Raw genomic sequence first — 57,671 nt, 5'->3', positions numbered from 1 at the left:
ATTAGCATATGTCATCATTTTTTTCGGAACTTTAATTATCTTCTGGTTATTAGCAAAAGCAATTCGCACCATGCTAGATATCGTTCTTCTTGGTTGGGTTGATCGCATTGCTGGTGGAGTATTTGGCATTATTGAAGGCGCTCTGATTGCACTCATTCTTCTCATGTTTCTTCAATCCTTTGCACCAGACTCTACATGGCTTCAGGAGTCAAAAATCGCACCTCGTTCTCAGCACCTACTCCAACTGGTAGGAGACTTGGCCCCCAATTCAATGCGCGAAGCTCTTAAATCCAAAGGTTTCGAATTCCCTTCACCACAGGACGCGCTTAATTCAGCCAAAGAAGCAATCGGCCTTGATGACCGGGACACCCAATCGGAATAATCCTTCAACGATTTTACCCACTATATATTCAATAAAGGTGATTACGCTATGAGCGGAAGAACTACTGATGCCCACGCATCTGCAATGCAGGAACTTTTTAAGGTTATAGATGCACTACTTGCTCCAAACGGGTGCCCTTGGGATAAAGAACAAACCCCCCAAAGTATGTGCGACTATCTTGCAGAAGAAACATTTGAACTCATTGAAGGTATACGCGCGGGTGATATAAAAGAAGCCATGGAAGAATTGGGGGATGTCATGTTCATCCTACAATTCATCGCAACCCTCTACGAGAATCAAGGCGCCTTTTCACTTAAAGACTCCCTTGAGGCTAGCGCCGCGAAAATGATTCGGCGACATCCACATGTTTTTGCAGACACACAATTTGACAACCAAGAAGCTCTTCTCGACAACTGGGAAGCCACCAAAAAAGAAGAGAATAAAGGTTCTGATAGGAAAAGAATCTTTGACTCCTTACCGAAAGGTCTCCCCCCTCTCCTCAAGGCATATCGAATCAACTCCAAGGCTGCACGAAACAAGTTCACCAGGGAAAGCGATGAAGGAGTTGAATTGCAACTAGAAGAAGAGTGGAAGGAATGGAAGGATGCAGAGGCCAGTGGCGATAAAAATGCCATGGAGCAAGAATATGGAGACTACCTCTTCACCTTGGTTGAATTAGGACGCCGCAAAGGGATAAAGGCCAACTCGGCCTTAGACTTCGCTAATCAAAAATTCTTGTCACGATTTGCAAAGATGGAAGAGTTGGCAGAGGCTCGGGGCTTCGATCTTTCCACTATGAATATTAACGAAATGAACAGCCTGTGGGACGAGATTAAGACACTTGAATAGCACCACTTCTGGAACGACTATTCATAGTGCCAAACTCATTGTAAATTTGAAGACCGTCGCCAAACGATTTGTAGCGCGCTATTTCAAGGTAATATTAATTAGATAATAAACGGCGAAACCCGCGCCGATTCCTGCATACATAAGCATTCACGGCATACAATTCTTTTTCGAACGCCAAACCAACATCCCCAACACGATTGCTCCAGCAACGACAGAAATGATTATTTGAAGCATATCATTCATATATTTTCCCATATTCTATTAGGAATCTATCAAGGCCAACCGATTCTACCACTGCCGAAGACAACATTAAGTATGTAGTATACGGCAAAAGTTATACCAACGATACAAACAAGCAATTTGTATATTGAGAATTGGTACATAGAGTAAGCATTCCGCTGAAATAAATACAATAATAGGCTGACTGATACACCTGTCAGACTGGCAATGATTAGGAATGTGATGTCTATGCGTACGCCTATTATCTCCATACTCACACCCTAACACTTTCGATTCATTATTACATTATTTTCCCCCCTCCCCCTAAAGGTCTTGAAAATTTCGCCGATACTGCCAATAGAGGTATATTTTTATCTAATATAAATACACCTACTCCCTAATAGGCATCTAGCTGCGAGGATGCGTGACAGGTATTTCCATCCTTCGGGATGGTAAGGCGTTATTTCCGAACCTTCGGCGGGAGGGTAGACTATGACCATGGCAATCGGCGGTCTTGGAGGCCCGTCGCCATTCGACCAGCAGACGTTTGGCGCAGCCGTGGTTTCCGAGACTCTGGACATCATGAACAACACAGGCAGCGGTTCGAACTTAGCGCCGGTAGATAAAGCATCTGCCGAAGCTTCACTCGTATCAAAAACTCTGGACTACATGAACACCGGGTCCTCGTCCGGCGACTCAGCTGGCATGGCCCAAAGTTACGACTTCCAAACCGATGTCCTTGGCGCCTACGCCAAGGGCTCACTCGTCAACACCATAATCTGACGGGTCGGAGATAACGCCACGACAAGGAACCCCGCTTCTCTATTTAAGAAGCGGGGCTACTTTTTTTCTAATTGTCCAGAATAATAGGGACACATATATCTGCTAACCATTAACTAGACTCTTATCTCATTTATAAATCATAGAAAGGATGATGCCCTCGGCCTAGGCAACCGAGGGCATCATCAAACGGTGTGCATCTTTCGAGTGATGCATGTGAAGTTGGGGGGAGGTGAAATCCCCAACTTCGAGGGGTTCGGATCTGGGTTAGGTGCAGATCGAATCAGCTTTATATTCAGCGCGCCTTGCGTCTCCCAGGGAGGCTGATGGTCTTTCCGGTTGACCATTACCGTTACGAGCGGGGGCAATTGCTCAGCTTACGGCAATCCAGGATGACGCAAGAATGCGCGACAGAATCAAGTATTATTTGCCAACCTCACTAAAAGGCTGAACGTCAGCATCTGTGGCGTACTCAGCACCAGCTTCAGAATCATAACAAGTCAAACCACAGCGAAGACAGCGGCTACCTTCTTTACGAGCCGCTTCAAAGGCAATACTGCCCTGTACTTCTTCCTTAAATGTAGACTTGCGTTCTTCAACGGTAATCTCAGGGACCTGAATACGAGGGATGGTGTAAGTTACATTCATGTTTTTAAGAATGGATTCCGGGATAACGCGCAACTGCGGGTTTTTAGGCTCAGGAATCTCACCTTCTGTGATGTAGTGGTGCATAGCACGAGCTGCACGACGACCGTCAGCAACTGCCTGAATCAGGATGTTTCGACCGGTATGCGCTTCACCACCGGCAAAAACGTTAGGAACACTAGTTTGCAAGGTTGTAGCATCGGCCTTGATTCCACCGGTCTTCTTATCCATTTCAAAGAGTTGATTACCTTCGGCATCCTTGAGTGCGCCGATGTCTACGAGGCGATCAGTAGCAACCACAATGTAATCGGCATCAATGGAAACCTCGGTTCCCTCTACCGGTTTAGGCTTGCCTGCAGCCTTTTTGGGGTCATCATAAGCAAGCTCGGTGAAAGTAATGCCGTTGACATTGCCGTCTTTCGCCAGCACCGCGGTGGGGGCAGTCAGATACTTGAGATCAGCCCCAAGTTCTGCGGCACGTTTGATTTCGGCCTTATTAGCAGACATCTTCCGTTCAACCACACCAATGAGTGTAGTAACATCGGCACCAAGGCGAACAGCACTACGAACAATATCCATGGCGGTATTGCTGTCACCAACAACCACGACTTTCTTGCCTTTAAGGTCGGTGTAGGTCGCCCCCACTCCAGCCAGGAAGTCGATGGACCCAATAACACCATTGGCCTTGTCGTTCTCCACACCAAGTGATGGAACGTTCCAAGCACCAGTGGCCATGAAGACTGCCTCGAAACCTTCGGATTCGAGGTCCGCTAGAGAGAAGTCAGAACCGAACGCCTTGCCAGTACGAACCTCCACGCCAAGATCGAGGATCGTCTGGACTTCCCAGTCAACTACCTTGTGAGGCAAGCGATACTCGGGAATGATGCCGCGCATCATACCACCGATATCTTCACGCTTTTCGAAAATCACAGGTTCATGCCCGATACGACGAAGGAAATAGGCTGCGGACAGACCGGCCGGACCACTTCCGATAATGGCCAACTTGTGACCGGTCGGAGGATTACAATTAAGGTTAACGCGAGTCCCAGAATTCATTTCCCAGTCTGCAACGAAACGATGCAGAGTGTGAATGGCGACTCCGTTATCAGCAATCTTACGTCGGCAAATGTTTTCACAAGGAGCTGGGCAAACGCGGCCAACAGCCAATGGCAAAGGATTGCGCTCTTTCATAGTAAGAAGTGCGCCACGCATATCGCCCTGTTTCATCTGCTGGATATACGTACGTACGTCTACCTGAGCCGGGCACTTCTGCATGCAAGGAGCAAGGCAGTCGTCAATTTTATTGAGATGGAGAAGATCCATGGTCATACCAGAGATACGGATAGCACCGGTCGGGCATACCTCAGCGCACTTGCCACAGGACCGGCATGCCTGCCAATCCACAACAGGCAGACCATCGGAATCGAGACGGATAGCGTCAAAACCGCACACCTTCACGCAGGTGCCCATGCCGATACAACCAAGTCCGCAGGACTTCTCGCCGCCGTAAAGCAGAGCTTCGGCGCGGCAATCGTTAATCCCTTCGTAGTCGAAGAGCATATTAGCTCGAGACCCACCGGTGCAGATATTTGCAGCAATCTTAGGTTCTTTGAAAGTAGCCTCAGTGCCCATGATTCCTGCTATGTTCTCAGCAATCTCCGGACCACCAGCCACACATATTTCAGGGGCAGCATCCCCCTTAACGATGGCAGCGGCAGCAGCCGAACAGCCGGGGTATCCGCAACCGCCGCAGTTGGCGCCGGGGAAACATCCTTCGACCTCGGCGATGCGAGGATCTTCATGGACGTGCAGAACACGGGAGGCGGCAGCCAGCACTGCAGCAGCCGTCAGACCGAGTAGGAAGAGGACCAGAATGGAAGTAGTTACCATGTCGAATTCATCCTTTGACTTGTTCGGTTAAGCGGCCATGCCTTTGAAGGCAAAGAAGACCAGGGACATGACGCCTGCCATGATGAGCGCAACAGGCACACCGCGGAACACGGCCGGAACCGGCGAGATGTCGAGGCGTTCGCGAATGGACGAAATAATGACCAAGGCAATCAGAAAACCGATGCCAGAAGCCAGTCCGTACATCATGGACTTGAAGAAGGAGTAGCCGTTGCGCTGGACCATAATGGCCACGCCCATCACCGCACAGTTGGTAGTGATCAGGGGCAGAAACAGGCCCAGGGACTTGTAAAGAGGCGGAACCAGCTTCTTCAGAAACATCTCAACAAACTGCACCAGAGATGCGATGACCAAAATAAAGACGATGGTCTGCAGGTATTCGATGCCGTTAGGAATGAGAACGTACTGGTGAAGCGGCCAGGTGATACCGGTTGCCATGAGGGTAACGAAAATAACCGCACCGCCCATGCCAAGGGCTACGTCAGTAGACTTGGAAGTGCCCATAAAGGGGCAGGCACCAAGATATTGAACCAGGACAATATTGTTTATGAATATCGCCGAGATAAAGAGCATGAAGTATTCCACGTTTTACCTCCCTTATTTGCTGCCACAGTTGGCAGCAGCGTTGCATGCGCCGCAGGAGGCACAGGTGGAATTCTGAGACTCAGTCGGGACCTCGCCCTTCTTACGGCTCTGATAGCGGTTGAAAGCGTTCATGCCTGCGAGGATCATACCGAGAGCAACAAATGCGCCGGGTGCCATGACCATGAATTCGGCAGGCTTAAAGCTTTCCCACATGACTGGCACACCGAAAACGGTGCCGGAGCCCAACACTTCACGCAAAGCTCCGAGAAAGGTCAGGGACAAACCAAAACCAAGCCCCATGCCCAGGGCGTCCGCAATAGACGGGATGATGCTGTTACGGGAGGCAAACGCTTCGGCCCGACCTAAGATCAAGCAGTTAACCACAATAAGTGGCACGAAGATGCCAAGCTTCTGGTACAACGGGTACATGTATGCCTGCATGAGTAACTCGACCGAAACAACCAGGGAGGCTGTGACAACGATAAAGCAGGCAATACGGACCTTGGCAGGAATGATCTTGCGCAAAGCCGAGATAATAATGTTGGACAAAGTAAGAACGAAGATAACCGCAGCGCCCATACCTGCACCGTTTTCCGCGGTGGAAGTAACAGCCAAGGTCGGACACAGGCCGAGCAGCACGCGAAACGGCGGCAGCTCTGCCCATAGGCCCTTGAGGAATTCTTTGCTGAGTGAACTCATTTTATATCCTCCTAGGAAGCCTGCCAGAGGGAGGCTATTTGCGGCTTAATGCCCTGATAAATTTCAATGGCCTTGCGAACAGCATCCACCGTCCCAACGGAGGAGAAAGTCGCACCAGCAATGGCGTTGATATCACCGCCTCGAGCGGAAGTGTCCATTGAGGCCAAGTCATGCCCCTTGAACTGCTTAGTGAACGTAGGCTTCATGACCTTGTCGCCAAGCCCAGGAGTCTCAGTCTGAGTAGTGATGCCAATACCCAAAAGCTCATCGTTCTGCAGATCAAAGCCAACCATCACACCAATATCGCCAGAGTAACCGGGAGCGAAAGCCTCGAGAGCAACACCCACGACCTTGCCATCCTTGATAGCTGGGAACACGGTTACGTCGCCAACCTGTTTGCGTTCGGCAATGGGGTCGTTCTCACATCCATCGAGGACAGACAGTAGAGCCGGCCCCTGCACGTAGGTCAGAACTTGCTTTTCAATATCTGCCTTGGTGGCCTTCTTTAGATTCACCAGCACAGCACCAGAGGTGGCACAGATGAGAGAGAGGACCACGATCATGTGGAGTATTTCACGCATGATTTATTTGCCTCCGAAGAATTTGGGACGGATGCGCTCCAACAGGGGACTGAGGAGGTTTGCAACCATGATAGCGAACGGCACACCGTCAGGGTAAATGCCGTACACGCGGATAATGACGACCATGCACCCCGCGATGAGGCCAAAAATGACCTGCGGAATCATACCCACCGGGCTGGACGCGGAGTCTGTAGCCAGGAAGAAAGCGCCGAACATGGTGCTGCCAGCCAAAAGGTGAAACAGCGGGTCGGCGTACATGGTCGGAGCCATAGCCCAAAAGATGCCGGAGGTGGCAATAACTCCCAGCAGGAATGCTGCGGGGATGAATATGCGAATCCAGCGAGTGGCCAGGAGGAAAAGGCCACCCGCCAGAACGCCCAGAACCTGGGAGGTACCCAAACCACCAAGCTGGCGGCCCAGAAACATGTCAACAGCATCGAATTGTTCAAGAGACGAAACGCCGAAGTACATGAGTTGGTCAACGGGACTGTTGATCAGGAAATGGGCGAGGTTGAGGTCAATATTCATGTCTGCGGGCCAAGAGAGGCGACAGAACGCCCAAGCGATGAGGGGCGCACAGACTGGATTGCATCCAAAACCGCCGAACACTGTTCGGCCAAGCACAACGGTGATAGCGGCACCGGCGATGACCAACCACCATGCGGCGGTGGCGGGCAGCAAGAATGCGAACAGTACTCCTGCGTACAGGGCACTGTAATTGTCTACATCCACGTCACGGTTTTGCAAGCGGAGGCAGAAGGCTTCCACGAGCACTGCCACAGAACCGGACAGCCCGATAACGGAAGCGGCTTGGAGGCCGTACATCATGACGGCCATGGCGATGGCGGGAACGAGGGCCAGCAGGTGCGCCTGCATCATGCCCTGAATGGTCCGGCCGCTACGCCAGTGCGGCGGCGGAGAAACCGTCAGCCGCGTTGCGATGTCAGACATCGCTTTAATCAAGGGAGGAGTCATCAGCTCTAATCCTTTGTATTCGAAAGTTATTCTATCAAACCGATCAATTAAGCCTGTTCGCCCTGCCCGCTTGCTTGAAGCTGAGCTTTGGCAAAACGGATGTACTGAAGCAGCGGACGGCGAGAGAAACAGTTAAACGAGCACAAACCGCACTCGAAACAGCTGTTCAAGCCACATTTTTCCGCATGCTCGAACATCTCGTATTCGGCATACCGGCTGATGAGGTGAGGCTGGACACGAGCCGGACACTGAAGGACGCATTCCCCACAGTTAATACAGGCAGCATCCTGTACGGCTGGGAAGGTGGCGGAGGCTATGATGAAAAGACCGTAGTCTTCCTTTTTCACTCCCTCGTCCAAACTGTAGACAGACTCTCCCTGGAAGGGACCGCCAAGAACCACGATGTCTCCAGACTGAACCTTAAGGCCAGTACATTCCATCAGGTGGCGGATAGGAGTCCCCAAAGGCACGCGATAATTGCGGCCATCAATGGTCATGATGGTATCCATGATGGGTTTGCCGGTCATAGCCACACGTCCGAGATCGTGGAGATCCATGACACTCATAACCTTGGTGTCGGCGGGGAATTCCTTACCTGTGACTTCCCGAACAACTAATGCATCCAAAGAAGCAGGATACTTCGGTTTGATGGATACGGTCTCTGCACCGGAAAGACTGGAATTATCGCCTTTGGCAACTGCCAACACGGTACGCCCCGGAGTGATAAGCTTCTTGGCTAGATCAAGACCGGCCTGAATATATTCGCCACAATCCTTGAGGAGCTGCTGGGCAACAGAAACACCTGGCTCAGGATTCAGGCCGTTAATGACCAGAACATCAGCACGTCCAGAAAGCGGAGCCACATCCACCCCTAACCCTTGGAGCGTACGAAGCAACTCTTTGCCTGTGCCCATAGAAAGGACATCCACGGGTTCGACAGTACTTTCTTCACCATCACATTTGATCGTCATGTGGTGGTAATTGACCTTCATGACCTTTCCACTGGCAGATGCGTGAAAAGCGCCACCAAATGCAGAAGGATGCTCAGCAATGGTTTCACCAGTTGCTACTTTCTTGCCCTTCTTTGTCTTGAGGACCAAGTTGCGAACTTGGACATTCAGTTCTGCCGGGGGGATGATATCGGCGATTTCATTGTTCAGATCGGAATCGAGATTGTAGTGTATCTTGAGCATGGCTTACCTCGCGTGGCACTCGTAACAGGTGTCGTCACCGTACGGTCCGCCATTCTCTTCGTGACAATCCATGCACTGAGCATGAAAAGCATCTGCACGGAGTGGGATATTCTCGATATCCGGACGGTCTTCTTCGGCCAATTCGCCTGTAGGAACATCGTCATGACAACGCAAACAGGCTTCTTCGCTTGGGAAGTTATTCTGGTGATTGGCACGAAAGTCTGCGTCGAATTCTTTCGGATGGCAGCTTCCGCAAGAAAGAAAGGTATCAGCTTCGATATCGTCATGATGACAGTCAGTACAGTCAAAACCATAGTCATCAGCGTGGAACTTGTGAGTGAAAATGACCCGGCCACCAGTGTTGTCCATGACGACACGCGCCTGGACTTCCTGTTTTTCAACCGGAATCAGATAGCCGGCTGCCGCAACGGCAAGGAGTACCGTAACGATCACCGAAATAAGAAAGTATCTACTCTGCAACGGAACAAACCTCATTCGTGAAGGGTCAGCTTGAAGGTGAAACATGCTGGCTGCCATCGCGTGCACTCGAAACAACCATATACATATTTACAAATTGATTAATCAATCAGTCTCTGTTGCCCTATGAGCACGGAGTGTGCCGTAGAGTATGTCGCCGAAAGCGAAAATCGTTTGTCACCTCTTAATAGCTATAAATAATTAGCAATATTTTTTAAACTTTTAATAGAATAGAACGAACCAGTGTAGAATTAGTTACAAATGTGAAACATATCTCAAGCTGATTCCTGACCACCAAGATACGAATTTGTCCGAAAAAAAAGACACCAAACAATCGATGCCTTCATATGAGCGCATCAGGCCAAGGATTTCTGGTAGGTGGGAATGAAATGGAAGTTTCCGCTTTTTCGGACCGCTATTGGCCCCATGAAGAAAAGCACAAACTTATCAGATAATTATGACTTGTCTGAATTTGAAGACAAACACTTGTTCGAAATACTTTCACGTAGGTATATCAAAAGAACCACTTATATTGTTTAGATGCAAAATATGGATTGGTACGTTCAATTTGGCACAATAAGATTCACCTCAAGGAACTCATTGGCACTGATTAATGAGATCCCCTTTGACAGTAAGACTAATTATCCCAATAATTGGCCAAGCAAAATCACTACAAACTCTCGGCCATACAGGAGTATGTTGAATATATGAATGAAACAAATGTAAATCACTCTGTGATTGAGCAAATATCCCGTCATATTAACCACCACGGTGGTATCTATGAAAACTGGTATGTAGGCATTGAGGAAGAAGGTTCCGACCGTGATAGCTCTGCCAATCGAAAACTCATGCTCTACAAAATGAAATCAGAGGATGAAGCCAAGCTAACAATGTCTTGGCTTTTAACTCTTGGACTTACTGCAGACGATGAGTATGGAGCAGAACCTAAATTATTATTTATATATACTGAAAAATAACAGTTATAATACTAGCACAAAGGACGCAAAGGCCTTGAGTCTAAGACTCAGGGCCTTTCTCAATTCATTTGATTGTAAAGACTTGATAATCGCAATTCCACACAGAAATGGATCACGACAGCCCCTCTACTCTCAACATATGCCCAACATAAGAATAGCACCACAATCTTTCTAAAATGAAATTTACAATCACGTTAAATTGGTAATATAAAATTACATAGTTGTATTTTTTTCTCTTTCAATATATTCATCAGTTCACCCATTTGAACTACAACCAAGTTATAATGATCAGACAAAGACCTAGTAATTATTACATTTTTTGCACCCTCTGCCATAATTGCAGTTTTCTGATCTTCACTAACTTTTTCGGTTCGTTTTTTGAAATGGGTCCCCTGGAAGCTGAAGCCAATCGCTTCCGATACAAATCAGAGGTTGTGCCAAAACCACAAGGCTCAACCTCAATATGAGAGAGTCGAAGTAGAATCTACTTCGCACAAGGAGAGACTAGATATGTTTGAAGCACCTTACTTACTTTTCCTCGGAGACGCCCCTGATGGACTTGCTGCTAAAATGGCTCAAGGGATCTATGACTGGCGCCCTGAAGCCGCTGTCGGGCAGTTACGAATGGACGGTTGTAACGCAGACATGGGCATTACAGACATGACCATTCAAGAAGCTGTTGACGCTGGCGTCAAAACTCTTGTTGTCGGTGTTGTAAATCGTGGCGGCATTATTTCTGATGCTTGGATTTCTGTTTTGGTAGAAGCCCTTGAAGCAGGTCTCGATGTTGCATCAGGACTTCACAATCTTTTACGAGATGTGCCCGCCTTGGTTGAAGCAGCTGAAAAGAGCGGCCAAACTCTGCACGATGTTCGTATTCCCTCAGTGCAATACCCTATCGCTTCAGGTAAAAAACGAACTGGCAAACGTTGCTTGGCCGTTGGAACCGACTGCTCTGTTGGTAAAATGTACACAACTCTCGCAATTGATCGCGAGATGAAAAAACAAGGGCTCAAGTCAACTTTTAGAGCTACCGGCCAATGCGGCATTCTTATTGAAGGCGATGGCGTCCCTCTTGATGCAGTAATCGCTGACTTCATGGCCGGAGCAGTGGAATATCTGACTCCAGACAACTCCCCAGACCACTGGGATCTCATCGAAGGCCAAGGTAGCTTATATCACGCTTCCTATTCAGGCGTGACTATGGCTTTAATCCATGGAGGCCAGCCTGACGCATTGATCTTATGCCATGAACCTACACGAGAACGCATGCGTGGCCTCCCGGACTACACCCTCCCCTCCTTAGAGCAACTGCGCGACACAGCACTGCCTCTGGCTCAATGGGTCAACCCTGAGTGCAAAGTGGTAGGTGTATCCGTGAATACCCAACATATGTCCGAAGATGAAGCTTTGGCCTATCTTAAAGGGATCGAAGAAAAGATGGGAATCCCAGCGATAGACCCCTTCCGACAAGGAGCAAGTCGCTTGGTTGAGGCCCTTTCATGCTTATAGAAATGAACCGGGACGTGTTCCCGCTAGCGAAAGCTTTCACCATTTCTCGAGGCTCACGTACAGAAGCAGTGGTCCTAAGAGTTGATATACACCGTGACGGCTTCGTGGGCCGAGGAGAATGTGTACCATACAAACGCTATGGTGAGACTGTAGAATCGGTCATGTCTCAAATAGCAGGACTTCCCGCTTGCTTTGACCGAATAGAATTACAATCTCTACTACCTCCCGGAGCAGCCCGCAATGCCGTAGATTGTGCCTTATGGGATTTGGCCGCTAAGACAGCAGGAGCGCGAGTTTGGGAATTAGCAAGAATATCTCCTCCATTGTCCCTGCAAACAGCATTTACGCTCTCATTGGATACCCCTGAAAGAATGTCGCTAGATGCGCAAGCCAATGCTGAACGACCTCTTCTGAAAATTAAGCTAGGCACAGAAGAGGATATCACACGTATCGAAGCTGTGCGCCAAGGAGCCCCCGACGCTCGGATCATCGTTGACGCAAATGAAGGCTGGACACCTGAATCATATTCACACATGGCTCCAGTGCTAGTACGTCTTGGAGTGGACATGGTTGAACAACCATTACCCGCAGATGATGACGACGCCCTTTTGAAGTTGGACCGCATTCTCCCTGTTTGTGCCGACGAATCCTGCCATGATCGTTCTTCTCTCCCGAACCTCAAAGGGAAATACGACATGATCAACATCAAGCTTGATAAGACTGGTGGCCTAACAGAAGCGCTCCTACTTAAAGAAATGGCAATCAAAGAAGGATATCAAGTCATGGTAGGCTGTATGGTCGGCTCATCATTAGCCATGGCCCCTGCGACCTTGGTTGCTCAAGGAGTAGACATTGTGGACTTGGATGGCCCACTGCTCCTAGCCAAAGATAGACCAAATGGCTTGAAATATGAGGAAGGAAACGTCTTCCCCCCGGAAAGCAATTTCTGGGGCTAAACTACAATCAATAAAACAGACTGAAATAACCAAATGAGTAATAATAAACGCACCGTATACGTCAACGGAGACTACGTTCCCGAAGACGAGGCCAAAGTATCCGTATTCGACAGAGGCTTCCTGTTCGCCGATGCTGTCTATGAAGTAACATCTGTCATTGATGGGAAATTCCTTGATTTCGATGCCCATACCGCACGCCTAGAACGCTCACTCAATGAGTTGGACATGCCTATGCCCATGACTCGAGATGAACTGCTCGATGCACATCGCCAACTTATTGAAATGAACAATGTCCAAGAAGGCTGCGTGTACATCCAGGTGACACGTGGAGTTGCTGACCGAGACTTTATCTTCCCGGAAGGGATCGCCCAGACAGTAATCATGTTCACTCAGGCCAAAAAGCTCACAGGAGAAAAGAAAGGTCTCCGCGTAATCTCCACTCCAGATATTAGATGGGGACGACGCGACATTAAAACCGTGCAACTTTTAGCAGCTTCAATTGGAAAAACTGCTGCCAAAAAGCAAGGGAAGGATGACACTTGGCTGGTCAAAGAAGGAACCGTCACTGAAGGCAGCTCCAACAACACCTACATTGTGACCAAGGACGGCAAGATAGTGACTCGACACCTATCTAACACCATTCTTCCCGGCATCACCCGTGCCGCTGTTCTAAAGCTCGCAGCTGAACAGGGATTGGAGATAGAAGAACGTCCTTTCACCATCGAAGAGGCCAAGGATGCGACCGAAGCCTTCATGACTGCTGCGACCTCTTTCGTTACTCCGGTAATTGAAATCGATGGCACCCAAATGTCAGGCGGCATTCCTGGCCCTATCAGCCTCCGCCTGAATGAGATCTACATTGAGGAAGGTAAAAAGACCTCCATCTAGCCTTCTTCCTGATTTAATGCGAATAAAAAAGCCTTTGGATATGTATCCAAAGGCTTTTATATTTGTATGGCGGAGAGGGAGGAATCAGAAAAGTACAACTTTTAACAAACAATTAAGCTGCTTAGAAATTTATACTAATTTGTTATACCATTTTTTATACCACCACTCCTTATCTACCCCATCAAGTTGCTGCCCAAAATTTAGGCACCACCTCCGTTCTTAATCTTTGAATACGAATCATATGGCCCAACATGTCCATGCTCCAAAAAGAAGTTCGCCATATCTCTAGCCCTCCTAGCCCCCTCGTCCCCAGCCTTTAACAAGTTGGCAAACAGTGCTTCCACATGCTCCTGGTGATAATAGTCAATGGTGCGTGACACCAACTTCCCCCAAATCTTATGGGCCTCCAGAGGCTGAGTAGCGCTAATATCAACCAACCACCTCATTAGGTGATAGGAGTTGTGATTCTCACTGGCATAAGGAGCAACGGCTTCCAACAGTCTCAGATTTTCATCATCAAAGCGCTCAATAAAAGTAGACCAACCACATAATGCAGAAGCAATGATTTTGCCGTCCTTTGATTCGATATCAATGGCCTTTAAAATTCTATCCCAAAGCTCGAAGGCTTTTGAACGTATGTCGAACGTAGCTTCATCTTTGATATTCCCAATAAACCATATCATTGTGGTAAGTTCTGTTTCACTTCCTCTTTCAACTAATTGCTTAATCAAAGACTCATTGTATTCCTCTTTTTCAGAGATAAATGCGAAAGATACAAATTGTACAACTTTCTCTTTGACACCTTTCCTCTGTTTATCATCTTCTAAAGTGATCATTTGAATGTCATTTTCTTTCATGAAAAAATACAAATAATCATGAAATGTTGTCAGATAGGAAAACCCCTGCATTGCATAACGCAACTTAACAGTGTCAGCAGTGTCAAAGATATCCCCAAGATGACTAGAGACCCAATCCCGTGACATGTAGCTAAAATTAGCTATATAATTGGCTACTAAAGTTGCAAATTCATATTCCCCATGCTCAGCTCGTTCCAACTCACTCTCAAAAATGGGGGCAAATGTTTTCCAAACATCATCATGCTGCCCATGAAGAGAATCTGCCAATCGGCATTCGCGAAGGCATTGATTGATCAACGCCTCTATGCACTTTCCCCTAGGGCTATTGATAGCTAGATGGACAGCATCGCTATCCTCTTTGAAAGGCTCGCCTTCTTGCTTGGACAACAAAGAAAGCAATATTGATCGAGAGCTTACTATCGTTTCAGCATCAAAAGCATGCTCATCAGCTCGCGTTCCATCTTCGACAAACTCAGCAATTGCACCTACAATCCAATGTCGATTCGCAACAAAACTTGTTCTACTCTGCGAATTTTCCTCAGCCCAAAAGTTCGGATCATCTATCAACTTCTGAACAAATTGGAGTAGAGCAGGAACGATCTTTGCCCAATCCAACTTTGCTTTATCTTTCCAAAGCTCCCGGTAAGCTTTTATAATATTATAAATAAATGCCTGATCGACTTTTAAAAACCCATCCAAGGAAGCTGCAATCTTATCAGGCTCAGCTTTCGTTATTCTTAGAACAGCCTCTGCGAGTCCCTCTATTCCTGGTTCATTGAAAGCACTATTATCTTCATATTTTTCCAAAGCGCCTATCAATTCCTCAATGGGCATTTCTAGCATTTTCTCAACTGGAATTGGCGACTCTTTTTTGAACCGTCCAGTAGATGTGAAGGAGGAAAATTGCGGGTGATCTGGCTCTTCACCAGTAATTTTTACACAATCATCGTAGAGCCCCTTTTCATGCTCTCCATATTTTTTAACTGCAGACAGCCATATTGACCGGCGATAGGCCGAGGCTCCTTCATGAACCTCTTCATCGCGCTCAACATTGACCGCTTGAATAATATCAAGCACAGCCTTCCTGCCATCTTCATCCAGTTCTCCATAATGATTATGCAAAAAGTTCCACATTTCATTTTGAAAATTCGCTGAAAAGTGGTCTGGAGTGACAAACGAAGGCCAATACTCCTTCAAGAATTCAAAATTATTATCAATAACATAGATCGCTAACCGTCTTATAGTTTCAAACTCATCATCAATAAGACTTCGAACGACCTCGCACGACTCCTTCTTGGCGACTTTAACATAGCTATCAAGCACATCACGCAAGGCATTAATTATTACCCCTCGATCACTTCGCCTCGTATTTTGCTGATGATCAGCTATCGAAGGCCGCCAGATAGAAGACCATTTGTCACTACCTGTTTCTTGCAAAACCAAAGAAAGAGTAGACCTAAACACCTCAACGGCGTCAGCACCCAGCTTATGCCCAATCTCATTGGCATTCTTTTTAATGATGTCTTTTGCCCAGTAATCTCCAATTATTAAATTTACATCCTTACTTTCGTACTCCCCTTCTGACCTAACTACGAAAGATACTTTAAAAATTCTTGAGAGCAAAGATAGAGCAAGTCCTTTCGAATGATCAGTGTTGACCTCAAGCAAATTAGGTAACCATTTGCTTCCCAACTCGACACTAACGAGATCAGTTTCATACGGATCATCAAGCCAATAATCTATGATCCACAAGTCATCCCGCTCTATTAATTCGATAGGAATTGACGGCAAAATCTCGGAAAACATCCACCATGTTCGATAATTGGTGAGCCCTTTCTCTTTAGCAAACTCAGTTGCATTTATAATTATAGCAAGAACTTGCTCTGCAATCTCTTTATTTTCGGGGAGAGGAAATTCCGAGCTGATATTACGTAAGTACTCAACAGCAGCCCAAGTAGGGAAATTAATCAGATTCTTCTCTTTATTCTCCTTAGGGTGAGGATTTTGCTCAGGTGAAAAATATCCAGCAGCCAGCAAAGCATTGAACCAATGCACTCCACTAGCTTTTCTAAAAAAATAAGGCCGAAGAGATTCTTTCTTTTCAATGCGAGCCAGTAACTCGATTTCATTGGTTTTTAAATCACGCATCGCTTAACACCTCATCCATAAATTCCAAATCTTCAACCAAACCAGGATCAACAAACTGAATGGCATTTGCCCAACTTTCTGCAATCACCCCGAGCTGCTCATATCCGTTTTGATCCTTCACAAAACCAACAAGATGAACCCCAAACTGGCTTCGATAGTATTGGTATAAATTGGAATACAAGTGGGCTTCTGTACTAAAGAATCCTTGGATTAGAAAACGCCTTCCCTCTGCTCCTGTTCTTGCTCCGCCACGCCTCAATATGTGTTCCAAAATCTCAGCTTCTTCTAATCCATATCCAACAAAAAGAACTGTCTTTCTCTGGAAAAGCCGTCCCAAAAACTCTTGCACAAAGGGATTGTCATAATGCTCTAAGTAATCCCTTGTGGTGATAACCATTGACTTAGGGTCAGCAATGGAACCGTGCAAATGGACCACTGTACCCGGATCGTTCTGATGAAATGAATGAAAATCCTCAGTATGATAAACTCGCTTGTTTCTCGCGGGCGTTTTACTATCATCCCCATCGTAGATAATTGGTGACAGCAACTCATCATAATTCGTCGTCACGCAAGGACAACCGAACCGGTTAACATGCTCGTACACCTCTGACTCCCCTGATCGAGCTTGGAGGTGCTTATTGTAATCAATACTATGTCCATTGGTTTCGGCAATCAGCGATGCTATGGTGAGTTTCTTTTTCGAGTCACTCAGCCCCTCAAGCTGACTCAATTCGGAATAGTTTATAAGTTTCGCATCCCGTAATTCATTAAGAACTTTCGAAGCCAACCCCGGCCACGAAGGGAGACCTGCCAACCGAGACAAGCCTGCACCGACAAAAAGGACTAATTGCCCTTCTTGGGCAGCATTGATGATAGCCTGAGGCACATCGGGAGTATCAATTAGGGGCGGTATTATGCTCATATTTTTTCAACGGTTATCAATGTTGTATAACTCTAAAATGCACAGATAAGAGTGCCAGAGATGAGGGCATTGAGTCCATAGCTTTCAACATGGATTTTTTCAGTATTTATAAATCACTGCTTCTCCCCGCCAGTTACAGGCTTAAAGAGTTCGGTAAAGAATTCCTTAATCGAGTCAACAACGTCTTCGGTGTCAAAAGACAAGTCTATAGCCATCAGCAACACGATGTGAGAAAAAACGCATGTGATATGAGACGGGACCTTCTCACCAGTTGTTTTTGCTTTTTCCGCCTCCGCTTCCAAGTACTCCTCAGTAAAACCTTTCGAAGCGCAAAAGGCTTTAGCTCTTTTAAATCGCGAGAGCTTTAAAATCATGGATTCAATTTCGTCATCGACAATGAAATGTGAAAACGTATGAGCAACTTTATTTCGAATCTCCTTAATGAGCATTAAGTCTGCATACGTATCTTGGTCGATAACATCCAAAATATGAGAGGAGGTTATTGCGCCATGAAAACTTTGGGCAGAACGCATAAAATCGGTCTTGGCTTTCGCGGCATTCGATTTTCTTTCAACCACCCGGCCAAGCAATGTCTTGAGAAGGTCTTCGAGTAATGCAGCGGCAACAATAAAGGCCCCTCTATCTGACTCTTGCATAAGCACATAACCAGCCATGTCATCCAACGTTGCATCGCTATATTTCTTCTTTTTTACAGCCATGCCGAACTCTCCTTCTCTATATTGTTATCCCTCACTCAATAGACAACCTCATACAAAAAGCCAACATCCCCTTCTCTAGAAAGCCCCCACTTTTTTTTAAACTCAGGAGGCCCCCACAAAAAAAGCAGCCCTGCGGCTGCTTCTATCATCGTCTTTCCTCACTGCAATCATCCTTCAAGAGGATTCCAGTTTCCCGGCCCCCAATTGTTATTGTCCATCTCCTCGGCGGCCTCATCAACGACTTGGGCCAATTTATAAATCAGCCAAGTCACGTCATTTTGACCTCTTTCTTCCAGAGTGTCGGCGACGACAACCAAAGCACTCCGCACGCCCATCAAATCAAGAATATAGTCTCTATCCATGCTGCCCTCCATTTTCGCTGGCGATCAATGCTCTACGCAAACTCGCCCCGTATTCGCCAAGGTCACTATTCAGCTCATCAAGTTCTTTTGCCAAAAGCTCGGCAATATGCGCGGGGCCATACCCCACCTTTTCTTCGAACAATGCTACCAACGATTTTAAAGACAAAGATATTGTATTCGCTCTGTCCGAAAAATCTTCCATGCTTTTCCAAATCGAATCAGGATCACAACTCATATTCTTTTACCCCCACAAGCGTACCAGGGACCACAGTGCCTCCAGAGCTGGAAGCGTGCCGTACAACATCTAGCCTTTTCCCATAATGTGTTCTTATAGCACTGCTATGTTCTTCCAACTGCCGCTCAGCGTTTTCCACCAAAGCATGCAGCACATTTCCCGCAAGAATCGCCCCTTCTGGTTCATCTCCCGTTACATCCAGCAAATCCGCAAAACTTCGAAGTGGGCTGAAAGCGCTTTCAATTGTATCTGCAAGACGCTCTCCGTAGATGTCTCGGGGACACTCCATCTCGACTTTACCATTTACCCACATTTTTTCCTGATCTGGCATTAGCCTTCCTCCTTTGAAGTTACTCGCAAGGCTCATCCTCCCACCCTTCCAGCAAATCCGAATCGGCCAGGGCGTGCAAGGCAAGGTCTATCTCCTCACGCAATACTTCCTTAATGGCGGTTTCATCTTCGGCGGCCATCAAACGCAGGGCTGCACGATCAGGAATAGAAAGCATGGCTTGACGCACCTCAGTAAAGGCAGCGATCACGGCGGACTCTACTTCATCCACCGGAACGATTTCGCTTGCCTTTCGGGCTGCTTCTATCTCTTCCCCCTTAACCCGAGCCTCTAGCAACCGGCGCTTCAATTGGGCCTCGGTTTCATCTCCCTTCACGACGCCGGTAGCCTTCCGTATTGCCCGGTCACGATCCCAGACCACACACTCCGCAAGATCAAACTGCCAAGGCTTGCCACGCCTTCCACGCTGGAGGACAGGCATTCCCTCCCGGACCCGAGCCAAAACGGTGTTTTCTGCAATGCTAAGAGCGGCGGCCAGATGAGCCCTATCCACTATCTGCTTTTGACGTTCTATTTCCATTCTTCTTTTCCCTTTAATTCAGAATGATTAATTGAGTTTTCCACAGGCTTCAAAGCTTCAACTACGGCAACAACGGCAATTCCCCTCGCAGAAATAAAGGCGTGCGATCAGCATTCACCCACAGGGGGTACCCCCCGGAAAGGACCCGTAAGGGGTATAGAGGGGTGTTTGTGTCCGTTTGTGTCTGTTTGACCTACGACTCTCAAGGAATCGGTAGTTCCTTGCATTTCGAATGCTAGACGGTTCCTAGCGCGCCCACACCTTGCGCTAACCCACTGTCCACGCAGAGCTTTCCTTGATGAATAGCGCGTGCAATTTCTTTAACAGCCAGCCTACCTACCCACGGTCTCACCCACTTCCTTCAATTCCTGCCACCTCGCGCACAACCAGAAAGGCTTCAAGAGAGGCTTTCCGTATGGCATACCTGTAGCGTTTCGTAGACCCTAGGTTAGAGGCTTTAAGCTGGCCCGTTCGGATGAATTTGCGCACAGTCTTGGGAGACACCTTCAAGCGGGCAGCAACATCGGCCACGTTGTATACGGGATCAACCATACAGAGCCTTCCCTATGGCTTTAGCGGCTTCACACCGCTCATCGTCACGGAAGCTCAAATAGTGCCGCGTACTAGCCGGATCACGGTGCCCGAGGGCAAGAGACGTTTCCGTGAAGGCGTCCACCTTCTCTCCATCGGCAACACGCTGGAGAAAGTGGGTATACATCCTGTCTGCGAACGTCTTGCGCATGGAGTGGGTGGAAACTTGATCTACAACCCCACATGACTCGAAACACGACACCAACACCCTATGAGCCTGGGAGGGGCTAATAGCCCTATTCTTTCCCCGTTGAGAACGAAAAAGAAAATCGTCCGGGGCCGGGTATTCAAGGGCTTGTATCTGGCCCAGCACTGCGCGTTGCCCTTCGGGAGGCAGGAAGGCGGTACGCCCTTCCTTACTACCCTTCATGTTACGCTTAGGCACCTTGACCCGTTTGCAAACTAAGCCGCCTGCCACCACGTCCCTAATTCGCAAAGACAGCATTTCGGAAACACGAAAGCCACAGAGGACACCTAGGACAAACAGGCAACGATTACGCACCTCATACCGGCCAGAGAATGACACCAGCACCCGGCGAACTTCCACCTCGGTCAGTGGACGACACCCCTTCATGCTGCCTCCCTTACGGCCTCAGAATATGAGGGGGCCGCAATATCCTTGCATGCCATATTCTTATGCATTTTTTCTATCCTTTGGTTTCTGCTGGACGTAAACGTCCGCACTATTAACGACCAATGACGCACGATTCATTTCGTCAAAAACCTTCACCATTATTGATACGATCCGCTTAGCGGTTCCTCTTCCAAATCCATCTTCTCGAAATGCCTTCTCAAAGGCTCTCTTCGTAACACCATCAAACACGCTCCACCTCCTAGGACACCGACGTGTGAAGCTGCCGCTTTGCACTCGTCCTTCATTAAATCCTTCCTTCTATCCTTCAATAAATCCTTAGTGGGTAACTCATGCATCGCTACGGACTGAGTTAAGAATAGGCCGTGCAGCTATGATGAAGGGTAATTCGTGCTTCTTGTGGGTATTCCATGCCGAGCAGGGGTAATATGTGCGGTGCGAACACTTCATTTCTCATCACGTCTCACCTTCAATCTTCGAATTGAGATAACCAACGGATTGCACGCAAGGGGGATATATTAATACCCGCCAGTAAGTTTCATTGTCATGCGCAGGCTCTATAAAGGAATTGTCTCGCAACGATTTGATAGCGCGGGACCACACGCGAGGCCCGATCCCGGCAAACCGCCTAAGAACGACAGGCTCAGCATTGCAGTAATCAGCAAGGCGCATATCCAAATATTCATACCACTCATCGTCATGAAGCCACTCACCAAAATCAGGATCAAGGTCAGGTCTAGGGCTTCCAAAAAAGCGAAACGCCAACGATAAACTCCTAGCTGCGGGAGTCAGCTCAGCCCAATTCCCCCCATCAATAAATATTGAGGGTAGAATGATCCCATCTGCGCTATTGCTTAAAAATCGATAAACTTTTAAACGGCGGCCAGCCCTTGAAACACGCATAGAAATTGAGACAATTTCTCGTCTTTCCAACTCTATGGCAGCACTTCTGACTGTTTTGCGTGTTAACCCGGACATGGCTGCAAGCCGCCCTTCACTGGGGAAAGCTTCCCCTTTACTATCAGCATGTCGCAACAGCGTAGGCAAAAGAGCTTGAGCAGACCGGCCAAGCTCACACCACAGGCTCGGGCGATAGCCATTCGGCCCATTAAGGCCGACGAAATCAAATGGAAGCATCTTAAAATGCCTGTCCCCTTTGGGCTCAACCCATCGGAATCCACCAAAATCACTTGAGGACATCGAAAAGCACCATCGCGGCGAAAAAGGTATGTGGGAGATATACGGGGATACAGATAGAGACACTAAGGCAAAGCCCATACATGACTAGCCTTCTCTTTCAGAAAGCTTGTCAACGGCTGCCCGAATCTCCGTAGCAGGCCAAACGCTTGTCCTGTTCACTTTGATTGGTTTGGGAAATTTGCCAGCCTTTATTCCCCTACGAAAGGTACTCTCGCTGACAGATAGAAAATCAAGAATTTGGGGTAAACGGGCAAAGCCCTCTGTTGGAAAAATCGGATTCATATTTCCTCCACTTGCTTGAAATAATGACGGCCTTAGCCGCTTCATGACTTGTGGAGGAAGGTTAGGACTTAAAACGTTAAACACGCAAAGAACCTAAAAAAATAATTAGGTTCTGGATTTCTTGCTAAACCCGATCACGCTCTTCTTTTCTATGCATTCTAAAGTTTTACGATAGTAAAAGCCGAACTCGTCAACCGAGTCTTCAAGCTTTAACTTATGCTGGTCGTAAGCCTTGATAAAGCTTGCCTTAGCCTCTTTTAGCGCACAGTCATTTTGCTGCACATAATCCCAAATCCATAGACCTACGGCTCTTTTTTTAACTGAATTCAATGGAACTCTAGCCATGGGAGTGCTTTTTAATAGTTGTGCCTTCACTCTTGCAAGCCTAGAAAGTTCACCATACTCATGGCTATCTGTTAAATGCGTATTTCGTAGCTCAGAAATATTGTAAGAAATTTCATTTTCTCCCATCCCATTAGGAATCATATATGCCTTGGCACCTTGTTGCCTCTCAATTGCAGTCACTCCCTCAGCAATTAAATGGTAGCAATCGCCCCGAGAGAGGCCATATTTATCCGAGAGACAATCAATCCAACTATCATTGATACTCACCCCCACGCCAAAAGGATACAGCTCTCTATCTACGGAAGCATAATCGCTTTCCAGCCTGTAGCGAAATGAGCCCCTTTCAAGATCGCTAACTATCTCATGAGCAGAATGATAAAAACGGCAGTCGCCTAAAGTAAGCATAATATCTGGAAGCGGAGGGTCAAAGGAACAAACAGTCCAACCGTAGACACTTTCCTTAGACATCTGTTCAGGCAATCGCTCCCCTCTGAGAATGGCTCGAAATATCAAGTCATTATTACTTGTCGCCCTCCTGCCATATTCCCACTGCCAAAACAGGAGAAAGTTGACTTCCTCCTGCAACTTTTCTCTTTGATATTCCTCAATTTTTACCATTTCAAAACTCAATTCACTTTCGCAAAAAGGGGAACAACTTTACCGCCAGCCTTCAAGCTATCGAGGTAGTCCGCCCACGCTTGCATCATCTTTTTACGCTCGGGTAAGTGTTCAGCATAATTATAGCTGGCCCTAACTTTATCTTTCGGGGTGTGCGCCAACTGCCTTTCAATAGCATCCTTGTGCCAACCATGCTCATTCAGCAGCGTTGACGCCATGGACCTAAAGCCGTGGCCTGTCATTTCCTCCTTATCGTAACCAAGACGCCGAAGAGACACATTAATGGTATTCTCAGACATGGGGCGTGAAGCTGTACGTATGCTCGGGAAAACGAAACCAGACGGTCCGGTAAGCTTGTAAACCTCAATCAGAATTGCCACCGCTTGCTTAGAAAGGGGCACAATATGAGGGCTCCCCCCTTTCATTTTTGATTCCGGTATTCTCCACTCGCACGCTTCAAGGTCTATCTCATTCCATTCGGCGTTCCTCAGCTCCCCGGGCCGCACAAAAACCAACGGGGCGAACCTAAGAGCGCAATGAACAACAAAAGTCCCTGAGAAGCTATCTATGGCCCTCAGAAGCGGCCCAATTTCTTTGGGATCGGTGATCGACGGGTGATGCTTCACCTTCCTGGCCGGTGGAATTGCACCTTTTATATCCGCTGCGGGATCACGTTCTGCGCGGCCAGCAGCCACCGCATAACGAAAGATTTGCGACATTATTTGTCGGACACGCCTAGCGGTTTCCACCGCCCCACGCTTTTCACAACGCTGTACAACCCCCAGCATATCTTCAACGCCCAACTCTGAAATAGGCCGCTCCCCAATGAATGGGAATACATTCTTTTCGAGCCGTTCGATGGTGGTCTTTGCATGACGCCCACTCCAACCAGCAAGATTCTTTTGAAACCATTCACGCGCTACAGCTTCAAAAGCTTCACTAGCACTGCTCCGTCGCTTATCTTCCTTGCGCTTCCGAGAGGGGTCAATCCCCTGAGCAATGAGCGTTTTTAGCTGGCTGCGCCTTGTACGTGCATCCTGGAGCGTGATGTATGGGTAAGTTCCGAGAGACAAGCCTGTCCGCTTGCCCTTCATCTGATAACGGAATCGCCACCACTTGCGCCCTTTGGGGCTAACGACAAGGGCGAGCCCTTCGCCATCATTCAGCGTATATTCATTTGTTTTCGGCTTCGCTGCTTTTATCTTCGCATCGGTCAAAGGCATAAAGTTCTCCCGGCGTGGTGGTACATCAAAAAATGGTACATTTTGAAATATACCACTTTATGTACACTTTGCACCCGGCCTGTCAAGACTCCCTCTGACTCGCCTAGACTGCTAGAGACTCAACAATAGCAACAAAAAAGCCCTCTTAATGAGGGCTTTAGACTCTTCCTGAACGTAAGAGATTTTGAAATATGGCGGAGAGGGAGGGATTCGAACCCCCGGACGGGGTAAACCGCCTCTGGTTTTCAAGACCAGCGCATTAAACCGGACTCTGCCACCTCTCCATGATCGGTTGACAGACAAGGTGCCCAACCGAGATGAACCTTGTAGAAATCCCATTGATGAATGTCAAGAAACAAAGCAACTAAAGCTACATTATCCTGAGAATTGCCGAAAACAAATTGAAACCCATATTTTTAATATGAGCATTTGACACATTTGCATGCTTCCCGTAATTACATTTAGAATGTAATTCAATAAAACTAACCAAATATAGTATGAAAAATCCACAAGATGTTTTCGCGGACTACCTAGCGGATAAGAACCTTAAGATGACGCCTCAGCGGCGCCTCATTCTTGATACATTCCTCAAACAAAATGCTCACCTGTCCTCTGAAGAGCTTTATGCCAAAGTCAAGAAGAGAGATAAATCGGTCGGCCAAGCCACAGTATATCGCACTCTCAAGCTATTATATGAATCCGGCCTAATCGAGCCATTAGATTTCGCAGATGGTGTTACTCGCTATGAGTTAAGCTACGGCGAGGATCATCATGACCACCTCATTTGCGAGCGATGTGGCAAGAACATTGAAATCCTTGACCCAACAATTGAAGCTCGCCAAGAGCAACTGGCGCAAGAACATGATTTCAAGTTACTTCGACACAAAATGTACCTTTATGGTATCTGCTCTGACTGTCAGACCAAATAAAAAGAGCCCTGCTTTGCAGGGCTCTTTTTATTTGGTCTTATTATCCTGAAATTTTCTCTAAGAACTGAGACAAAGCCTTCATCTCACCGGAGAGGCTTTTCCAGACATACTTACCTCCCACATTCTCACCTTCAGCTGTAAACTGAATACCAAGTCCGATAGCACCACCCTTTCCCTTGAAACGGCTGCGAATGGCCCCTATCACGTTAAAGTAAGCGAACTTCTTGGTCTTTGGATTCCAAATGCTAACTCTCAAGACAAGTTGCGCCCCTTCCTTAAGCGGCGGAAGCTTTCCAGAAGGATGAATCACCAATATCCGCATGCCACCAGCTGAGATATTCTCTACTGACAGTCGCATCTTATTACCATATCGCGCCGGGTTATTGATGGTCTGCAAATCTGGACGCCCCATCCAGAACGTCTTACGTTTCCGCACATCCCACGCCTTAACCCGAACAGTCCCTTCTCGAGCAACCCTTTGGCGACTATGTTTACGCCGTATAACAAATTTATATCTAATAGGGGTAGCAAGGGACATCTCTTTTATGACAGATCCTCGCTTAACGACATGTGTAATAAAAGTAACGAACGCATTGATTTTACGTCCGGAATAAGTGAACGGCTTTGTGTAACAAACCACACGAGTATGATGAAATTTCAAAGCTGTTGGGGCGACGTTGACTAATTGTAATATCATCTTGCCACCAACAACTTCAGACACTCTGGCCTGACCTATATTTTTACCCACACCGCTACTTGAGTAGACGTAAACATCGAGCATTACGCCTTTTGTCACTAAATAGTTTTCGACAATACGTCGACTTCTAGGAGCGAACAGACGAGCGAAAAAGCGAAGTATATAGAACCCAATAATGCGTCGATAGTACCATAACGCCATTGCCAAAACCAAAGGCACCACAATGGACAGTATTTTGGAGAAAACCCCAATCATATCCAATCGGTCCGCTCCACTACCGAAGGTCCGCTGCACGTCCCGCAGATAATCGAGTTGGGCCAGAAAATTCAACATGCCTTTGCCTTTAGTTTACATGAAATTGACGCCGAGACTGCTTAACCAGTGACGTTTGCAATTTCAATACCTAGCTGCAATTCTATTATTATTCTCCTATTACAATCACATCATAGCGCTACGAATCCATATTTTCTATCATGTAGCTTTTAGCTTTCTCCCCGTTGCTCCATTCTCTTAATCTTTTCGCGCAGGGTTTTTCTATTAATCCCTAAGATTTCAGCAGCACGAGTCTTATTATCACCAGTCATTGTGAGAACATTTTGAATATGCTCATATTCAACTTCAGCAAGGGAACGATTAACTCCACCTTCTTTCGGTAAACTAAAACGCATGCTTTCCGGAAGATCAGTAACCTCCACGGGGTCGTGATCTACTATCACGACAAGTCGTTGAATCAAATTTTCCAGTTCTCGGACATTACCGGGCCAAGCGTATCGACGAAATGCTTGAAGTACATCATCGGTTAAACCCGGTGGCGTCCGGTGCATAGCCCTAGAAAACTTGGACAGAAAATGATGGACCAACACCAATATATCATCACCTCGTTCGCTTAAATTAGGAACGGGAATATCAACGACATTAATACGGTAGTAAAGGTCTTCTCGGAATGAGCCCTCTTCGACCATTCTCTTTAAATTCTTATGCGTAGCTGCAAGGATTCTAGTATCAACAGTATGCACTTTGCTAGAGCCCACTTTAGTAAATTCCTTTGATTGAATCACTCGCAGCAATTTAGCCTGCATATTGGGACTTGCATCACCTATTTCATCAAGAAAAATAGAACCGGCCTGAGCTATTTCAAAAAAACCAGCCCGCCCTTCTTTCGCTCCTGTAAATGCACCTTTTACATGACCAAATAATTCACTCTCAACCAAACTATCGGGAATAGCCGTGCAATTGACGGGAACAAAAGGGGCTGCTCGACGATCACTATTATAATGAACCGCACGTGCGACCAATTCCTTACCTGTCCCCGATTCGCCAACAATTAGTACATTGGCATCTGTAGCTGCAGCCTTGCCAATACGCCGAAATACCTGCTCCATTTCAAGCGAACTGCCAATTATGCCAAAATTATCTGGAGGTGTATCCGGTGAACTAAGCACTCGTCTTCTCTGATGACGTTCAACTATACGCTCTACAGCTCCAAGCAATTCTTCTTTAGTAAATGGTTTAGCAAGGTACTCCCCTGCACCGTCTTTGATGGCCTCAACAGCTCCGGGGATTGACGGATACCCTGTAATCATCATGATCTCGGTGTCCGGGTAATTCGCACGAACATGTTTAATAAGGTCCATACCGGTTGCCTGTGGCATACGGTAATCAGTGATTACTAAATCGACCTCCAAGTCTTCCAACAACGGCAAAGCTTCATCCACTCTTTCGCAAGTAAAGACTTCATACCCTTCAGGCTGTAAATTTCGCTTAATTACTTCAAGAGTAGATTTGCTGTCATCGACAGCCAAGATTCGTATAGAATTACTCATGAGACACCCTCGCTACACAGGATTCCGTCCTTTGGACAGGGAAAAGCCACTTCAACACGCGTACCTTCTCCAGGCTTACTGTGGACCTGAATAAACCCATCATGCGCCTTAATTATCCCATGCACGACAGACAAACCAAGGCCAGTTCCTTGGTCTACATCCTTGGTAGTGTAAAATGGATTGAAAATTTGCTTCAGCACTTCTGGCTCCATACCTGGCCCAGTGTCTTCGACAATGATATAGGCATCGCTTCCATCACTTATGGTCTGAACAGTTATGCGACCGCCATCCGGCATCGCTTGGATGCTGTTAGCAACAAGATTAATCACAACCTGCTTAAGATGCTGAGGATCAGCGTGCAGTCTTGGCAATGCTGAATCGAAATCACGTACGATTTCCACATTGGAACGCTTAGCACCAGTTTCAGTGATTGAAATAGCTTGTTCCACCACTTCATTAAAATCCACTTCCAACAATTGAGGTGGCATCTGGCGACTAAAAAACATTAATTTGCGAATGACTTCACGTGCATGCAACGACGAATCGACAATAGAACCAAGATCAGACTTCACCTGCTCAGGCAGATTCGGTGTTTGAAGAGCCAACTCAGCAAAACCCAAGATATTGGCCAAAGGCTCATTTATTTCATGTGCTACACCAGCAGAGAATTGTCCAATTTTCGCCAACCTGTCAGCCTGACGCAGTTGCGCCTCTAGGGCTAACTTAGACTCGCGCGACTCCTTTTTGGCCACAATGAGTGCCACTTGCTGAACCGCTGTAGCCAACAAGTCTAGCTCGTCATCAATAAACGGAGCCTTATGACCAGACTCTGCAAATACCGCTAACTCACCACGCTTTTCGCGGTGCACCATAACAGGCTCACTAATAACATGGTCCGTAGCGAGAAAAGAGCTAGTTTCCCATATTTCGTTATCTACTCGCAAACGAACATGCGTCTTTTCCGGGTGCTGAAAACCATTTGAAAGCACTTGGACAACTCGTTGAAGAAGTACACCTAGTGGAGGTTCCATATCACCCATAAGCTGACTGATTTCATAGAGACAATTTAGTTCTTTGTTGCGCTCCATCAAAGTGAAGCGCTCACGAAGTAACCCATTTTCTCGCAACATGTGCCCAGTCACATCCTGACCGACACATAAAATAGATATAACCTCTCCTTTGGAGTCAGCCAACGGCTTAAGATGCCAATGAATGTAGATAAAATCACCGTCGCGGTCGCGAATGGCACCGGCCATTGCGGAAACACCCTGATCATGAGCACGCTCCAACACAGCTTTACGAGCGGCATCACGTTCATCTTCTGGGATGAAGGTCTCAAACCAATCACGACCGGCGAGCTCCTGCATGGAATAACCTGACAGCTGTTCCAACTCAGCATTTCCATGCACAACGAGGCCATCTAAATCAAGCGTCACCACGATTCCGTGACTTAATTGCATGACCGTGTCGTAATAATTCTGAAGATTCATGAGACTTTCCTTATACAACCTAAATTATGTAAAAAATAAGGCGCTGTAAACTCTTTCCGGGGTAAAACGCCCCACTCGTTCAATTAATATGCTATTCGCCCCGCCACAGCCGTAGGATTAACGACCATGCCTTCCCCTCTGCGATTATCGTTTCTCTGAGTATATCCCAAATTAGTGCGGCCCGGTCGCCGGGGAAATCACGACCGAGCCGCACACTGGCTGGGGTATGGAATTAGTATTTTATTTAGTGACTCAACCTCAAGCCCCACCCCTCAAAGATGAAGAGAATGGCGAAGCCATACCACAATGTATAGAAGACATAGAATGCCAATGAGAAGATAACCAACCCAAGATTATCCGTAATCTTCATCGGCTCAACCTCGTAATAATTGTACGAAGCTTCAACAGCCTTCTTCTCAATAGTGGTCACGAGCTTAGCTGCGGCAAACGCTCCCTGATCCTTGAGGCCCTTGTCAATAAGCTTGAGAGAAGTCCACCAGTTAAACACTACGCGACGCGCTTCAATGCCATACTTATCCTCAATGGACTTTTTGTCATTGTGGTACATTAAATCCGCATCGGCGAGTGTACCACTGAGGATATTCCCAAGTGAGCCAGAGACATTTACCGTCTTACCAGCAGCTGAAGCAGTTGAACCAGTGTTGGTAAAAAGAGCCACAGACTGACTAGCCTCAACTTCACTGGGATAGTTCAAAACAAGCTCCACATTCATGGAGTCGAGCTGATGAACATCTTCCTTCAAAGCTGGAACATAATTCACTGATCCCTTGGAAATTGAGTTATACAGGTTATCCAGATACTCCATGGCGTTGTGTCCCTTGAACATGGGCTGGAACATGAAGAACAGCACCACAAAGAACGCCGCCAGCAGGATTACTCCACCGTAGAATTCCTTCTTGTTAGCTATCATATTAATGTGCCTCCCCGCTCTTCAGCGCAGGGATATTGCGCAGGAACGTACCGATAACCCAGACGGAGAATCCGCCGATTACGACAAAGAATGCCCAAATACCAATATCATTGAGTATTGCCCCCATTTCAGCTGAGATTGGGATAACACCCATTTCACCAAGCTTGCCGGGCAGTGCAAAGATTCGATTCATGAAACCGGCCAAAACAGCCATGGCGTAGAAGCCACGAATAGTAATACCGGGGACAACCTTGGTAACTAGTGCGCCGATCTGAATACCGAGCAGGGATCCGATAAGCATACCCATTGCCAAAGTGTAAAAGATGAATCCATAAATTGCATACTGGGAGACCGAGGCAAAACCTGCGGTAAATACGATCTGGAAGATGTCGGTACCAACGGTGGTCATGGAAGAAACACCGAGGACGTAGACAAAGATCGGGAAGGTCAGAAAGCCTCCACCAACACCCATAATACCAGCAGCAAGGCCAACCAATGCTCCGGAAAGGACCAAGAAGACCCAAGAGATCTGACGGCCACCAGGGACCAAGTCCTGATCAAACTTCACCATGGGGGGGAAGTTGACGGACTGAAGGTTCTTGGACATGGCACCAAGTTCAGCGCCCTCGGAACCACCATGAGCGTCTCCGCCACCGCCCTTCTTGCGCGACCGCAAGTAATCAGACAGAGCATAGAAGCCCAAGAAGCCAAGCATCAGAGAGTATACAGTCGTGATAAATGCATCACTCAGGACTGGGTTGATCTCATAGAGTACACGGTTGATGATACCACCAGCAGTTGCGCCAATCACAGCACCGACAAGAAAAACCACTGCCAGTGCGACAGAGACATTACCAAGCTTTCGATGAATGACACTTCCCATTATCGCCTTTGCGAAAATATGGAAAAGGTCAGTACCGACCGCCAAAATCCCCTTGATGCCGGCAGACATAAGAGCTGGGGCGATAATAAATCCACCACCTGCACCAATACAGCCGGTAATCAAACCTGCGCCCATGCCGATGGCAATGGACACCAGAAAAATTCCCAAACTGTAAAACGCCGGGCTGTAAGCTTTCTTACCGCCCAACAGGTCGGGCAGAACTGGTCCGATGTCATCGGCGAACGCAATGCCGCCGAGAATAATGGGAATAACCATAAGACCGATCAACAACAGCTTTTTACGGCTGCTCACAATCGACTTTGCGTTGTTAATTTCCCATTGTGCGAGAGCTCCGGCTCCCGCCATCATGAATCTTCCCCATTGATTGAAAAATCGCATGATTTCCTCGCTTCCTCTTGAGTTTTCGACTTGTGCAGAACCCCTGACGCTATCGCGCCCCTTGTTCCAGGTTTCTTTTTCGTCTCTCGGCAGCATCTTCGATCTTTCGCATGATTATACCGATCTCAACCGGTTTAATCAGATAGTCATAAGCTCCCATGGCCAAACTGGATATGACAATGTCCGTATCCGCATGACCTGTGAGCATTATGACTTCTATCATAGGATGCTCTTTTTTGATACTACCAAGGGTCTTGATGCCGTCCATTCCCGGCATTTTGATGTCGAGCAATACAACATCGACATCTTCCCGTGCCAATATATCCAGCGCTTCTGGACCGCTGGCAGCCGAGTGGCAATTCATGCCCCGCCGGATCAACCGCCTGCCAACCGAAGCGGAGAACCCTGTCTCATCATCGATATGCAGAACGTTGACACCATTCATGCGGCACCTCCTGCCTCAGCTGCGTGCAGAGTTCTTTCCAGAAGTCTGTCGAATTCTATGGGCTTATGCAGATAGCCAGAAGCCCCGTATTCCATACATATTCTTCGGGCGTCATCACACCCATGTCCGGTAAGCATAAGCACCGGCATATCTGGAGCCATAAGGCGGAAAACACGAAGGATCTCCACCCCGTCCATGCCCTGAAGCTTGAGGTCTACGATGGCGACGTCAAATTCGTAACCACGCAAGATACGAAATGCTTCTTCCCCACTAGATGCGGGCGTAGCCTCAACACCCCGACGAGCCATACGCTTGCGCAGCACATCGGCAAAGCCGATCTCATCATCAACAATGAGAAGTCGTATGTTCGTGCGGGTGGTCATAGTCAGTCTCCTCAGAACTCTATCCCATACGTCCGGCAATATTACCGACACGCTCTTCCACTGCCTCAGTTTCGTGCTCATTCTTTAAAGCCACGGCTTCAAGAATTTTCTCATTGAGATTGTCGAAACTACAAGGCTTCATAAGATAGTCGAATGCCCCGTGCTGCATTCCTTCGACAGCCGTCGGCACGGTCGCGTGACCAGTAAGCATGATCACTTCAACCAGAGGGTGAGCTTCCTTTATATCCTGCAACACGGCCAGACCGTCTTTACCGGGCATTTTCATATCCAAAATAACGACCTGGACGTCCTTGTGCTCTTCCAACTGGCTGAGGGCCGCATCGCCATCATAAGCCTTGTACACGGTCATGTTCCGCTTCTGCAGACGTTTTGCCATGGTTTCGACAAAGCCCATTTCATCGTCCACTATCAGGATCGTGGCATTAGTCATGGTGCAACTCCTTTGCGTTTGCCTGTTCCACTGGAGCGGGGTACGGAAGCCGGATATTGAACCGGGTCCCCTGGCCCACACCACTTTCTACATCTATTTCTCCACCCATCTGGTGGATAATTCCAAAACAAATTGACAACCCGAGCCCACTGCCCTTGCCCACAGGCTTTGTGGTAAAAAATGGATCAAAGACTCTGTTAAGATTAGCGGCAGGAATACCTGGTCCATCATCAGCTACAACAACCTCAGCCACACCGTTATTCTCTCGGCAAGAGATGGACAAAGTCCCTCCACCTTCAGTTTCCATTGCTTGAATCGCGTTGTTTACAAGATTCAAAAAAACTTGATGAAGTTCAGTAACCGAGGCACGAACGGGCGGCATCGCTTCTTCAAGGGTCAGATCAAAATCAACCTGGCCATAGCGCGCTGGTTGCATCGAAATATCTACCACTTCACGAATAAGCGCCGGCAGCACAACATTCGTAACTCGAGAATCAGTCTGACGAGCAAAACTAAGGAGTTTGTGTGTAATGTCCTTGCACCGTCGACCTTGGGTCGCAACCTGCTGCAAAGCACGATCAATTTCACTAGAAGAAGCTAATCCCTTACCTTCGTCTTCCATGATGTCAGCCACCCAACCGGCCTCTTCGATCATGATAGCCACAGGATTATTGATCTCGTGAGCAATACCCGCGGCAAGTTCGCCTATAGCGGCAAGCTTGCCGGTTTCCACCATCTGCTTACTCATAAGCTCAGACTCACGGTCGATGATCTTGAACCGAACGACCAACTGACGCGAGATAACGATGGCGGTTACAACAATAGCGATACCACCCACTAAAAAGATTAGGAGAGTAACAGTTTCAGCCCGAGTCATGGCTGAAAAAGCATCTGAAACCCGCTGAAGATAGACAAGTCTCCAATTACCATTGTTAAGCGGAGAAGCTACTTCCAAGTAATCCTCGCCATCACTACCCGACGCGATTCCAATGGATACGTCAGACAATTCTGGAAGCGGGATACTACTTACAGGAGAAAGGGTCAGGTGTTCATAAGACTCAAGAGGCTTGGTCTGAAAGACGCCTTGGTTGTTTAGTATATAAGCAGAGCCAGTCTCACCGATCCGGATATTTTCTACTAAATGACTAAATGCCAGAAAATCGATCGTAACGCGCAAAGTCCACTTCTTCCCACCAGTATCATTATTAATAGTAATAAAGAAATGTGGAGACTGACGAAGTCCTAAGATAACGTCACTAATAACCGCTTCTTGGTTTCGGGACTGCCGATACCACTCTGCCGCAGAATAATCTGCACCTAGTAAGGCATATGGGCCAGCATAGGCAATCTGTCGCCCATTCTCATCGATGACGCCAATATCCACAAAAATACGGCCGAACTGTTGCTGGATACCGCGAAGGGTTTCCTGCAGAAAAACAGGGTCAGTCAATTGTTCATAAGAATAAGCCCGGCCAAGGTAGTGAACCTCATTCAGCTTTTCCTGAAGGAAGGAATCCACGGTATCCTTATGCTTATCCACCACCTCGGCCAGATGAGAGTAAACCTTCTCTCGATAGATGGAACGCATCTGATCAAAAATAAGACCACCCACCAAAATCAATGGCGCAATAGAAACCGTAATCACGGTCAACGCGATATTACGGGACAATTTGTCGTATGTGGCCTTTTGATCAGGGTGCATTCTTTCCTCTTACCTTTTAGCAGCCAGCCTTTGTGAGGTAGCCGCGCTTTCAGCACTCTAAAGGCAAGAGGTGTGCCATATTTAAATTTCCCAATGCATAACAAGGCAGACAAACGATTAATGCAAGATACTGTAATAAATGCACAATCCAAATTAGCACATTTAGGAACACACTTAATATGGATATTAATCTCTTTACCTCACAACACGTATTCCACCCCCTTAAAAGCCCTAAGCGGCACCTTTCGCCCCAGTGGTGCAAAAGGTACCCATATCAAAACTAAGCCCGGAAAAACCACTACCACAAGGGCCTCTAGGGGAACGCACTCTTCAGCGGGGCATTTCGCCCCACACAGAAATACAACACCCTGAACTAAGGTAAAAAAAGATGTGAAGATAAATTAAATCTTTTGAATAAAAACACTGAACCACAATCAATAACCATATGATTTTATGATATAATTATAAAAACATTCCAAATATTCTCTAAAACTAGCGAAAGTAGCACCTATAATTCCAAATTGGCATACTCGTTGTAATAACGATGGGTATGAGATCTGATGATACTATAATTCGTGTTCTTCTTGTGGACGATGAACCGGATTTCACCTCTGTTCTGTCGAAACGACTGTCTCGAACTGGCATGGAGGTGGCGACAGCCTCTGACGCCTGTGAAGCATATGGCACGCTCGATCGTTGTCCCTTCGACGTGGCCGTGGTCGATATAAACATGCCGGGAATCGACGGCATACAGACCCTCAAAGCTGTCAAAAGGTCGTTCCGCGAAGTGGAGGTCATCATTCTCACCGGACACGGGACTATTCACGAAGCAGGACAAGCCCTTCACTCCGGTGCGTTCGACTTTTTGTTTAAACCCGTGTCTTTTGAACAATTGGCTTCTCGAATCAGGGACGCCGCAGGCCGGGAGCCGGACCGCAAACGGATCCCGGCCTGATCAAGATAAGGAGAAATGGAATGTGGTTCTTTCATTCGGCCTTACAAACAATCATGAAGCTAAAGCGGACCTGTCGCTGGTGTGGGAAAGACCATTTTCCTGGGAGACGTGATAAGAATAAGACAATCCGCTGCACACGATGTGGTAAGACACTCGAACCAGTAACCAATTAAGCCACTCATAATAAAAGGAGCATCCTTAACAGGATGCTCCTTTCTCTTCATATTATAGAAAGATACTACTTAGAAGCTTCTGCGACGCCAGCATCGGCAAATGATGCCATATCATTGAAAATATTAGCTGCTGCTCGTATAAAAAACATAGCCACGGCAGCACCAGTTCCTTCCCCTAGGCGCATATCCAAATCAAGCAACGGAGAGACAGCCAAAGTCTCCATCGCAACTTTGTGCCCAGGCTCAGCAGAAGCATGACTAATAATACAATAGTCCTTAACCACAGGGCAAAGCTTCCATGCAGCGACATAGGCAGCAGTAGAAATAAAACCGTCAACGCACACAAGCTGACGATTCTTGGCACCGCCAATTATCATACCTGCCAGCGCTGCAATCTCCAGTCCGCCAAGAGCCATAAGAACATCTAACGCATCGCCAGTATTAACAAATTTACTATCAACATCAAGCCCACGCTTTACGATGGCAGCTTTAGCCTTAACCCCTTCAGGCCGTAACCCACCGCCAGGTCCTGTGATACTGTCTGGATCAATACCTAAATAAGCACAATACAAAGCTGTAGAGGGAGTTGTATTAGAAATCCCCAACTCACCAGTACCAAGCACCTTAATCCCCTCTTCACGAGCCTTATCTGCCAGTGATATTCCCAAGTTAAGTGCACACAAACATTGCTCTCGGGTCATGGCAGGTCCATGTACCAAATTTGCTGTGCCATCGGCGATCTTATCCTGAATCAGATGTGGGTGATCGTCATAAACGCCACCACATGAACCGACATCTACCAAGACGAGCTCAACGTTGGCAGTTTCAGCCAGCACAGCTATACCCGATCCCCCCGCAAGAGAATTCGTCACCATCTGTCGCGTCACTTCTTGCGGATAGACACTCACCCCTTCCGCATTGACACCGTGGTCAGCTGCGACGGTGTATATTCGCATTGGGTCAACCTTGAGAGCATTCCCACCTTGAATGAGAAACAGTTGCAAAGCCAGTTCCTCTAATCGACCTAAACTCCCCTTTGGTTTTGTCAAATTATCAAGATGAGATTGACCAATTTGCCGCAGAGAAGCATCTAACGGTTCTACATTAGCAATAGTCATTTCCAAGGCTCTATCCATTTACTTCCAACTCCTTTCAAGCAAGTAATTTACCTGTAAGGTGATAGTGCCACGACTTAGACGAATCAAGTTTAAAAACTAATACTTGCACCACGCCATCTCTAAAACTGATACCATTCATCCTGTCACAGTCCAACAACTAGACCCAATATGCATATCACCTCTGCGATCCGATATTCAGGCACAGATATTCTTATTTATGAGACAATCAGTTACAATTCATCTCATCTTATTGTAGAAACACACTTAATAGATTTAGTTATCACTACGATCAAACTCATACATACTGAATGGAGAAATAATGAAAATCAATAAATTCACCGAGATTAGCGACATCGCCGCATTTTTAAGAGATTTCGCAGATGCAATTGAGAACGGGGGGGCAAATGAGTTTGCTTGTGTTGATGATTTCAAAAAAATAAAAATCGTTGTTAAAAAAGAGTTCGGACAAATCCAACTTAAAGCTAAGGTTCGAACAAACGAAACTTGTGTAGAACCTTCAATCACTGAAGACGCTCAGTCAAGTGCACCGGTAAAGCCCGATTATAAAATACTTAAAAAGCAGATGCGTTCGAGTTTCAAAGTGCTGGTAAAAATGATCCACGACAACCAACTCCCCCCCAAGGAAGCAGTGGACTCATTTCTCAAAGACTCAGCTTTGATGGTCACTTATCCAGGCTATGGTGATGAATATTACGAAAGCTACTCACTGACCTGTGAAGCTCTCAAAAAAGCCTTTGAGGCAAACGACATGGATGCCCTTCACAAAGCTGTTGATGCACTAATCCACGAAAAGAGTCGCTGTCATGCACAGTATGACTAATCCTCTCAAATAATAGAATCAAGCTAATAAAAAAGCCCCAGAGCATCTGAATGCTCTGGGGCTTTTTTATTACTGAAATTAAGTATTCTACTTCAGCGCATCCACTATTACTTCCGCCCCCAATCGACGAACCATCATGCCAATACGTTCGCCCTTTCTAGCGTTTTCACGGTAGTAAATGAGACCCTTTTCGATGAATGCAAGAGCTTCATCTTCAGACACGCCCTTAGCTAGTCTTACCCCCGGAGCAGCACGGTGACGCGCGGAACCACCATAGAGCACATTCCACCCTTTTGAAATTGCAACCAATCCGATGTCACGAACAAAGCTCAGTCCACAGGCCATACCACAACCGGACACTCCACTTTTGATCTTAAATGGATATGGACCGTTTGCTTTAATCACGTCCAATACTCGATCACCGATTTCACGGGTCTCTTGTTGACCGTATTTGCACAGCTCACCACCAGGACAAACGGAAACACCGGGAGGACATTTGGGAATAGAAGTACCAAGAGCTGCAACCACCTCGTCCAATTTTTCCTTTGGGACTCCCTCAAGATTCATTCGTTGCCCAGTCGTTGCACGCAGGGATGTACCGTCATGAGTCTCCATCACTTCCAAAACACGACGAGTCTGACCAGGAGTTAGTAGGCCCTGATTCAAGCAAAGGCGAAGAGCATAAGTGCCGTCTTTACGCTCTACAGGCATAACAATCAGGGATTCGGAAACGTTTTTATCCATAAATGGCTCCTTTAGTATAAACTTTCATAGCGGCATTCGCCACGCAAATTCATACGGACTTTGTGCCAAAGGTCAACAACCTTGGGGTAATTGTTAAAGAATGCGACACCTAGATGCCACCATTATCAATGGCTCATCGGGATACAAATAACAGTACTCAAACAATATTTAAATTCACATGCTTTGGCGGCAACTGTTAGGGGCATCAGTATCTGATTGGTTTAAGGCAAACCTCACATCTTGTGACAAAAGTTGATAAATTTCATCAACAATCCTTTTTCAAATCGCTTTATCAAGCATTTCTACGCTGCCTGTATCATTATAGTTTGTTGGCACGTCAAAAGGATGAGAAGTATCAACCCATCTGTTCGACGACTATCGACAATCATGCTAGCGTCATACATTATTAATCTAAATATGTGAGGAAGCATGAAGTTCTCCGGAGTCAATCTGTTAGATGAACTGGCGAGACCAGAGCTCTCAGAACTCAAATCCATCTTTAATCAACGAACTTTTTCAAAGGGTGCGGTGATCTACACCCCTGATGAAATGGATAATCTTGTTTTCGTTATCACCAATGGTCGAGTAAGGGTTTACCTCACATATGAGGATAAAGAATTTACGCTTGCCATTCTGAACCCTGGTGACCTTTATTCTACCCATGCAGGCTGCTTCATACAGGCCTTCGACAACACAGAACTGTTAGTTGCCGATGTTCACCGAGTCAAAACAGTCATGGACCGAGTTCCAATGTTTACACGTACTATGGTTAGAGTACTCGGGCACATTCTCCAAAATTCTTTCTCGATCATTGGAGGACTTGCATTCAAGGATATCTATGCTCGGTTAATGGACTACATCTTGATGGAAGCTCGGCAATCAGGAGTTGAACACAAAGAAGGAATACTTATTTCTCTTGATCTCACTATGGAGCAACTTGCACTGCTAATGGGGGCCACCCGACAAACGGTTTCCACTCTCCTTAACGACATGGTTCGAGCAGCCCTCATCCAAAAAATGGGGCGAGGGAAATATCTCATTCCAGACCTAGTCGCCTTAGAAAAAAGCGCAGCAGAAAAAAGGTAGCACCGCGACCTCTCAATAACCCGGACAACAAGTCTGGGTTATTTTTTTGATTTTTCGCTGCCAATTGTCGGCTACCCGACATACAAAACATGATGAAAGTAATAGATTCCGACTCAGAAGCTGAGGAGTATTCATTTTTTCTACCGGGTTGCGAAAGTCCTTTTCCCGGGAAACAGGTATGGAGGTACCATGGCAAAAGAACCGAAACCCATTGATGATTTGACCATCTGGGACGATGCCAAAGCAATGATCAAAAAAGCGAGGGCCGAGGGCATAGAAACTGTTCACGAACGCCTTGCTCAACAGACTCCACACTGCAAATTCTGCGAACTAGGCACCACCTGTCGCAACTGTACGATGGGGCCTTGTCGCATTAGCAAGAAAATGCCTCGAGGAGTCTGCGGTGCTGATGCAGATGTCGTTGTGGCTCGTAATTTTGGACGTTTTGTCGCTGGTGGATCTGCAGGTCACTCAGACCACGGCCGTGATCTGATCGAAGTTCTTGAGGCTATCGTCGAAGGAGAGACCAAGGATTACTCCATTAAAGACGCTGACAAACTGATTCGCATTGCAGCCGAAGTCGGCATAAAAACCGAAGGCCGCGAATTGATGGACATTGCGCGCGACGCTATGGAGTGTTTCTTTGCCGACTTCGGTTCTCGAAAAAAGGAAGTCGCCTTCCTCACTCGCGTACCTGAAAAACGCAAAGAAATATGGCACAAGCTGGGCATGACTCCCCGTGGAGTTGACCGTGAAATCGCGGAAATGATGCACCGCACTCACATGGGTTGCGACAATGACGCCCCAAATACACTCATCCATGCAGCCCGCACCTCTTTGTCCGATGGCTGGGGCGGCTCCATGATTGGCACAGAACTCTCCGATGTCATATTCGGTACCCCAAAGCCAAGCATGTCTACTGCGAATCTCGGTATTATCAAGGAAGACAAGGTCAATATCCTGGTACATGGGCATAACCCCGTCGTCTCTGAAATGATTCTAGCGGCAGCTCGAGATCCAAAACTTATTGACAGAGCGAAAGAGCTCGGTGCCACCGGTATCAATGTCGGGGGATTGTGCTGCACTGGAAACGAACTACTAATGCGCCAAGGTATACCCATGGCCGGCAACCACTTAATGACCGAACTAGCGATCATCACCGGCGCGGTAGAAGCCATTGTTGTCGATTATCAATGTATCATGCCCTCCTTGGTCCAAATCTCTGGTTGTTACCACACCAAGTTCATCGATACCGCCAACAAAGCCCGCTTTACTGGCGGTATTCATGTTGATTTCCAACATACAACTGCCATGCAGCAGGCCAAAGAAATCGTATCAATGGCAGTCGAAGGCTTCGCTGAACGCGATGCTGGTCGTGTTGATATCCCCTGCGAACCGGTATCAATCATGACAGGTTTTTCAAACGAAGCAGTCATTGAGGCTCTCGGAGGTTCCCTTAAACCACTCATCGACGCTATTGCAGGCGGTGATATTCGAGGTGCAGTCGCAATCGTAGGCTGCAACAATCCCAAATTCCAACAGGATTCCATGAATGTTGGTCTTGCTAAGGAACTTATCAAAAAAGATATTCTCGTACTTGCCACTGGCTGTGTCACGACTGCCGCAGGTAAGGCAGGACTTCTCGTACCAGAAGCTATTGAGATGGCTGGTCCTGGCCTGAAAAAAATCTGCGGGGCTTTGGGCATTCCGCCGGTTCTCCACTATGGATCTTGCGTTGATAACTCCCGAGTGCTGCAGCTTTGCGCGGCTCTGGCCAATGAACTTGGCGTTGACATCTCTGATCTTCCAGTTGGGGCCTCTTCACCAGAGTGGTACTCTGAAAAAGCAGCAGCTATCGGTCTCTACGCCGTTGCTTCTGGTGTATACACTCACCTCGGACACCCTCCGAACATTCTAGGATCAGAAACTGTTACCAATTTGGCTGTCAAAGGACTGGAAGACCTTGTAGGCGCAACCTTCTTTATCGAACCTGACCCGGTCAAAACCGCTGAAATGTTCGATGAACGTATCAAAGCAAAACGTAAAGGCCTCGGTCTAAGCGAATAGAAAGGCACTTACCTAACAGCCTGGGGAGGAGGAGGATCAAATGACAAGGGAATGTTCCTTCTCCTTCCCACTCCTGGCGCTCTCACTAATACGACTTCGGAGTTTTCATGAAAATTGCGTTTGCCGGAAAAGGCGGTGTTGGAAAGACGTCTTTGACATCTTGGATCGCAGATTGGCTTGCAAGAAATGGTCATGACGTATGGATGGTTGATGCTGACACTGCCCTCTCGCTTGGACAAGCTTCGGGAATTCCCCCAAAAGCGCTTCCACCCCCTCTCATCCAACGTGAAGACCTTGTCCGTGAACGAATCCATGAAGGCGGCTTCCTGAATCTCAATCCGGACGTAAACGACCTCCCCGAATCACTTGCCATTGAGATTCCATTGGGCAATGAACCGATTCACGGTGTATCACCAGGCCGCAAACGTCTCTTGGTCATGGGAGCCGTTACCAATGCTGGAGGGGGGTGTGCATGTGATGCAAATGCCCTGCTCAAAGCATTGCTGGCCCACATCGTGATTGACAGTAATGCATGGGTGTTAGTGGACCTTGAGGCAGGAGTTGAACATCTTGGACGTGGAACTGTCACCCATGTTGATGGCTTGGTTGTGGTTTCTGAACCTAGCATGCGCAGTCTTCAAACCGGTGCAGAAGTTGGACGTATGGCTCGGGACCTCGGCCTCGACAACCAAGTACTTGTCCTCAACCGTCACATTGATGGCGATCCACCAATCTTGGATGGTCTTCCTAGCCAGCATTTATCAATCCCCCCACTTAAAGGTTTGATTGAGAGGCAAATGACCAACGCTTCCGTCCTCGGACTACCTGAAAATGAAGAGCTAGATAAAACAATACAGCGGATTTTAGACCTATTAAGCAACTAAGGGTTAACTACCGCAAACTAGGGCACCACAGAGTGGTGCCCTTTTCTATTCACAACGTATAGTATCAATGCTTGTTGTAGATTTCTCCAAAATGCATATAATTGTATTAGAATTATCCTTACTCATTTCTGGAGGAGCCTTTGATTACAACCCAACTGCTCATAGATCTGCTACTCATATTGATATGCAGTTGGATAATCGGAAGCGTGTTTAAACGATTCGGACTCCCTTCAATGATCGGCCAACTCCTATCAGGCATGCTTCTCGGACCGCCAGTCCTCGGCTTAATTGAGCCTTCCCACGCCCTTGAGATATTCGCAGAGATCGGAATTTTTCTAGTGATGTTCCATACAGGAATGGAGTTGGATATCCGTGACATGCTGAGTAATGCCGGCACATCAATTGCCGTAGCAATCTCAGGCTTCATACTCCCATTTGCTCTTGGCGTAGTCATATGCCAGCTATTCGGGAGCACAATCTATCAAAGCTTATTCGTCGGACTAGGATTATCCATAACTGCTATAGCCGTACAATCTGTCATCCTTCACGATATGGGACTGGCCAATAGCCACATGGGACACATCATCATAGGTGCTGCCATCGTGGACGACATCCTGTCGCTCATGGGATTATCAGTATTGCTTGGAATCACTCAAACTGGAACATTCGAATTCGTCCCCATATTGATAGTACTGCTCAAAGTAATCATATTTTTCGTAGGCACCTTCTATGTGGGTAACTGGTTGGTTCCAAAGATTCGGCTCAAGTTTCACAAGATGGAAGCACAAGCCTTCACCTTGGCAATGCTGATGGCGCTTTTTATGGCCCTTCTGGCCGAGTTGGCTGGATTGCACATGGTAATTGGTGCCTTCCTGGCAGGACAGCTTATGCAGCACGAGACCTATTATGACGAAGCTGTCCACAACGCCATTTTCGATCGTTTCTACGGTCTTAGTTATGGATCTCTTGTCCCTATATTTTTTGCCACCCTCTCATTCCACATCCATTTCGTTCCATCTATGAACTTTGTCATTTTTACCATTGTACTTATAGCAACGGCAGTAGTTGGCAAACTCTTTGGATGCGGCATTGCCGCCAGACCATTCGGTCGATCCCGGTGGGAATCCATCATCATCGGATTTGGCATGAACGGCCGTGGCGCAGTTGAGTTAGTGGTCGCTGCAGTAGTAATTGGACATAGTAATAAACTTATAAAAGCAGGCATCATTAGCTCTCCACTTCTAACAGACACTCAGTTCTCCGCACTGGTACTAATGGCTTTTGTTACGACCTTAATGGCCCCATTTGGCCTCAAGTGGGCTATTCACATGGGATGCAGAAGAGATGAGCACTTACAAATCTGTCGTCGCAAAGAGTTGAAACAACGTAAAAAAAACAAGAGCTGATCACTCACTATATCTGACCACACAACGGCCTTTCAACACCCCACCCTATCCCACCGACAATCTTGAATATTCCACAAAAACTCGACTCTCATTTACTAGCATCTTCCCTCCTACATGCATCATCCAATCGGTAAGTAGGCGCATTAAAAAAATGTCAACATGACTAGACTTTTCTTCGGATATAGACGCATAGTAGCGCCCAAAATCAGTCCTCCTAGGATCATCATCAATAGTTGAAACAACTCATTTCGACTCTCCTGCGAGGAGACCGATCAAAGTTTTTACGGGAGAAATATCAGTGCTCAGCACCAAGTTCGCCATACCCGACATCATCTTTGGCCACGGCTCCATTACTCACTTACCTCAATGTGCCAGACGCCTCGGTGCGAAAAGAGTTCTATTCGTCAGTGACAGCGGATTGGAAGAAGCTGGATGGGTCGAACTGGTTAAGGGAATCCTTAAAGCCAACAACATGGATTGCGTCTATTTCAGTGACGTCAACTCCAACCCTCGTGATTGCCAAGTCCACGAAGGAGCAGAGTTGTATGAAAAGGAAAACTGCGATGTGATCGTCGCCTTGGGCGGAGGCAGTCCTATGGATGCAGCCAAGGGCATAGGCGTCATTGTCGGCAATGGCGGCAAGATTAGCGACTATGAAGGCGCCAATAAGATTAAACGCCCTCTACCGCCCATGATCTTAGTCCCTAGCACAGCTGGCAGTAGCTCAGATATCTCACAGTACTGTATCATCACAGATATGGAACGCGAGGTGAAGATGTCGATTATTAGCCGCACGTTAGTTCCAAACATCTCCATAATCGATCCACAGATACTGGTTACACAAAGCCGCAGCCTCATCCTAGCCGCTGCTGCAGACGCTCTAGCCCACGCCATTGAGTCCTATGTTTCCAAACTAGCTTCTCCTTTTACTGAGATTCAAGCGCTGAAAGCTATCGAACTTATAATCAACAACATCGGTCCCGCTGCAGATACAAAGAGCATCCAGGCAATGGAACAACTCTCAATCGCCAGCACAGCTGCAGGGATGTCCTTCAGTAATGCAGGGCTGGGCTCACTTCACGCCATCGCTCATTCTCTTGGTGGGATATGCGACGTCTTACACGGTTGGGTTCATCCCGTACTTCTAACATCCGTAATGCGATACAATATGCCTTCCTGCATGGGAAAAATGGCACAGGTAGGCCAGATTATTGCTGGATCACGCATTTGTCCGGATACGCGTTCTGCGGAATTGGGCATCAACCACCTTGAAGACCTTTTCAAAAGTTTTGATCTCAATACAGAACTCAGGCATCTCGTCCCCGACAAGACCATGCTGGAAAGCATCTGCAAAACAGCAACAAACGATGCCTGCAATCTTACCAACCCTCGTTTAGCCGAATGGCAAGATTTGATGACCATCTGCGAGGAGGCATGGTAATGGATCAGACAACCCTCACCGATCTCATTGGGATCGAGCATACAAAGCTTGGTTTCTTTCAAGAGTTGCAGAAGACTATTGAAGAATTGAAAGCATCCCACGAGGAGTCTGAAAGTCAACGTAGAGAGATAGCGGCTATCCTCGATGGTATTACCGATATCATGATGGTTCTCTCTGAAGATTTGCGCATTATTTCCGTCAACCACGAATTTGAGAAGCTTTTCGGGAAAGAAGATCAATTCAAAGGTGAGTACTGTTACAAAGTATTTCGGCAATCCAACAAGGCCTGTGCAGAATGCCCTGCCTTCAATTCACTCAGCACCAATACTGTTTGCAAAGACATCGCAACCTTTAGAGTCAACAACCAAAACAGACAGTTTGAAATGATTGCCTCTCCTCTGAAAAGCCCAAACTTATCAGAAAACCGCGTTCTAATTTTCAAGCGAGATGTCACGTTAGAAAAAGAATACCAAGCCAAATACTACCAAGCAGAAAAGATGGCTACGGTTGGTACATTGGCAACCGGTGTCGCCCACGAAGTCAACAACCCTCTCATGGCAATCTCTGGTTTTGCTGAGGGCATTCAACGCAGGCTGGCCAAATATGGAGACAAACTGCCTCAAGAACTGGCAGAGGATTTCGAATGCAGCACACAAATCATTCTCAAAGAGTGTAACCGCTGCCAAGACATCGTTAAAAGCCTACTCAGTTTTGGGCACCCTTGCTCATCGGTCTTCCACATAGTCTTTCTTAATTCGCTTATCGAAGAGACCATTGCACTCGTCGGCTTCCACTTGCGTCGTTCCGCAAACATCAAACTGACATTAGACCTAACCAACAACCTTCATATCAAAGCAGATGAACCTCAAATGAAGCAGGTTATCCTCAATCTACTAACTAACGCCAGTGACGCTATAGGGGAAGCTCCTGGAGAATTGATAGTCAGAACTTACCCCAAAGACCAAGACTGGGTCGTCTTAGAAGTAGAAGATACAGGAAAAGGCATTGACCCCGCTATTCGCCACAAGCTTTTCGACCCCTTCTTTACAACTAAACCAGTGGGCAAAGGCATCGGAATTGGCCTTTCCACCTGCTACAACATCGTCAAAGATCATCATGGCGAAATAGAAGTTATCAGCGAATTAGGCAAAGGTTCAAAGTTCATCGTCTCACTTCCTAGCCACCCGTAGAAGCATGCAAATACCATATAGAGTTCTCGCAGTAGATGACGAAAGCAGCATCCTCATGCTGCTTGAAAAAGAGCTTAATTCCCCAGAACGAACAGTTCATACGGCGAGCAGTGCCCTTCAAGCCCGCTCCATGTTTGCCAAACAAGAGTACGATGTCCTCATTTTGGACATCAAACTCCCCGATGGTGACGGCATGGACTTGTATACTGAATTCAAGGCTCAATCACCCGATGTAGAAATTATCCTTATCACTGGACACGGCGACATCGATAATGCCGTAGAAGCTATGCGAATAGGAGTATACGACTACATCACCAAACCTTTCAAACTCGATAGATTGGAATTGGTTCTTGATCGCGCGTTCCAACGAGTCGAGTTACAACGCGAAAATCGTGGACTTCGCCATACTCACAAATCAGAAGAAAGTGGTCTGCGTCTGGTTGGGAAATCCGCCCCAATTGAACAAATCAACTTTCTAATCGACAAGCTTCGCAACTCAGAAGTCCCCGTGCTCATAACGGGTGAAAGTGGAGCGGGAAAAGACGTCGTGGCCAGAAAGATACATTCCATGAGCCTACGCAAATCACATCCGTTGATTATTAAGAATTGCGCAATGCTTGAACGTAATTTAGTTCGCTCGGAGTTGTTCGGACACAAAAAAGGAGCATTTACAGGAGCTTCAGAGGCACGTGAAGGACTCATTCCCCTTGCTCATAATGGAACACTCTTCCTCGACGAGATCGGAGATATCCCCGAAGATGTTCAAGCCTCTCTGCTGCGAGTCATTGAAACCAAAACGTATCGACGCATGGGGGAAAACGAAGAACGTCGTGCCGACTTGCGATTCCTCTTTGCCACGAACCGTAATCTCGCCAAAGCAGTTGAAGATGGACAGTTTAACGAAGCCCTTTTTCATCGCATCAATGTCTTCAACATCCACATACCACGGCTAAAAAAACGCAAGGAAGATATTCCCCTACTGGTGGATTTTTTTCTAGATACCATAAACCCAGACTCCAAACATACAGCCGTATCAGACAAAGCCATGAATCTTCTCATGAGCTATGACTGGCCGGGTAACATCCGTGAGCTGCGAAATGTACTTGAACGGGCACTCATCCTGACAGACAACAACGTCATCACTGAGCATGCCCTTCCTAAAGAAATACTTGACTGTAATAATATCTGCAGCGACACGCCTCCAATGTCTCTGGAATCAATGGAACGTAGTCATATCATTCGAATTTTAAAATATTATGATAATAACAAACAAAAAGCGGCAGAAGCTCTTGGGATTGGCCGGAAGACACTTTATCGCAAAATCAACAAGTATGAGATCCTACCCCAGTAGCCCTCAATTGACACAGTTGACTCAACTTCATCTCATTGAGTGTCATTCTGACATCTTCAAAAAATGATGTAAATACAGTCTGTTCATAGACATTCTTATCACTCCCCTTTGCTCTGGCACAGGGGAGTGAGTCGTTTTGGCCCACGCATCCATCATCAGCATTAACTACAAAAACACAACACACTGTAAAAACACACAATAATCAATTGGCCCACAGCTTGCTTAATGGGGGACCAACTAGCTGAGAGCTTCCTACGGACGCTCCGTAACGTGTCAACCTTAATCAGGAGTTGTATCATGGCTGTACAGGAACAGGTTTACGGATTTTTCATTCCCAGCGTTACCCTCGTTGGCATTGGCGCCTCTAAAGAAATCCCCGGAAAGATCCGTGATCTTGGTGGTAAAAAACCTCTCATCGTTACTGACCAGGGCATCGTCGGTGCCGGTATTCTGAAGCAGATCACTGACCTGCTGGATGATGCCAAGATGAAATACGAAGTGTACGACAAGACCATCCCCAACCCGACTGATGCAAATGTCCATGAAGGCGTTGACCTTTACAAGAAAGCCAAGTGCGACAGCCTGATCACCTTGGGTGGCGGATCTTCCCACGACTGCGGCAAGGGCATCGGTCTCGTCGTTTCCAACGGCGGCAAGATTCATGACTACGAAGGCGTGGATAAATCCAAAAATCCCCTGCCGCCTTACGTTGCAGTGAATACTACTGCTGGAACCGCTTCTGAAATGACTCGTTTCTGCATCATCACCGATCTTTCCCGTAAGGTTAAGATGGCTATCGTGGACTGGCACGTCACCCCTGGCATCGCTCTTGATGACCCGCTGCTGATGGTTGGCATGCCCCCGGCATTGACCGCCGCCACCGGTATGGATGCCCTGACTCACGCAGTCGAAGCCTATGTATCCACCATCGCCACTCCCATGACCGATGCATGCGCAGAAAAGGCCATCGACCTTATCTTCAACTATCTGCGTCCTGCAGTTGCCAACGGTGGCGACCTCGATGCTCGCGAAAAAATGTGTTTTGCACAGTACCTCGCAGGTATGGCTTTTAACAACGCTTCTCTGGGTCACGTTCACGCTATGGCCCACCAGTTGGGTGGTTTCTATGATCTGCCTCACGGCGAATGTAACGCCATCCTGCTGCCCCACGTCTCTAAGTTCAACCTCATCGCAAAGGTTGATCGTTTCGCCAAACTGGCCGAAATCATGGGTGAATCGGTTGAAGGCCTCGCTCCCATTGAAGCTGCAGAAAAGAGCTTGGATGCTATCCGCCGTCTCTCCTCCGATGTAGGTATTCCGTCCGGCCTCGTCGAACTCGGCAACCGCTACGGCAAGGATGTTAAGGAGCAGGACATCTCCATAATGACCGCCAATGCACAGAAAGATGCCTGCGGTTTGACCAATCCCCGACGTCCCAACGACAACGACGTTGCCGCCATCTACAAAGCTGCAATGTAATCGGTCAGTTAGCTCGCCCGGAGGAGGAAAAATTAAATTTCCTCCGGGCGACATATTGACAACTTTCGATTCGCCTGTGAAATTTCGGGGCCCCACATTCTATACTTGATGGGTTCTACCTCGGAAAAACGCCGGACCTCACGGCATAACCAAACGGGTAAGGATTATGAACAACTTCCGACTGAACGGCTCCATAAACACTGAATTCATAAATGAAGTTCAGAAAAGGAGCGGTCAGAACATCAGTCTCTGCTATCAATGCGGAAACTGTACCGCGGGATGTCCGTACACAACCTTTTACGACATCCCAGTAAGTAAGATCATGCGCTATGTCCAAGCAGGACTTAAGGAAGAAGCCCTTTCCTGCAGCTCCATCTGGCTTTGCGCAACCTGTGAATCCTGCACTACTCGCTGCCCCAACGAAATCGACGTTGCTCACGTCATGGACGTTCTACGACATATGGCGCGTGAAGAAGGCTATGAGCCAGAGCCCCAAATCAAGACTTTCTGGGATTCTTTCCTCAATTCAGTAAAACGGCATGGAAGAGTCTTCGAAGTAGGAGTTATGGGCGAATACATGGCTAAAACAGGCCGTATTTTCACCGATATGGATCTCGGATTGAAAGTCATCCCCAAAGGCAAGCTGGGCCTCAAGCCTCACGACATCGTCGGCAAAGAGGAAGTCGCCAAAATTTTTGAACGTTACAATCAGGAGTACAAGTCGTGAGTTCTTCCCTGGTCTACGCTTACTACCCTGGCTGTTCCGGCCTGGGAACTTCATTGGAATACGATCGCTCTACCCGGGCTCTTTGTGCAGCACTGGGCATAAAACTCATCGACATTCCCGACTGGAGCTGTTGTGGCTCTACTCCGGCCCACACAGTGGACCACACTCTATCTGGAGCCCTCTCAGCACGAAACATCGCACAAGCTGAGAGCTTGGATGTGCAAGGAATCATTACTCCCTGCCCCAGTTGCCTTACCAACCTCAAGACCGCAAGCTACCGCATGCGAGACGAGGGATTCAAAAACAAGGTAAATAAATTACTCGACACCCCTTGTCGCAACGACCTGCCGATCATGTCCGTTCTCCAGGTTCTGTTCGAGAAAGTTGGCCCTGATGCGATCAAAAACAAAACAACCATTCCCCTCAAGGGGATCAAGGTCGCTCCTTACTACGGCTGCATCATGAACAGACCGCCTAAAATTATGAATTTTGACGACTGTGAGAATCCCATTGCCATGGACGTGCTGATGGAAGCTGCAGGGGCAGAAGTAATGCCTTTTCCTCTCAAGGTAGAGTGTTGTGGAGCCTCTTATGGAGTAGCCAAAAAAGAGATGGTCACCACCCTCTCCGGTAAGCTTCTGGATATGGCCGCAGACTGTGGCGCTACATCTATGGTCACGGCATGCCCCTTATGCCAAATGAACCTGGACCTCAGACAAAGCCAGGTAAATCGCGCCAATAAAAGCCATCACGAAATGCCTATCTTCTACTACACACAACTTCTCGGGATGGCCCTTGGCCTGAATGACGAGGATCTGATGCTGAACAAGTTGTGTGTTAGCCCGAACAAGGTTTTTTATTCACTCAGAGAGCCCCAGCGGGCTGAAGCCTCGTAAACGGGACCACCTAAGGAGCATCAGTCATCATGAAAATTGGAGTATTCGTTTGCCATTGCGGCAGTAATATTGCCGGAACCGTTGATGTGGCCACAGTTGCAGAGCAGGCACGTAACCTGCCCAATGTGGCTTTTGCCAGTGACACACTCTACGCTTGTTCTGAACCCGGACAGGATGGCATTATTAATGCCATCAAGGAACATAAACTTGACGGTGTTGTCGTTGCATCCTGCACACCTCGCATGCATGAGGCCACCTTCCGCAAGACTGTGGAGCGCGCGGGACTCAATCGCTATATGTTTGAAATGGCCAACATCCGCGAACACGTCTCGTGGATCGGCAAAGACGTAGAGGCCAACACTCGAAAAGCCATTGACCTGGTCGCCATGGCAGCAGCCAAACTCACTCACGACCAGGAACTCACACCCAAATCATTCTCTATCAACAAACGTGTCCTCGTAGTAGGTGGCGGCGTTGCTGGGATTCAAGCCGCACTCGACTGTGCTGACGGCGGCCTTGAAGTCATTCTCGTGGAAAAGACTTCGTCCATTGGCGGCAAAATGGCCAAGCTGGACAAGACCTTCCCAACTGTAGACTGTTCAAGCTGCATTCTTGGACCCAAAATGGTGGATGTGGCACAACATCCAAATATTACTCTTCACACTAGTGCAGAGATAAGTGATATCAAGGGATACGTAGGCAACTTCACCGTTTCCATTAATCGGAAGGCAACCTATGTGGACAATCAGGCTTGCACAGGTTGCGGCCTCTGTATGGAAAAATGTCCTAGTAAAAAGTCAACGGACTACTTCAACGAAGGCATTGGAACCACTACTGCTATCAATATTCCTTTCCCCCAGGCCATTCCCAAAAAGGCCGTTATCGATCCGGAATTCTGCATGAAATTGACGAAAGGCAAGTGCGGTGTATGTGAAAAGGTATGCCCCACTAGTGCCATAAGATTCGAACAGCAGAACGAGACAATTGAAGAGCCTGTAGGTGCCATCATTGCAGCCACAGGCTACGACCTCTTCGATTTCACTCGTTACGGAGAGTACGGGGGCGGCCGCTATCCAGACGTCATCACCTCAATGCAGTACGAGCGGTTGCTCTCGGCCTCCGGCCCCACCGGCGGACACATTAAGCGTCCTTCTGACGGCAAAGAACCAAAGGACGTCGTTTTTATCCAGTGTGTCGGGTCTCGTGACAAATCAGTAGGGAGACCATACTGTTCTGGGTTCTGCTGCATGTATACTGCCAAACAGGCCATCCTGACGAAAGACCACATGCCCGAATCCCAGTCCTATGTTTTCTATATGGACATTCGTGCACCAGGAAAGCTCTACGATGAGTTCACCCGCCGTGCCATGGAAGAATACGATACTAAATATATTCGAGGTCGTGTCGCCATGATCTACCCAAAAGGCGATAAGTATATCGTCCGAGGTGCCGACACCCTCATGGGCGCCCAGGTAGAAATCGAAGCCGATCTCGTAGTCTTAGCTGTGGGTGCAGAAGCCGCTAAAGGCGCTCCTCAACTTGCAGAGAAGCTGCGTATCTCATACGACAACTATGGCTTCTATATGGAAAGCCATCCCAAACTTCGCCCTGTGGAAACAAATACAGCTGGCGTCTATCTCGCTGGCGCTTGTCAGGGCCCTAAGGATATTCCCTCATCTGTTGGACAAGGCAGCGCAGCTGCATCCAAGGTAATGTCCCTGTTCTCCAAAGACATGTTGGAAAGCGACCCACAAGTTTCCGCAGTGGACATCAAACGCTGCGTTGGCTGCGGCAAGTGCATCCAAACCTGTCCCTTCGGTGCCATTAATGAAATGGATTTCCGAGGCATGGTTAAGGCTGACGTCATTGAAACGATCTGCCAAGGATGCGGCATCTGCACATCCACCTGTCCTCAGGGAGCCATTCAGTTACAACACTTCACCGACAACCAGATCCTCGCGGAGGTCAATGCTATATGTCAGATGTCACCGGTACAGAATTACGAATAGTAGGTTTCCTTTGCAACTGGTGCTCTTATGGCGGTGCTGACACCGCCGGAGTAGGCCGCTTTCAGCAGCCAACCGACCTGCGCATCATCCGTGTGCCCTGCTCTGGCCGCATTGACCCGCTGTTCGTTCTCAAGAGCTTGGTCAACGGTGCAGACGGAGTACTCGTTTCAGGTTGCCACCCAAGAGACTGTCACTACTCCGAAGGCAACTTCTACGCTAGACGCCGACTTGAAGTGCTCAAAAGATTCCTGCCCATTCTCGGCATTGATGAACGTCGCTTTGAGTACACTTGGGTCTCTGCTTCCGAAGGTCAAAAATGGAAGACTGTTGTCTCCTCATTTACTGAACGAATTCATGAGCTAGGCCCTGCTCCTGTACTGAATCCGGCCCTTATCAAGCAGGCTGAAGCCATCCTTTGATGCCATTTTATTGGAGAATATAATGCCTAATTTAGAAGAATTGAAATCGGCCATAAAGGAACATCTGCCTGATCTCGACATGGTCATTGGCTGGGAACAAGGCTTTGATCCGTTACGGACGAGTCCCATCTTTATGCGTTCAGAAGCAGACATAGACAAACTCATCTGGAGCCCTCTCTGTGTCCACAACCTTGCCACCTACTTACCCAATCTCAAGGGTAAAAAAGTCGGCATAGTGGTCAAAGGGTGCGATAGTCGCTCTATTGTGGAATTATTGCAGGAAAAACTGATCAACCAGGATGACCTGACCATTTTCTCCATGCCTTGCGACGGTGTCGTGTCTATCCGCAAAATCCAAAACGCAGTTGGTGACCTCGATTATGTTGAAGCAGTTGAGGCAAACGCCGAGACTGTAAAAGTTACTGCTGATGGTAAAACATACAACCTCAAATTCGAGGATATAGCCGCATCCAAATGTGGACGCTGCCAGTACAACACTCCACTCATCTCCAACGTTTTCATTGGTGAGCCTAAAAACGAGCCCAAAGAAGACAACTACGATGATGTGATAGCGTTTGAACAAAAATCCGAAGAGGAACGTCGAGCCTTCTGGATGGGAGAAATGGACAAATGTGTCCGTTGTTACGCCTGTCGCAACGCATGTCCAATGTGCGTTTGCAAAGACCACTGCGTAGCTCAAAGTCGAGATCCGCATTGGCTTACTCAAGAAGATACTGTCGAGAATAAATGGTTCTTCCAAATGATCCATGCCATGCATTTGGCTGGCCGCTGCACTGAATGTGGGGAATGTGAGCGTTCTTGTCCTGTAGGAATTCCGCTGCTGCTGCTGAAACGCAAGCTCAACAAGGAAATCGACGAGCTCTTTGACTATAAGGCAGGAACCCTGATCGACGCCACTCCACCGCTGCAGGCTTTCAAGGTTGAAGAAGAAAACATCAACGAGAGGGGATGGTAATGGCAGCCAAATTCCTTGCAACCAACAGTCTCGTTTCATGGCTGGAAGAGTTATCCGAAACCTATCGTACTTTCGTCCCTCAACGGAAGAATCAAGCAATAGTTTTCAGACCATATGAATCTGGCGTTACCCCGGAACTGTCTCTCCGAGCAACGGCATCCCCAAAAGCTGCGGTATTTCCCCAGTGTGAGCCCTTGATGTCATACAAGCAGACCAAAGACCAAGAAGACTTGGGCAAAGTCAAGCTTGAGATAAAGGAAAAAGTGGATGACTCCCCTGCTGTCGTCATTGGCTGTAGAAGCTGTGATGCAGCGGGGTTCAATACCTTTGATCGAGTCTACCTCAAAGATTCCATCACCGACCAAAACTATCTTGCACGACGTGAAAACACTGTGCTTATTAGCTTGGTATGTGAAAAACCAGCCACAACCTGCTTTTGCAATTGGGTTGGAGGCAGCCCCGCTTCAGCAGATGGCGCTGACGTTCAAATGACCCCGCTGACCGATGGTTGGCTGGTAGAAGCAATCACTGAACGTGGCGAAGTACTCATGCTGAGCGCCATCCTCACTGACGGAGCAGATCGAGTGAATGAAGCAGCTGAGGTCAAATCCAAAGCTGAAGACAACATGCCTGAAGCCCCTCAACTCGACAAAGCCCCTGAGCAACTTCTCGGTCTCTTCGACAATGCCGACTTTTGGGAAAGCATGTCTGCAAAATGCATCAGCTGTGGCACCTGTACCTACCTTTGCCCAACCTGCTACTGCTTTAACATCACAGATGAGGCCTGTGGTATGGAAGGCGTTCGCCTGAGAACATGGGATAACTGCATGTCTAGCCAGTTCACCATGGAAGCCAGCGGACACAATCCACGCCCGACCAAGGCTCACCGTCTTAAGAACCGTATCGGGCACAAATTCAGCTACTATCCCACACTGCACGGCGGCAACATTGCCTGCGTCGGTTGTGGACGCTGCATCAAGAGTTGTCCAGTCTCTGTGGACATCCGAAGCGTCATCGTAAATGCCATGGCCGCAGAAGTGGTCGAGATGGAGAAATAATTATGCTTCAAGAAACGAAACATACCAATACCGTCAACCCGTACCTGCCGACCATCGGAACAATTATTGAGACGATTCAGGAAACTCCCAACATCAAGACTTTCCGGGTGACTCTCAACAGCAAAGAGGAAATGAAAAACTTCAGTTTTCATCCAGGACAAGTCGGACAGCTTTCTGTTTTTGGAACTGGAGAGTCTACTTTTGTCATTAACTCATCCCCAACCCGTATGGACTATCTACAGTTCAGCGTCATGAAGACAGGTGAAGTAACCGCGAAATTGCACAAACTGTCTGTTGGTGATCAGATTGGTATTCGCGCTCCTCTTGGGAACTGGTTTCCCTACGAGGATCTCAAAGGCAAGGATATCGTATTTGTGGGTGGTGGCATAGGCATGGCTCCCTTACGGACCTTGCTCCTTTACATGCTCGACAACCGCGAAGACTACGGCAAAATATCCCTGCTTTATGGTGCTCGTTCTCCCCAGGACATGGCCTTCAAATATGAACTGCCCGACTGGCTGGAACGCGACGATTTGGACACAGTCCTTACTATCGATGCTGAAGCTGATGGTTGGGAGCACTCAGTGGGGCTTATCCCCAACGTCCTGCTGGACATGAATCCATCTAGCGAGAACTGCGTAGCCATTACCTGTGGCCCGCCAATCATGATCAAATTTACTATCCAGGCGCTGGCCAAACTGGGCTTCAAAGATGATCAAATCATCACCACGCTGGAAAAGCGGATGAAGTGTGGCGTCGGCATCTGCGGCCGATGCAATATCGGTACAAAATACGTATGTGTTGATGGCCCGGTTTTCACCTATGCCGAACTCAAGGATCTGCCTAACGAGCTGTAATGAGACATCCTACCGGGAACCATAGTCCTCCCACTTGGGGATCCTGGCAGGCCTCATTTCAAATTACATACAAGGAGACATCATGGCTTTCTTCTTCCACGCCAATGAAATTGCTAAATCTGCTGTTGAAATAGAAAGAAAGGGACGCGCATTCTACCTGCGTTTGGCAGAGTCTGCCCAAAGTGAAAAGAGCCGTGAACTGTTTGAGTATCTTGCTGCCGAAGAAGCCAAGCATGAAGAGATTTTTGCCTCCCTTCAAACCAAGCTCGGAGATATCGAATTGCCTGCTTGGGCCACTCAGCACGAATACATGACTTACATTCAGGGCATCATTGAATCACATACCCTCTTTACAGACGACGTCGTAGACAAACAAATGGCTGTTCTTAAGGACGAAAAGGAAGCCATCAGGATGGCTATCGGATTCGAAAAGGACACCATGCTCTTCTTCACTGAAATGAAGGAACTTGTTCCTCAATCTGATAGGGATGCAGTCAAAAAGTGCATTGATGAAGAACGGCTCCACCTTAGCCGTCTTCAGACCATGTTGAAGGCCCTATAGCCTGAGTTAATCCTTCAACATTCTTAAGAAGATAAGGAGAAGCGTCAAAAACAACCATCTTTTTGTTCTTTCGACGCTTCTCCTTAATACATTCAATAATTTAAAGCATATGCCAAACTAAGGATTCTTCTAAAACCACCGCCCGCCACAATTCAACCACCAACTCGGAGGCCATATGTTGCAGTTCATGTCCATGGAAAATCGTAATGATTTCACGCTGCCATACGATCCATATGACTCCAATCGTTCCCCGTTTACACCGCAAATCCCCAAGACCTGCTTTCACACGCAATCTCTCGCAACTTACCTCATGTCAGCACTCTTCCGTGCTGAATATATGGCAGGGGGTGACTTCGTGCATGCTATGCCTATCCCTACTCTTTGTAGTAAAAAAGAGCTCCTTTTCACCGGCGAGCGTTTCGATCAATGGGATTTGGATGTGCTACTATACTGTGCTTTGAACTCACCTGTGAAGAATGGGACCCCATTGCCATTTCAATTTGGGCCGGCGAACCTGCTGCACTCTTTAGGGATGCGCAACACTATCCTTAATCGCCAACGAGTAAGTAATAGCCTCAGAAAGCTTCATAATGGAGTCGTCGAGATTATCGGAAGCGGATACCGCTATATGACCAGATTCATAGACCGTGTCTTAGTAGATAGTCACACGGAACGACTTATTGTCGAGACAAACGGCGACGTGGTCACAA

59 protein-coding genes and 1 tRNA gene (2 of these 60 cut by a window edge) are annotated in these 57,671 nt (G+C 47.5%); 27 read left to right on the top strand and 33 right to left on the bottom strand.

Going from position 1 to position 57,671, the window contains the following annotated elements; translation table 11 throughout:
• The 3 genes from HFN16_RS14185 to HFN16_RS14175 form a co-directional block, all read left to right on the top strand.
• On the top strand, positions 1 to 382 hold the 3' portion of the coding sequence (locus tag HFN16_RS14185; protein WP_168891384.1) for a CvpA family protein. 191 nt of this gene lie to the left of the window's left edge; 382 of the gene's 573 nt are visible here — the last part of the coding sequence; its start codon lies off the left edge, out of view; its stop codon occupies positions 380 to 382.
• 48 nt (positions 383 to 430) lie between these two features.
• Positions 431 to 1,231, top strand: coding sequence for a nucleoside triphosphate pyrophosphohydrolase (gene mazG / locus HFN16_RS14180; RefSeq protein WP_168891383.1), 801 nt, complete (start codon positions 431 to 433; stop codon positions 1,229 to 1,231).
• 711 nt (positions 1,232 to 1,942) lie between these two features.
• Positions 1,943 to 2,233 carry a hypothetical protein gene (locus tag HFN16_RS14175; protein ID WP_168891382.1) on the top strand — a complete coding sequence of 97 codons (291 nt, stop codon included), beginning with the start codon at positions 1,943 to 1,945 and terminating at the stop codon, positions 2,231 to 2,233.
• A gap of 420 nt (positions 2,234 to 2,653) precedes the next feature.
• On the opposite strand, the gene HFN16_RS14170 is transcribed toward HFN16_RS14175, so the two are convergent.
• The 7 genes from HFN16_RS14170 to HFN16_RS14140 are packed head-to-tail and all read right to left on the bottom strand — an operon-like array spanning position 2,654 to position 9,296.
• Positions 2,654 to 4,765, bottom strand: coding sequence for an FAD-dependent oxidoreductase (locus HFN16_RS14170; RefSeq protein ID WP_168891381.1), 2,112 nt, complete (start codon positions 4,763 to 4,765; stop codon positions 2,654 to 2,656).
• 27 nt (positions 4,766 to 4,792) lie between these two features.
• Positions 4,793 to 5,368 (bottom strand): RnfABCDGE type electron transport complex subunit A, encoded by a 576-nt coding sequence (locus HFN16_RS14165; RefSeq protein WP_168891380.1) that lies wholly within the window; start codon positions 5,366 to 5,368, stop codon positions 4,793 to 4,795.
• A 12-nt stretch (positions 5,369 to 5,380) separates the two neighbouring features.
• Positions 5,381 to 6,067: an electron transport complex subunit E gene (locus HFN16_RS14160; RefSeq protein ID WP_168891379.1), complete on the bottom strand. Its 687-nt coding sequence runs from the start codon at positions 6,065 to 6,067 to the stop codon at positions 5,381 to 5,383.
• A gap of 11 nt (positions 6,068 to 6,078) precedes the next feature.
• Complete coding sequence (gene rnfG, locus HFN16_RS14155; protein WP_168891378.1) at positions 6,079 to 6,648, bottom strand: RnfABCDGE type electron transport complex subunit G; 570 nt, start codon at positions 6,646 to 6,648, stop codon at positions 6,079 to 6,081.
• Positions 6,649 to 6,651: 3 nt separating this feature from the next.
• On the bottom strand, positions 6,652 to 7,623 hold the full coding sequence (locus HFN16_RS14150) for an RnfABCDGE type electron transport complex subunit D (RefSeq protein ID WP_168891377.1): 972 nt from the start codon (positions 7,621 to 7,623) through the stop codon (positions 6,652 to 6,654).
• A gap of 47 nt (positions 7,624 to 7,670) precedes the next feature.
• Positions 7,671 to 8,816 (bottom strand): electron transporter RnfC, encoded by a 1,146-nt coding sequence (locus HFN16_RS14145; RefSeq protein ID WP_168891376.1) that lies wholly within the window; start codon positions 8,814 to 8,816, stop codon positions 7,671 to 7,673.
• 3 nt (positions 8,817 to 8,819) lie between these two features.
• The gene (locus HFN16_RS14140) at positions 8,820 to 9,296 is read right to left on the bottom strand and encodes a cytochrome c3 family protein (protein WP_168891375.1); all 477 of its coding nucleotides are present in this window, start codon (positions 9,294 to 9,296) and stop codon (positions 8,820 to 8,822) included.
• Between the two features lie 704 nt (positions 9,297 to 10,000).
• On the opposite strand from HFN16_RS14140, the gene HFN16_RS14135 reads away from it, so the two are divergent.
• The 4 genes from HFN16_RS14135 to HFN16_RS14120 all read left to right on the top strand — a co-directional run bounded on the left by HFN16_RS14135 (position 10,001) and on the right by HFN16_RS14120 (position 13,626).
• Entirely contained in the window at positions 10,001 to 10,270 is a 270-nt protein-coding gene (locus HFN16_RS14135; protein WP_168891374.1) for a hypothetical protein, read from the top strand.
• A 510-nt stretch (positions 10,271 to 10,780) separates the two neighbouring features.
• Entirely contained in the window at positions 10,781 to 11,782 is a 1,002-nt protein-coding gene (dgcN, locus tag HFN16_RS14130) for an N-acetyltransferase DgcN (RefSeq protein WP_168891373.1), read from the top strand.
• The gene (dgcA, locus tag HFN16_RS14125) at positions 11,773 to 12,738 is read left to right on the top strand and encodes an N-acetyl-D-Glu racemase DgcA (protein WP_168891372.1); all 966 of its coding nucleotides are present in this window, start codon (positions 11,773 to 11,775) and stop codon (positions 12,736 to 12,738) included. The genes dgcN and dgcA overlap by 10 nt, the downstream gene beginning before the upstream one ends.
• 33 nt (positions 12,739 to 12,771) lie before the next feature.
• The gene (locus HFN16_RS14120) at positions 12,772 to 13,626 is read left to right on the top strand and encodes a D-amino-acid transaminase (protein ID WP_168891371.1); all 855 of its coding nucleotides are present in this window, start codon (positions 12,772 to 12,774) and stop codon (positions 13,624 to 13,626) included.
• A gap of 200 nt (positions 13,627 to 13,826) precedes the next feature.
• Here the strand turns inward: HFN16_RS14120 and HFN16_RS14115 are convergent, their stop codons facing one another.
• From HFN16_RS14115 to HFN16_RS14045, 15 genes are all read right to left on the bottom strand, one after another.
• Positions 13,827 to 16,631 (bottom strand): hypothetical protein, encoded by a 2,805-nt coding sequence (locus HFN16_RS14115; RefSeq protein ID WP_168891370.1) that lies wholly within the window; start codon positions 16,629 to 16,631, stop codon positions 13,827 to 13,829.
• On the bottom strand, positions 16,624 to 17,553 hold the full coding sequence (locus tag HFN16_RS14110) for an SIR2 family protein (protein WP_168891369.1): 930 nt from the start codon (positions 17,551 to 17,553) through the stop codon (positions 16,624 to 16,626). Before HFN16_RS14110 ends, HFN16_RS14115 begins: the two co-directional genes overlap by 8 nt.
• Positions 17,554 to 17,666: 113 nt before the next feature.
• The gene (locus HFN16_RS14105; protein WP_168891368.1) at positions 17,667 to 18,272 is read right to left on the bottom strand and encodes a hypothetical protein; all 606 of its coding nucleotides are present in this window, start codon (positions 18,270 to 18,272) and stop codon (positions 17,667 to 17,669) included.
• 167 nt (positions 18,273 to 18,439) lie between these two features.
• Positions 18,440 to 18,634, bottom strand: coding sequence for a hypothetical protein (locus tag HFN16_RS14100; protein ID WP_168891367.1), 195 nt, complete (start codon positions 18,632 to 18,634; stop codon positions 18,440 to 18,442).
• Positions 18,627 to 18,869 carry a hypothetical protein gene (locus HFN16_RS14095; protein ID WP_168891366.1) on the bottom strand — a complete coding sequence of 81 codons (243 nt, stop codon included), beginning with the start codon at positions 18,867 to 18,869 and terminating at the stop codon, positions 18,627 to 18,629. The genes HFN16_RS14100 and HFN16_RS14095 overlap by 8 nt, the downstream gene beginning before the upstream one ends.
• Positions 18,859 to 19,200 (bottom strand): hypothetical protein, encoded by a 342-nt coding sequence (locus HFN16_RS14090; protein ID WP_168891365.1) that lies wholly within the window; start codon positions 19,198 to 19,200, stop codon positions 18,859 to 18,861. The genes HFN16_RS14095 and HFN16_RS14090 overlap by 11 nt, the downstream gene beginning before the upstream one ends.
• 19 nt (positions 19,201 to 19,219) lie before the next feature.
• On the bottom strand, positions 19,220 to 19,738 hold the full coding sequence (locus HFN16_RS14085) for a terminase small subunit (protein WP_168891364.1): 519 nt from the start codon (positions 19,736 to 19,738) through the stop codon (positions 19,220 to 19,222).
• A gap of 348 nt (positions 19,739 to 20,086) precedes the next feature.
• On the bottom strand, positions 20,087 to 20,290 hold the full coding sequence (locus tag HFN16_RS14080) for a helix-turn-helix domain-containing protein (RefSeq protein WP_168891363.1): 204 nt from the start codon (positions 20,288 to 20,290) through the stop codon (positions 20,087 to 20,089).
• Positions 20,283 to 20,903, bottom strand: a complete 621-nt coding sequence (locus tag HFN16_RS14075; protein WP_168891362.1) for a tyrosine-type recombinase/integrase — start codon at positions 20,901 to 20,903, stop codon at positions 20,283 to 20,285. Before HFN16_RS14075 ends, HFN16_RS14080 begins: the two co-directional genes overlap by 8 nt.
• A gap of 60 nt (positions 20,904 to 20,963) precedes the next feature.
• Entirely contained in the window at positions 20,964 to 21,152 is a 189-nt protein-coding gene (locus HFN16_RS14070; RefSeq protein WP_168891361.1) for a hypothetical protein, read from the bottom strand.
• Positions 21,153 to 21,377: 225 nt separating this feature from the next.
• Positions 21,378 to 22,058: a helix-turn-helix domain-containing protein gene (locus HFN16_RS14065; RefSeq protein ID WP_168891360.1), complete on the bottom strand. Its 681-nt coding sequence runs from the start codon at positions 22,056 to 22,058 to the stop codon at positions 21,378 to 21,380.
• Between the two features lie 147 nt (positions 22,059 to 22,205).
• A complete protein-coding gene (locus HFN16_RS14060; RefSeq protein WP_168891359.1) occupies positions 22,206 to 22,403 on the bottom strand; it encodes an AlpA family phage regulatory protein in 198 nt (65 codons plus the stop codon).
• A gap of 105 nt (positions 22,404 to 22,508) precedes the next feature.
• On the bottom strand, positions 22,509 to 23,366 hold the full coding sequence (locus tag HFN16_RS14055) for a hypothetical protein (protein WP_168891358.1): 858 nt from the start codon (positions 23,364 to 23,366) through the stop codon (positions 22,509 to 22,511).
• An 8-nt stretch (positions 23,367 to 23,374) separates the two neighbouring features.
• Complete coding sequence (locus HFN16_RS14050; protein ID WP_168891357.1) at positions 23,375 to 24,589, bottom strand: integrase arm-type DNA-binding domain-containing protein; 1,215 nt, start codon at positions 24,587 to 24,589, stop codon at positions 23,375 to 23,377.
• 192 nt (positions 24,590 to 24,781) lie between these two features.
• Positions 24,782 to 24,873: transfer RNA gene (locus HFN16_RS14045), tRNA-Ser, on the bottom strand.
• Between the two features lie 213 nt (positions 24,874 to 25,086).
• Between HFN16_RS14045 and HFN16_RS14040 the strand changes: the two genes are divergently transcribed.
• Positions 25,087 to 25,518 carry a Fur family transcriptional regulator gene (locus HFN16_RS14040; RefSeq protein ID WP_168891356.1) on the top strand — a complete coding sequence of 144 codons (432 nt, stop codon included), beginning with the start codon at positions 25,087 to 25,089 and terminating at the stop codon, positions 25,516 to 25,518.
• Between the two features lie 40 nt (positions 25,519 to 25,558).
• On the opposite strand, the gene HFN16_RS14035 is transcribed toward HFN16_RS14040, so the two are convergent.
• The 9 genes from HFN16_RS14035 to HFN16_RS13995 form a co-directional block, all read right to left on the bottom strand.
• A complete protein-coding gene (locus HFN16_RS14035) occupies positions 25,559 to 26,548 on the bottom strand; it encodes a hypothetical protein (RefSeq protein ID WP_168891355.1) in 990 nt (329 codons plus the stop codon).
• A gap of 149 nt (positions 26,549 to 26,697) precedes the next feature.
• Positions 26,698 to 28,038: a sigma-54 dependent transcriptional regulator gene (locus tag HFN16_RS14030; protein ID WP_168891354.1), complete on the bottom strand. Its 1,341-nt coding sequence runs from the start codon at positions 28,036 to 28,038 to the stop codon at positions 26,698 to 26,700.
• Positions 28,035 to 29,528 carry an ATP-binding protein gene (locus HFN16_RS14025; protein WP_168891353.1) on the bottom strand — a complete coding sequence of 498 codons (1,494 nt, stop codon included), beginning with the start codon at positions 29,526 to 29,528 and terminating at the stop codon, positions 28,035 to 28,037. The genes HFN16_RS14030 and HFN16_RS14025 overlap by 4 nt, the downstream gene beginning before the upstream one ends.
• Positions 29,529 to 29,772: 244 nt before the next feature.
• Entirely contained in the window at positions 29,773 to 30,459 is a 687-nt protein-coding gene (locus HFN16_RS14020) for a hypothetical protein (RefSeq protein ID WP_168891352.1), read from the bottom strand.
• Position 30,460: 1 nt separating this feature from the next.
• Entirely contained in the window at positions 30,461 to 31,741 is a 1,281-nt protein-coding gene (locus HFN16_RS14015; RefSeq protein WP_168891351.1) for a sulfite exporter TauE/SafE family protein, read from the bottom strand.
• Positions 31,742 to 31,790: 49 nt separating this feature from the next.
• Positions 31,791 to 32,186 carry a response regulator gene (locus HFN16_RS14010; protein WP_168891350.1) on the bottom strand — a complete coding sequence of 132 codons (396 nt, stop codon included), beginning with the start codon at positions 32,184 to 32,186 and terminating at the stop codon, positions 31,791 to 31,793.
• Positions 32,183 to 32,569, bottom strand: a complete 387-nt coding sequence (locus HFN16_RS14005) for a response regulator (RefSeq protein WP_168891349.1) — start codon at positions 32,567 to 32,569, stop codon at positions 32,183 to 32,185. The genes HFN16_RS14010 and HFN16_RS14005 overlap by 4 nt, the downstream gene beginning before the upstream one ends.
• A 19-nt stretch (positions 32,570 to 32,588) precedes the next feature.
• Positions 32,589 to 33,020 carry a response regulator gene (locus tag HFN16_RS14000; RefSeq protein ID WP_168891348.1) on the bottom strand — a complete coding sequence of 144 codons (432 nt, stop codon included), beginning with the start codon at positions 33,018 to 33,020 and terminating at the stop codon, positions 32,589 to 32,591.
• The gene (locus HFN16_RS13995) at positions 33,013 to 34,722 is read right to left on the bottom strand and encodes a sensor histidine kinase (RefSeq protein ID WP_168891347.1); all 1,710 of its coding nucleotides are present in this window, start codon (positions 34,720 to 34,722) and stop codon (positions 33,013 to 33,015) included. The genes HFN16_RS14000 and HFN16_RS13995 overlap by 8 nt, the downstream gene beginning before the upstream one ends.
• 550 nt (positions 34,723 to 35,272) lie before the next feature.
• On the opposite strand from HFN16_RS13995, the gene HFN16_RS13990 reads away from it, so the two are divergent.
• Positions 35,273 to 35,677 carry a response regulator gene (locus tag HFN16_RS13990; protein WP_168891346.1) on the top strand — a complete coding sequence of 135 codons (405 nt, stop codon included), beginning with the start codon at positions 35,273 to 35,275 and terminating at the stop codon, positions 35,675 to 35,677.
• 238 nt (positions 35,678 to 35,915) lie between these two features.
• Here the strand turns inward: HFN16_RS13990 and cobT are convergent, their stop codons facing one another.
• A complete protein-coding gene (gene cobT / locus HFN16_RS13985; RefSeq protein ID WP_168891345.1) occupies positions 35,916 to 36,986 on the bottom strand; it encodes a nicotinate-nucleotide--dimethylbenzimidazole phosphoribosyltransferase in 1,071 nt (356 codons plus the stop codon).
• Between the two features lie 301 nt (positions 36,987 to 37,287).
• On the opposite strand from cobT, the gene HFN16_RS13980 reads away from it, so the two are divergent.
• Positions 37,288 to 37,809, top strand: coding sequence for a GAK system XXXCH domain-containing protein (locus tag HFN16_RS13980; RefSeq protein ID WP_168891344.1), 522 nt, complete (start codon positions 37,288 to 37,290; stop codon positions 37,807 to 37,809).
• A gap of 87 nt (positions 37,810 to 37,896) precedes the next feature.
• Here HFN16_RS13980 and HFN16_RS13975 read toward each other — a convergent pair whose 3' ends face one another.
• Positions 37,897 to 38,553 carry a nitrite reductase gene (locus HFN16_RS13975; protein WP_168891343.1) on the bottom strand — a complete coding sequence of 219 codons (657 nt, stop codon included), beginning with the start codon at positions 38,551 to 38,553 and terminating at the stop codon, positions 37,897 to 37,899.
• A 429-nt stretch (positions 38,554 to 38,982) separates the two neighbouring features.
• Between HFN16_RS13975 and HFN16_RS13970 the strand changes: the two genes are divergently transcribed.
• The 17 genes from HFN16_RS13970 to HFN16_RS13890 all read left to right on the top strand — a co-directional run.
• Entirely contained in the window at positions 38,983 to 39,639 is a 657-nt protein-coding gene (locus HFN16_RS13970) for a Crp/Fnr family transcriptional regulator (protein ID WP_168891342.1), read from the top strand.
• A gap of 189 nt (positions 39,640 to 39,828) precedes the next feature.
• Positions 39,829 to 41,706 (top strand): anaerobic carbon-monoxide dehydrogenase catalytic subunit, encoded by a 1,878-nt coding sequence (gene cooS / locus HFN16_RS13965; RefSeq protein ID WP_168891341.1) that lies wholly within the window; start codon positions 39,829 to 39,831, stop codon positions 41,704 to 41,706.
• Between the two features lie 107 nt (positions 41,707 to 41,813).
• A complete protein-coding gene (locus HFN16_RS13960) occupies positions 41,814 to 42,590 on the top strand; it encodes an ArsA-related P-loop ATPase (RefSeq protein WP_168891340.1) in 777 nt (258 codons plus the stop codon).
• Between the two features lie 233 nt (positions 42,591 to 42,823).
• The gene (locus HFN16_RS13955; RefSeq protein ID WP_247648344.1) at positions 42,824 to 43,996 is read left to right on the top strand and encodes a cation:proton antiporter; all 1,173 of its coding nucleotides are present in this window, start codon (positions 42,824 to 42,826) and stop codon (positions 43,994 to 43,996) included.
• 298 nt (positions 43,997 to 44,294) lie between these two features.
• A complete protein-coding gene (locus tag HFN16_RS13950; RefSeq protein ID WP_168891338.1) occupies positions 44,295 to 45,437 on the top strand; it encodes an iron-containing alcohol dehydrogenase in 1,143 nt (380 codons plus the stop codon).
• Complete coding sequence (locus tag HFN16_RS13945) at positions 45,431 to 46,627, top strand: ATP-binding protein (protein WP_168891337.1); 1,197 nt, start codon at positions 45,431 to 45,433, stop codon at positions 46,625 to 46,627. Before HFN16_RS13950 ends, HFN16_RS13945 begins: the two co-directional genes overlap by 7 nt.
• Positions 46,628 to 46,631: 4 nt before the next feature.
• Positions 46,632 to 47,978: a sigma-54 dependent transcriptional regulator gene (locus HFN16_RS13940; RefSeq protein ID WP_168891336.1), complete on the top strand. Its 1,347-nt coding sequence runs from the start codon at positions 46,632 to 46,634 to the stop codon at positions 47,976 to 47,978.
• Between the two features lie 297 nt (positions 47,979 to 48,275).
• Positions 48,276 to 49,457 (top strand): iron-containing alcohol dehydrogenase, encoded by a 1,182-nt coding sequence (locus HFN16_RS13935; protein WP_168891335.1) that lies wholly within the window; start codon positions 48,276 to 48,278, stop codon positions 49,455 to 49,457.
• 166 nt (positions 49,458 to 49,623) lie between these two features.
• Positions 49,624 to 50,184 (top strand): 4Fe-4S dicluster domain-containing protein, encoded by a 561-nt coding sequence (locus HFN16_RS13930; RefSeq protein WP_168891334.1) that lies wholly within the window; start codon positions 49,624 to 49,626, stop codon positions 50,182 to 50,184.
• Entirely contained in the window at positions 50,181 to 51,080 is a 900-nt protein-coding gene (locus tag HFN16_RS13925; protein ID WP_168891333.1) for a CoB--CoM heterodisulfide reductase iron-sulfur subunit B family protein, read from the top strand. The genes HFN16_RS13930 and HFN16_RS13925 overlap by 4 nt, the downstream gene beginning before the upstream one ends.
• Positions 51,081 to 51,109: 29 nt before the next feature.
• Positions 51,110 to 53,089, top strand: a complete 1,980-nt coding sequence (locus HFN16_RS13920) for a CoB--CoM heterodisulfide reductase iron-sulfur subunit A family protein (RefSeq protein ID WP_168891332.1) — start codon at positions 51,110 to 51,112, stop codon at positions 53,087 to 53,089.
• The gene (locus HFN16_RS13915) at positions 53,056 to 53,508 is read left to right on the top strand and encodes a hydrogenase iron-sulfur subunit (protein ID WP_168891331.1); all 453 of its coding nucleotides are present in this window, start codon (positions 53,056 to 53,058) and stop codon (positions 53,506 to 53,508) included. Before HFN16_RS13920 ends, HFN16_RS13915 begins: the two co-directional genes overlap by 34 nt.
• Before the next feature lie 22 nt (positions 53,509 to 53,530).
• The gene (locus HFN16_RS13910; RefSeq protein ID WP_168891330.1) at positions 53,531 to 54,484 is read left to right on the top strand and encodes a 4Fe-4S dicluster domain-containing protein; all 954 of its coding nucleotides are present in this window, start codon (positions 53,531 to 53,533) and stop codon (positions 54,482 to 54,484) included.
• A 197-nt stretch (positions 54,485 to 54,681) separates the two neighbouring features.
• The gene (locus HFN16_RS13905; RefSeq protein WP_348771050.1) at positions 54,682 to 55,542 is read left to right on the top strand and encodes a 4Fe-4S dicluster domain-containing protein; all 861 of its coding nucleotides are present in this window, start codon (positions 54,682 to 54,684) and stop codon (positions 55,540 to 55,542) included.
• Between the two features lie 2 nt (positions 55,543 to 55,544).
• The gene (locus tag HFN16_RS13900) at positions 55,545 to 56,399 is read left to right on the top strand and encodes an FAD/NAD(P)-binding protein (protein ID WP_168891328.1); all 855 of its coding nucleotides are present in this window, start codon (positions 55,545 to 55,547) and stop codon (positions 56,397 to 56,399) included.
• Positions 56,400 to 56,481: 82 nt separating this feature from the next.
• Positions 56,482 to 56,961 (top strand): ferritin family protein, encoded by a 480-nt coding sequence (locus HFN16_RS13895; RefSeq protein ID WP_168891327.1) that lies wholly within the window; start codon positions 56,482 to 56,484, stop codon positions 56,959 to 56,961.
• Between the two features lie 175 nt (positions 56,962 to 57,136).
• Positions 57,137 to 57,671: the 5' portion of a hypothetical protein gene (locus HFN16_RS13890; protein ID WP_168891326.1), read on the top strand. The gene runs 311 nt beyond the window's last position; only the first 535 of its 846 coding nucleotides appear in the window; the start codon lies at positions 57,137 to 57,139; the stop codon falls past the right edge of the window.

Origin of the sequence: Pseudodesulfovibrio sp. zrk46, assembly GCF_012516435.1 — a bacterium.
In the GTDB taxonomy this organism is placed as follows: domain Bacteria; phylum Desulfobacterota; class Desulfovibrionia; order Desulfovibrionales; family Desulfovibrionaceae; genus Pseudodesulfovibrio.
Note: the sequence above shows the minus strand (reverse complement) of the source record. Positions and strands in the feature narration are given on the sequence as shown.

Coding starts and splice junctions, on each gene's coding strand:
- mazG (WP_168891383.1), top strand. CDS start 431: ATGAGCGGAAGAACTACTGATGCCCACGCATCTGCAATGCAGGAACTT.
- HFN16_RS14175 (WP_168891382.1), top strand. CDS start 1,943: ATGACCATGGCAATCGGCGGTCTTGGAGGCCCGTCGCCATTCGACCAG.
- HFN16_RS14170 (WP_168891381.1), bottom strand. CDS start 4,765: ATGGTAACTACTTCCATTCTGGTCCTCTTCCTACTCGGTCTGACGGCT.
- HFN16_RS14160 (WP_168891379.1), bottom strand. CDS start 6,067: ATGAGTTCACTCAGCAAAGAATTCCTCAAGGGCCTATGGGCAGAGCTG.
- rnfG (WP_168891378.1), bottom strand. CDS start 6,648: ATGCGTGAAATACTCCACATGATCGTGGTCCTCTCTCTCATCTGTGCC.
- HFN16_RS14150 (WP_168891377.1), bottom strand. CDS start 7,623: ATGACTCCTCCCTTGATTAAAGCGATGTCTGACATCGCAACGCGGCTG.
- HFN16_RS14145 (WP_168891376.1), bottom strand. CDS start 8,816: ATGCTCAAGATACACTACAATCTCGATTCCGATCTGAACAATGAAATC.
- HFN16_RS14135 (WP_168891374.1), top strand. CDS start 10,001: ATGAATGAAACAAATGTAAATCACTCTGTGATTGAGCAAATATCCCGT.
- dgcN (WP_168891373.1), top strand. CDS start 10,781: ATGTTTGAAGCACCTTACTTACTTTTCCTCGGAGACGCCCCTGATGGA.
- dgcA (WP_168891372.1), top strand. CDS start 11,773: ATGCTTATAGAAATGAACCGGGACGTGTTCCCGCTAGCGAAAGCTTTC.
- HFN16_RS14120 (WP_168891371.1), top strand. CDS start 12,772: ATGAGTAATAATAAACGCACCGTATACGTCAACGGAGACTACGTTCCC.
- HFN16_RS14115 (WP_168891370.1), bottom strand. CDS start 16,631: ATGCGTGATTTAAAAACCAATGAAATCGAGTTACTGGCTCGCATTGAA.
- HFN16_RS14110 (WP_168891369.1), bottom strand. CDS start 17,553: ATGAGCATAATACCGCCCCTAATTGATACTCCCGATGTGCCTCAGGCT.
- HFN16_RS14105 (WP_168891368.1), bottom strand. CDS start 18,272: ATGGCTGTAAAAAAGAAGAAATATAGCGATGCAACGTTGGATGACATG.
- HFN16_RS14100 (WP_168891367.1), bottom strand. CDS start 18,634: ATGGATAGAGACTATATTCTTGATTTGATGGGCGTGCGGAGTGCTTTG.
- HFN16_RS14095 (WP_168891366.1), bottom strand. CDS start 18,869: ATGAGTTGTGATCCTGATTCGATTTGGAAAAGCATGGAAGATTTTTCG.
- HFN16_RS14090 (WP_168891365.1), bottom strand. CDS start 19,200: ATGCCAGATCAGGAAAAAATGTGGGTAAATGGTAAAGTCGAGATGGAG.
- HFN16_RS14085 (WP_168891364.1), bottom strand. CDS start 19,738: ATGGAAATAGAACGTCAAAAGCAGATAGTGGATAGGGCTCATCTGGCC.
- HFN16_RS14080 (WP_168891363.1), bottom strand. CDS start 20,290: ATGGTTGATCCCGTATACAACGTGGCCGATGTTGCTGCCCGCTTGAAG.
- HFN16_RS14075 (WP_168891362.1), bottom strand. CDS start 20,903: ATGAAGGGGTGTCGTCCACTGACCGAGGTGGAAGTTCGCCGGGTGCTG.
- HFN16_RS14065 (WP_168891360.1), bottom strand. CDS start 22,058: ATGCTTCCATTTGATTTCGTCGGCCTTAATGGGCCGAATGGCTATCGC.
- HFN16_RS14060 (WP_168891359.1), bottom strand. CDS start 22,403: ATGAATCCGATTTTTCCAACAGAGGGCTTTGCCCGTTTACCCCAAATT.
- HFN16_RS14055 (WP_168891358.1), bottom strand. CDS start 23,366: ATGGTAAAAATTGAGGAATATCAAAGAGAAAAGTTGCAGGAGGAAGTC.
- HFN16_RS14050 (WP_168891357.1), bottom strand. CDS start 24,589: ATGCCTTTGACCGATGCGAAGATAAAAGCAGCGAAGCCGAAAACAAAT.
- HFN16_RS14040 (WP_168891356.1), top strand. CDS start 25,087: ATGAAAAATCCACAAGATGTTTTCGCGGACTACCTAGCGGATAAGAAC.
- HFN16_RS14035 (WP_168891355.1), bottom strand. CDS start 26,548: ATGTTGAATTTTCTGGCCCAACTCGATTATCTGCGGGACGTGCAGCGG.
- HFN16_RS14030 (WP_168891354.1), bottom strand. CDS start 28,038: ATGAGTAATTCTATACGAATCTTGGCTGTCGATGACAGCAAATCTACT.
- HFN16_RS14025 (WP_168891353.1), bottom strand. CDS start 29,528: ATGAATCTTCAGAATTATTACGACACGGTCATGCAATTAAGTCACGGA.
- HFN16_RS14020 (WP_168891352.1), bottom strand. CDS start 30,459: ATGATAGCTAACAAGAAGGAATTCTACGGTGGAGTAATCCTGCTGGCG.
- HFN16_RS14015 (WP_168891351.1), bottom strand. CDS start 31,741: ATGCGATTTTTCAATCAATGGGGAAGATTCATGATGGCGGGAGCCGGA.
- HFN16_RS14010 (WP_168891350.1), bottom strand. CDS start 32,186: ATGAATGGTGTCAACGTTCTGCATATCGATGATGAGACAGGGTTCTCC.
- HFN16_RS14005 (WP_168891349.1), bottom strand. CDS start 32,569: ATGACCACCCGCACGAACATACGACTTCTCATTGTTGATGATGAGATC.
- HFN16_RS14000 (WP_168891348.1), bottom strand. CDS start 33,020: ATGACTAATGCCACGATCCTGATAGTGGACGATGAAATGGGCTTTGTC.
- HFN16_RS13995 (WP_168891347.1), bottom strand. CDS start 34,722: ATGCACCCTGATCAAAAGGCCACATACGACAAATTGTCCCGTAATATC.
- HFN16_RS13990 (WP_168891346.1), top strand. CDS start 35,273: ATGAGATCTGATGATACTATAATTCGTGTTCTTCTTGTGGACGATGAA.
- cobT (WP_168891345.1), bottom strand. CDS start 36,986: ATGGATAGAGCCTTGGAAATGACTATTGCTAATGTAGAACCGTTAGAT.
- HFN16_RS13980 (WP_168891344.1), top strand. CDS start 37,288: ATGAAAATCAATAAATTCACCGAGATTAGCGACATCGCCGCATTTTTA.
- HFN16_RS13975 (WP_168891343.1), bottom strand. CDS start 38,553: ATGGATAAAAACGTTTCCGAATCCCTGATTGTTATGCCTGTAGAGCGT.
- HFN16_RS13970 (WP_168891342.1), top strand. CDS start 38,983: ATGAAGTTCTCCGGAGTCAATCTGTTAGATGAACTGGCGAGACCAGAG.
- cooS (WP_168891341.1), top strand. CDS start 39,829: ATGGCAAAAGAACCGAAACCCATTGATGATTTGACCATCTGGGACGAT.
- HFN16_RS13960 (WP_168891340.1), top strand. CDS start 41,814: ATGAAAATTGCGTTTGCCGGAAAAGGCGGTGTTGGAAAGACGTCTTTG.
- HFN16_RS13955 (WP_247648344.1), top strand. CDS start 42,824: ATGATCGGCCAACTCCTATCAGGCATGCTTCTCGGACCGCCAGTCCTC.
- HFN16_RS13945 (WP_168891337.1), top strand. CDS start 45,431: ATGGTAATGGATCAGACAACCCTCACCGATCTCATTGGGATCGAGCAT.
- HFN16_RS13940 (WP_168891336.1), top strand. CDS start 46,632: ATGCAAATACCATATAGAGTTCTCGCAGTAGATGACGAAAGCAGCATC.
- HFN16_RS13935 (WP_168891335.1), top strand. CDS start 48,276: ATGGCTGTACAGGAACAGGTTTACGGATTTTTCATTCCCAGCGTTACC.
- HFN16_RS13930 (WP_168891334.1), top strand. CDS start 49,624: ATGAACAACTTCCGACTGAACGGCTCCATAAACACTGAATTCATAAAT.
- HFN16_RS13920 (WP_168891332.1), top strand. CDS start 51,110: ATGAAAATTGGAGTATTCGTTTGCCATTGCGGCAGTAATATTGCCGGA.
- HFN16_RS13915 (WP_168891331.1), top strand. CDS start 53,056: ATGTCAGATGTCACCGGTACAGAATTACGAATAGTAGGTTTCCTTTGC.
- HFN16_RS13910 (WP_168891330.1), top strand. CDS start 53,531: ATGCCTAATTTAGAAGAATTGAAATCGGCCATAAAGGAACATCTGCCT.
- HFN16_RS13905 (WP_348771050.1), top strand. CDS start 54,682: ATGTCATACAAGCAGACCAAAGACCAAGAAGACTTGGGCAAAGTCAAG.
- HFN16_RS13900 (WP_168891328.1), top strand. CDS start 55,545: ATGCTTCAAGAAACGAAACATACCAATACCGTCAACCCGTACCTGCCG.
- HFN16_RS13895 (WP_168891327.1), top strand. CDS start 56,482: ATGGCTTTCTTCTTCCACGCCAATGAAATTGCTAAATCTGCTGTTGAA.